45 protein-coding genes and 3 pseudogenes (2 of these 48 cut by a window edge) are annotated in these 57,671 nt (G+C 56.7%); 31 read left to right on the top strand and 17 right to left on the bottom strand.

Features of this window, described 5'->3' with window-relative positions; all coding sequences use genetic code 11:
* A protein-coding gene (gene rmuC / locus F8N80_RS04665; protein ID WP_191632861.1) for a DNA recombination protein RmuC crosses the window boundary here: on the top strand, positions 1-1,025 show its 3' portion. Its footprint begins 340 nt before the window's first position; only the last 1,025 of its 1,365 coding nucleotides appear in the window; its start codon lies off the left edge, out of view; it ends in the stop codon at positions 1,023-1,025.
* Positions 1,026-1,156: 131 nt separating this feature from the next.
* On the opposite strand, the gene F8N80_RS04660 is transcribed toward rmuC, so the two are convergent.
* On the bottom strand, positions 1,157-4,627 hold the full coding sequence (locus F8N80_RS04660) for a hybrid sensor histidine kinase/response regulator (RefSeq protein WP_150783313.1): 3,471 nt from the start codon (positions 4,625-4,627) through the stop codon (positions 1,157-1,159).
* 341 nt (positions 4,628-4,968) lie between these two features.
* Between F8N80_RS04660 and F8N80_RS04655 the strand changes: the two are divergent.
* Positions 4,969-5,226 (top strand): annotated as a pseudogene (locus F8N80_RS04655) (C4-dicarboxylate ABC transporter); the annotation flags it as partial.
* Between the two features lie 98 nt (positions 5,227-5,324).
* Positions 5,325-7,199 carry an MFS transporter gene (locus tag F8N80_RS04650; protein ID WP_150783312.1) on the top strand — a complete coding sequence of 625 codons (1,875 nt, stop codon included), beginning with the start codon at positions 5,325-5,327 and terminating at the stop codon, positions 7,197-7,199.
* A gap of 166 nt (positions 7,200-7,365) precedes the next feature.
* Here F8N80_RS04650 and F8N80_RS04645 read toward each other — a convergent pair whose 3' ends face one another.
* From F8N80_RS04645 to F8N80_RS04630, 4 genes are all read right to left on the bottom strand, one after another.
* Positions 7,366-8,106 (bottom strand): YciK family oxidoreductase, encoded by a 741-nt coding sequence (locus tag F8N80_RS04645; RefSeq protein ID WP_007899713.1) that lies wholly within the window; start codon positions 8,104-8,106, stop codon positions 7,366-7,368.
* A gap of 176 nt (positions 8,107-8,282) precedes the next feature.
* Positions 8,283-8,954, bottom strand: coding sequence for an N-acetylmuramic acid 6-phosphate phosphatase MupP (gene mupP / locus F8N80_RS04640; protein WP_150783311.1), 672 nt, complete (start codon positions 8,952-8,954; stop codon positions 8,283-8,285).
* Between the two features lie 4 nt (positions 8,955-8,958).
* Complete coding sequence (gene ubiG, locus F8N80_RS04635; RefSeq protein ID WP_150748984.1) at positions 8,959-9,657, bottom strand: bifunctional 2-polyprenyl-6-hydroxyphenol methylase/3-demethylubiquinol 3-O-methyltransferase UbiG; 699 nt, start codon at positions 9,655-9,657, stop codon at positions 8,959-8,961.
* 49 nt (positions 9,658-9,706) lie between these two features.
* Entirely contained in the window at positions 9,707-11,041 is a 1,335-nt protein-coding gene (locus tag F8N80_RS04630; RefSeq protein ID WP_150783310.1) for a TRZ/ATZ family hydrolase, read from the bottom strand.
* Positions 11,042-11,148: 107 nt separating this feature from the next.
* On the opposite strand from F8N80_RS04630, the gene mtnA reads away from it, so the two are divergent.
* The 18 genes from mtnA to F8N80_RS04535 all read left to right on the top strand — a co-directional run bounded on the left by mtnA (position 11,149) and on the right by F8N80_RS04535 (position 32,733).
* Positions 11,149-12,225, top strand: a complete 1,077-nt coding sequence (gene mtnA / locus F8N80_RS04625) for an S-methyl-5-thioribose-1-phosphate isomerase (protein ID WP_150783309.1) — start codon at positions 11,149-11,151, stop codon at positions 12,223-12,225.
* A 435-nt stretch (positions 12,226-12,660) separates the two neighbouring features.
* Positions 12,661-15,444 carry a DNA gyrase subunit A gene (gene gyrA, locus F8N80_RS04620; RefSeq protein WP_150748030.1) on the top strand — a complete coding sequence of 928 codons (2,784 nt, stop codon included), beginning with the start codon at positions 12,661-12,663 and terminating at the stop codon, positions 15,442-15,444.
* Positions 15,445-15,672: 228 nt separating this feature from the next.
* Positions 15,673-16,758 carry a 3-phosphoserine/phosphohydroxythreonine transaminase gene (gene serC, locus F8N80_RS04610; RefSeq protein WP_150748031.1) on the top strand — a complete coding sequence of 362 codons (1,086 nt, stop codon included), beginning with the start codon at positions 15,673-15,675 and terminating at the stop codon, positions 16,756-16,758.
* The gene (gene pheA, locus F8N80_RS04605) at positions 16,758-17,852 is read left to right on the top strand and encodes a prephenate dehydratase (protein ID WP_007899727.1); all 1,095 of its coding nucleotides are present in this window, start codon (positions 16,758-16,760) and stop codon (positions 17,850-17,852) included. Before serC ends, pheA begins: the two co-directional genes overlap by 1 nt.
* Positions 17,853-17,862: 10 nt before the next feature.
* On the top strand, positions 17,863-18,975 hold the full coding sequence (gene hisC, locus F8N80_RS04600; protein ID WP_150748032.1) for a histidinol-phosphate transaminase: 1,113 nt from the start codon (positions 17,863-17,865) through the stop codon (positions 18,973-18,975).
* A gap of 28 nt (positions 18,976-19,003) precedes the next feature.
* Positions 19,004-21,211 carry a bifunctional prephenate dehydrogenase/3-phosphoshikimate 1-carboxyvinyltransferase gene (locus F8N80_RS04595; RefSeq protein WP_263596942.1) on the top strand — a complete coding sequence of 736 codons (2,208 nt, stop codon included), beginning with the start codon at positions 19,004-19,006 and terminating at the stop codon, positions 21,209-21,211.
* On the top strand, positions 21,208-21,897 hold the full coding sequence (gene cmk, locus F8N80_RS04590; protein WP_150783307.1) for a (d)CMP kinase: 690 nt from the start codon (positions 21,208-21,210) through the stop codon (positions 21,895-21,897). Before F8N80_RS04595 ends, cmk begins: the two co-directional genes overlap by 4 nt.
* Before the next feature lie 120 nt (positions 21,898-22,017).
* Positions 22,018-23,712: a 30S ribosomal protein S1 gene (gene rpsA / locus F8N80_RS04585; RefSeq protein WP_045060593.1), complete on the top strand. Its 1,695-nt coding sequence runs from the start codon at positions 22,018-22,020 to the stop codon at positions 23,710-23,712.
* Positions 23,713-23,987: 275 nt separating this feature from the next.
* Entirely contained in the window at positions 23,988-24,266 is a 279-nt protein-coding gene (locus F8N80_RS04580) for a hypothetical protein (protein WP_150783306.1), read from the top strand.
* 151 nt (positions 24,267-24,417) lie between these two features.
* Positions 24,418-24,714: an integration host factor subunit beta gene (gene ihfB / locus F8N80_RS04575; protein ID WP_045060270.1), complete on the top strand. Its 297-nt coding sequence runs from the start codon at positions 24,418-24,420 to the stop codon at positions 24,712-24,714.
* 30 nt (positions 24,715-24,744) lie between these two features.
* On the top strand, positions 24,745-24,984 hold the full coding sequence (locus F8N80_RS04570) for a LapA family protein (RefSeq protein WP_150748036.1): 240 nt from the start codon (positions 24,745-24,747) through the stop codon (positions 24,982-24,984).
* A gap of 227 nt (positions 24,985-25,211) precedes the next feature.
* On the top strand, positions 25,212-26,288 hold the full coding sequence (gene rfbB, locus F8N80_RS04565) for a dTDP-glucose 4,6-dehydratase (RefSeq protein ID WP_150783305.1): 1,077 nt from the start codon (positions 25,212-25,214) through the stop codon (positions 26,286-26,288).
* Positions 26,285-27,178 carry a dTDP-4-dehydrorhamnose reductase gene (rfbD, locus tag F8N80_RS04560; protein ID WP_150783304.1) on the top strand — a complete coding sequence of 298 codons (894 nt, stop codon included), beginning with the start codon at positions 26,285-26,287 and terminating at the stop codon, positions 27,176-27,178. Before rfbB ends, rfbD begins: the two co-directional genes overlap by 4 nt.
* Positions 27,175-28,065 (top strand): glucose-1-phosphate thymidylyltransferase RfbA, encoded by an 891-nt coding sequence (gene rfbA / locus F8N80_RS04555; protein ID WP_150783303.1) that lies wholly within the window; start codon positions 27,175-27,177, stop codon positions 28,063-28,065. The genes rfbD and rfbA overlap by 4 nt, the downstream gene beginning before the upstream one ends.
* Before the next feature lie 56 nt (positions 28,066-28,121).
* A complete protein-coding gene (locus F8N80_RS04550; protein WP_150783302.1) occupies positions 28,122-29,045 on the top strand; it encodes a glycosyltransferase in 924 nt (307 codons plus the stop codon).
* Positions 29,042-30,004, top strand: coding sequence for a UDP-glucose 4-epimerase family protein (locus F8N80_RS04545; RefSeq protein ID WP_150783301.1), 963 nt, complete (start codon positions 29,042-29,044; stop codon positions 30,002-30,004). The genes F8N80_RS04550 and F8N80_RS04545 overlap by 4 nt, the downstream gene beginning before the upstream one ends.
* Positions 30,001-31,017 carry an MraY family glycosyltransferase gene (locus tag F8N80_RS04540; RefSeq protein WP_150783300.1) on the top strand — a complete coding sequence of 339 codons (1,017 nt, stop codon included), beginning with the start codon at positions 30,001-30,003 and terminating at the stop codon, positions 31,015-31,017. Before F8N80_RS04545 ends, F8N80_RS04540 begins: the two co-directional genes overlap by 4 nt.
* Before the next feature lie 597 nt (positions 31,018-31,614).
* A complete protein-coding gene (locus F8N80_RS04535) occupies positions 31,615-32,733 on the top strand; it encodes a methyltransferase domain-containing protein (protein ID WP_150783299.1) in 1,119 nt (372 codons plus the stop codon).
* A gap of 39 nt (positions 32,734-32,772) precedes the next feature.
* On the opposite strand, the gene F8N80_RS04530 is transcribed toward F8N80_RS04535, so the two are convergent.
* From F8N80_RS04530 to F8N80_RS04490, 9 genes and pseudogenes are all read right to left on the bottom strand, one after another.
* Positions 32,773-32,997, bottom strand: coding sequence for a hypothetical protein (locus F8N80_RS04530; RefSeq protein WP_150783298.1), 225 nt, complete (start codon positions 32,995-32,997; stop codon positions 32,773-32,775).
* Positions 32,998-33,091: 94 nt separating this feature from the next.
* Positions 33,092-33,187, bottom strand: coding sequence for a transposase domain-containing protein (locus tag F8N80_RS32100; protein ID WP_440131177.1), 96 nt, complete (start codon positions 33,185-33,187; stop codon positions 33,092-33,094).
* Between the two features lie 522 nt (positions 33,188-33,709).
* Positions 33,710-35,041, bottom strand: a pseudogene (gene tnpC, locus F8N80_RS04520) (IS66 family transposase); the annotation flags it as partial.
* Positions 35,042-35,059: 18 nt separating this feature from the next.
* Entirely contained in the window at positions 35,060-35,419 is a 360-nt protein-coding gene (gene tnpB / locus F8N80_RS04515) for an IS66 family insertion sequence element accessory protein TnpB (RefSeq protein WP_224790635.1), read from the bottom strand.
* Positions 35,420-35,879: 460 nt separating this feature from the next.
* On the bottom strand, positions 35,880-36,935 hold the full coding sequence (locus F8N80_RS04510) for a glycosyltransferase (protein ID WP_150783297.1): 1,056 nt from the start codon (positions 36,933-36,935) through the stop codon (positions 35,880-35,882).
* Entirely contained in the window at positions 36,935-40,630 is a 3,696-nt protein-coding gene (locus tag F8N80_RS04505) for a GT99 family glycosyltransferase N-terminal domain-containing protein (protein ID WP_150783296.1), read from the bottom strand. Before F8N80_RS04505 ends, F8N80_RS04510 begins: the two co-directional genes overlap by 1 nt.
* Complete coding sequence (locus F8N80_RS04500) at positions 40,627-41,934, bottom strand: ABC transporter ATP-binding protein (protein WP_150783295.1); 1,308 nt, start codon at positions 41,932-41,934, stop codon at positions 40,627-40,629. Before F8N80_RS04500 ends, F8N80_RS04505 begins: the two co-directional genes overlap by 4 nt.
* Complete coding sequence (locus F8N80_RS04495) at positions 41,924-42,742, bottom strand: ABC transporter permease (RefSeq protein WP_150783294.1); 819 nt, start codon at positions 42,740-42,742, stop codon at positions 41,924-41,926. Before F8N80_RS04495 ends, F8N80_RS04500 begins: the two co-directional genes overlap by 11 nt.
* Before the next feature lie 735 nt (positions 42,743-43,477).
* Entirely contained in the window at positions 43,478-44,461 is a 984-nt protein-coding gene (locus tag F8N80_RS04490) for a glycosyltransferase family 2 protein (protein WP_150783293.1), read from the bottom strand.
* 445 nt (positions 44,462-44,906) lie between these two features.
* On the opposite strand from F8N80_RS04490, the gene F8N80_RS04485 reads away from it, so the two are divergent.
* The 4 genes from F8N80_RS04485 to fabF all read left to right on the top strand — a co-directional run bounded on the left by F8N80_RS04485 (position 44,907) and on the right by fabF (position 49,663).
* A complete protein-coding gene (locus F8N80_RS04485) occupies positions 44,907-46,901 on the top strand; it encodes a polysaccharide biosynthesis protein (protein WP_150783292.1) in 1,995 nt (664 codons plus the stop codon).
* A gap of 113 nt (positions 46,902-47,014) precedes the next feature.
* On the top strand, positions 47,015-47,350 hold the full coding sequence (locus tag F8N80_RS04480) for a ComEA family DNA-binding protein (RefSeq protein ID WP_150783291.1): 336 nt from the start codon (positions 47,015-47,017) through the stop codon (positions 47,348-47,350).
* A gap of 211 nt (positions 47,351-47,561) precedes the next feature.
* Entirely contained in the window at positions 47,562-48,356 is a 795-nt protein-coding gene (locus F8N80_RS04475; protein ID WP_150783290.1) for an SDR family NAD(P)-dependent oxidoreductase, read from the top strand.
* A 32-nt stretch (positions 48,357-48,388) separates the two neighbouring features.
* Positions 48,389-49,663, top strand: a complete 1,275-nt coding sequence (gene fabF / locus F8N80_RS04470) for a beta-ketoacyl-ACP synthase II (RefSeq protein ID WP_150783289.1) — start codon at positions 48,389-48,391, stop codon at positions 49,661-49,663.
* Here the strand turns inward: fabF and F8N80_RS04465 are convergent.
* On the bottom strand, positions 49,660-50,217 hold the full coding sequence (locus F8N80_RS04465) for a TetR/AcrR family transcriptional regulator (protein ID WP_150783288.1): 558 nt from the start codon (positions 50,215-50,217) through the stop codon (positions 49,660-49,662). The genes fabF and F8N80_RS04465 overlap by 4 nt on opposite strands.
* Positions 50,218-50,393: 176 nt before the next feature.
* On the opposite strand from F8N80_RS04465, the pseudogene F8N80_RS04460 reads away from it, so the two are divergent.
* Positions 50,394-50,513: pseudogene (locus F8N80_RS04460) on the top strand (GntR family transcriptional regulator); the annotation flags it as partial.
* 169 nt (positions 50,514-50,682) lie between these two features.
* Here the strand turns inward: F8N80_RS04460 and F8N80_RS04455 are convergent.
* The gene (locus tag F8N80_RS04455) at positions 50,683-50,850 is read right to left on the bottom strand and encodes a DUF2897 family protein (RefSeq protein ID WP_064678955.1); all 168 of its coding nucleotides are present in this window, start codon (positions 50,848-50,850) and stop codon (positions 50,683-50,685) included.
* Between the two features lie 134 nt (positions 50,851-50,984).
* A complete protein-coding gene (rfbC, locus tag F8N80_RS04450) occupies positions 50,985-51,530 on the bottom strand; it encodes a dTDP-4-dehydrorhamnose 3,5-epimerase (protein WP_150783287.1) in 546 nt (181 codons plus the stop codon).
* A gap of 271 nt (positions 51,531-51,801) precedes the next feature.
* Here rfbC and kdpF point away from each other — a divergent pair, with 271 nt between their 5' ends.
* From kdpF to F8N80_RS04425, 5 genes are all read left to right on the top strand, one after another.
* Positions 51,802-51,912, top strand: a complete 111-nt coding sequence (gene kdpF, locus F8N80_RS04445) for a K(+)-transporting ATPase subunit F (RefSeq protein ID WP_150747005.1) — start codon at positions 51,802-51,804, stop codon at positions 51,910-51,912.
* The gene (gene kdpA, locus F8N80_RS04440; RefSeq protein WP_150783286.1) at positions 51,899-53,599 is read left to right on the top strand and encodes a potassium-transporting ATPase subunit KdpA; all 1,701 of its coding nucleotides are present in this window, start codon (positions 51,899-51,901) and stop codon (positions 53,597-53,599) included. The genes kdpF and kdpA overlap by 14 nt, the downstream gene beginning before the upstream one ends.
* 24 nt (positions 53,600-53,623) lie before the next feature.
* Complete coding sequence (gene kdpB, locus F8N80_RS04435) at positions 53,624-55,681, top strand: potassium-transporting ATPase subunit KdpB (protein WP_150747007.1); 2,058 nt, start codon at positions 53,624-53,626, stop codon at positions 55,679-55,681.
* A 171-nt stretch (positions 55,682-55,852) separates the two neighbouring features.
* On the top strand, positions 55,853-56,398 hold the full coding sequence (gene kdpC, locus F8N80_RS04430; RefSeq protein ID WP_150783285.1) for a potassium-transporting ATPase subunit KdpC: 546 nt from the start codon (positions 55,853-55,855) through the stop codon (positions 56,396-56,398).
* A 159-nt stretch (positions 56,399-56,557) separates the two neighbouring features.
* Positions 56,558-57,671: the start of a sensor histidine kinase gene (locus F8N80_RS04425; protein WP_150783284.1), read on the top strand. 1,538 nt of this gene lie beyond the right edge of the window; only the first 1,114 of its 2,652 coding nucleotides appear in the window; it begins with the start codon at positions 56,558-56,560; the stop codon falls past the right edge of the window.

Raw genomic sequence — 57,671 nt, 5'->3', positions numbered from 1 at the left:
AGTTTGCGGAACTGGCCGGCAAGATCTTCGAGGAGCGTGAACAGCGCTTTGCCGAAACCAGTCAGCAGCGTCTGGGGCAGTTGCTGGACCCTTTGAAGGAACGCATCCAGTCCTTCGAAAAACGCGTCGAGGAAAGTTATCAGGCCGAAGCCCGTGAGCGTTTCTCTCTGGCCAAGGAGCTGGAGCGGTTGCAGCAGCTGAACCTGCGCCTGAGCGACGAAGCAACCAACCTGACCCGGGCCTTGAAAGGGCAGAAAACCCAGGGCAACTGGGGCGAATTGATTCTTGAGCGGGTGCTGGAACACGCGGGCCTGGAGAAGGGGCGCGAATACCAGACCCAGGTCAACCTCAAGGGGCCGGACGGTGAGCGATTCCAGCCGGACGTGATCATTTATCTGCCGGGCGACAAGCAGGTGGTGGTCGACTCCAAAGTCAGCCTCACGGCCTATCAGCAATACGTGGCGGCCGAAGACGATGCCATCGGCCAGATCGCCATCAAGCAACACGTGCTGTCGTTGCGCAATCACGTCAAAGGCCTGTCCGGCAAGGACTACAAGCGGCTCGATGGTTTGCACAGTCTGGATTTCGTCTTGCTCTTCGTCCCGATCGAAGCGGCGTTTTCCGCCGCGTTGCAGGCTGAGCCGACGCTGTTCCAGGAGGCGTTCGACCGCAATATCGTGATCGTCAGCCCGACCACGCTGCTGGCGACTTTGCGTGTCATCGACAGCCTGTGGAAACAAGAGCGCCAAAGCCAGAACGCCCGGGAAATCGCCGAGCGAGCCGGGTGGCTGTACGACAAGTTCGTATTGTTCATCCAGGACCTGGATGAAGTCGGCAATCGCTTGCAGCAACTGGACAAGGCCTACAGCTCGGCGCGCAACAAGCTGACGGAGGGGCGTGGCAACCTGGTCAGTCGCAGTGAGCAGCTCAAGTTGCTGGGGGCGCGGGCGAGCAAGAGCCTGCCGGCAGATCTGCTGGAGCGGGCGATGACGGATGTGGATGGCTTGGCGGAGTTGCCTGAGTAAGTTAAAAAGCTTCGCGAGCAAGCCCGCTCCCACATTCGACCGCATTCTATCTGGAGGAACTCGGTCAAATGTGGGAGCGGGCTTGCTGGCGAAGGCGGCACTCGCGCCACCACAAGAATCAATCTGTCACGCTACAACGGCAAATGCCGACTCAACAACGCCCGCAATGCCGCCGGTTTCACCGGTTTGGCCAGGTAATCCAGCCCGGCCGCATGCACCTGCGCCACCATCTCCGGTCGTCCGTCGGCACTGATCACCACGCCTGGTACCGGTTCGCCCAAACGCGTGCGCAGCCATGCCATCAGTTCGGTCCCGGTCTCGCCATGGTCCAGGTGGTAATCGACCAAGGCCAGCTGCGGACGCACCCCGTCGCTGAGCAACGCCGCGCATTCCTCGCGGTTGCGTGCGGTCCAGACCTGGCAACCCCAGCGTGTCAGCAAGCTGTTCATGCCGATCAGGATGCTGTCTTCGTTATCGATACACAGTACCTGCGCGCCGCTCGGCAATTTGCCATTGAGTTCGACCGCCTTGGCCGGCATCGCGGTTTGCGCCCGGGCCAACGGCACGCTGACGCTGAACACGCTGCCGCGACCTGGCCAGGAGCGAACCTGCAAGGTGTGGCCCAGTACGCGACACAAGCCGTCAGCGATCGCCAGGCCCAGGCCCAGGCCTTTCTCGGCGCGGGTCTGGTGGCTGTCGAGGCGTTTGAATTCTTCGAAGATCACCTGCTGCTTGTCTTCCGGAATGCCCGGGCCACGGTCCCACACCTCCAGGCACAACTTGCCCGGGTGCCTGCGAACCCCCAGCAACACGGGTCCCTTGGCATAACGGAAAGCGTTGGTCAGGAAGTTCTGCAAGATCCGGCGCAATAGTTTGATGTCGCTGTCGACCCGTAACGTACTGCCCCTGACCCGGAATTTCAGTCCCTGGTCCCGGGCCAGCGCCTTGAATTCGGCACCGAGGATATCGAACAACTCATTGAGCACGAACGGCTTGGGATCCGAGTTGATCTTGCCGTTTTCCAGGCGGGAAATGTCCAGCAAATCGCTGATCAGGTCCTCGGCCGAACGCAATGATGAATCCAGGTGATGCACCAGTTTCTGCGCCTCGCTGGACAAGCCGTCGTCCTGATGGGAAAGGGCGGCGGAGAACAGTCGTGCGGCGTTCAGCGGTTGCATCAAGTCATGGCTGACCGCTGCCAGGAACCGGGTTTTCGACTGGTTGGCCGACTCGGCGGTGCCCTTGGCTTCGGTCAGCGCCACGTTGAGTTGCGACAGTTCATGGGTGCGCTCGGTGACCCGTCGCTCCAGGCCTTCGTTGGCTTCGGTCAGCGCCTGTTCAGACTCGCGGAACGCGGTGATGTCGGTGAAGCTCATGACGAAACCGCCGCCAGGCATCGGGTTGCCGATCAGCTCGATCACCCGCCCATTGGGGAACAGTCTTTCAGACGTATGGGCACGGCCTTGACGCATCCAGTGCAGACGGCGGGCGACGTGCACTTCCGCTTCGCCGTGCCCGCACAGACCGCGTTCGGCGTTGTAGCGAATGATGTCGGCAATCGGTCGCCCGACGCTGATCAAGCCGTCCGGGTAATTGAACAGCTCCAGATAACGCCGGTTCCACGCCACCAGCCGGAGTGACTGGTCAACCACGCTGATGCCCTGGGTAATGTTCTCGATTGCGCCTTGCAGCAGGGCGCGGTTGAATTGCAGGACTTCCGAGGCTTCGTCGGCGATCCGCACGACATCTTCGAGCTGCATCTCCCGGCCTTCGATGGCCGCCTTGACCACTGCGCGAGTCGAGGAGGCGCCGAGCACGCCGGCCAGCAGGCGCTCGGTGTGGGCGATCCATTCACCGTCGGCGTTCTGGCTCGGGTTGAAGCCTTTGCCCTGGCGGTAGGCAAAACGGATGAAGCTCTGACGGGCGCGTTCTTCACCGACGAAACGTGCCGCCAATTGCAGCAAATCGTTGATCTGTACCGCCAGCATCGAGCGGGAGCCGGGGCGGGCGCTGATTTCCTGGCCGATGAAGCGACCGGCCTGCCAGTGTTCCGAAACCCTGGTGCGCGACAGCACCGACACCCAGGCAAACAGGGTGAAATTGCCCGCCAGGGACAGCACCACGCCTTGGGTCAGTGGGGTGATCGGCAGGTGCAGCGGGTTGCTGTGCAGCCAGGCCAGGCCCGGGAAACTGCTCAAGGACAACCCCAGGCTGTGGGCGGCAATCGGCAGAATCAGGGTGTAGAACCAGAGGAACGTCCCGGCGGCGAGGCCGGCGAATACGCCCCGACGGTTGGCCTGTTTCCAGTACAGTGCGCCGAGCATGGCCGGGGCTAGTTGGGTCACGGCGGCGAAGGCAATCTGGCCGATGGTTGCCAGGCTTGCGGTCGAGCCCAGCAGGCGATAGCTGACGTAGGCCAGTAGCAAAATCACCACGATGGTGACCCGGCGCACCGAGAGCATCCACTGGCGGAACACTTCGAACGGCCGCTCGGCGTTGTTGCGGCGCAGCAACCACGGCAGCAGCATGTCGTTGGAGACCATGGTCGACAGCGCCACGCTGGCAACGATCACCATGCCGGTCGCCGCCGAGGCCCCGCCGATAAACGCCAGTAACGCCAGCGCCGGGTGAGACTGCGCCAGGGGCAGGCTGATGACGAAAGAGTCCGGCAAGACCGAGCTGGGCAGGAGCATCTGCCCGGCGAGGGCGATCGGTACGACAAACAACGCCGCCAGCGCCAGATAAGCCGGGAACACCCATTTGGCCACGCGTAGATCCTGGGGGTCGATGTTTTCGACCACCGTCACATGGAACTGTCGGGGCAGGCAGATGATCGCCATCATCGCCACACCGGTCTGGACCACCATCGATGGCCAGTTGATGGTTTCCTTCCAGTATTCCTCCAGGCGTGGGGCGAGCATGGCCTGGTCGAACAGGTCGTCGGGACCGTCGTAGAGGCCGTAGGTCACGAACGCGCCGACCGCGAGAAACGCGAAGAGCTTGACCAGCGATTCGAACGCGATCGCCAGCACCATGCCACGGTGGTGTTCGGTGGCGTCGAGGTTGCGAGTACCGAAGACGATGGTGAACAGCGCCAGCACCAGCGACACGACCAGCGCCGTATCCTGGGCGCGAGTGCCCGTGGCATCCGCGCCCGCGCCGATCAGCAGGTTCACCCCGAGCACGATGCCCTTGAGCTGCAATGCGATGTAGGGCAGCACACCGACCAGGCAGATCAGCGCCACCACCACCGCCAGTGCCTGGGACTTGCCATAGCGCGCAGCGATGAAGTCGGCAATGGAGGTGATGTTCTCCTGCTTGCTGATCATCACCATTTTTTGCAGGACCCACGGCGCGCAGACCAGCAGCAGGATCGGCCCGAGGTAGATCGGCAGGAATGACCAGAGTTGTTCGGCGGCCTGGCCCACCGCGCCGAAGAAGGTCCAGCTGGTGCAATAGACCGCCAGTGACAGGCTGTACACCCAGGCCCGCACCCGCGGCGGCAAGGGCGCACTGCGCCGGTCGCCGTAGAAGGCGATGGCGAACAGGATGGCCATATAGGCCAGGGCGACGGTGGCTATCAGCCCGCTGGACAGCGACATGGGAACTCCAGACAAAGACACCCGGGACTCCCGCCCGGTCAGACAGTCTCGCACGAGCGCCTGACTTAGTCAGTGTCGACCAAGGTCGTGGCGTGGCGGGGTGTCGCAGGGTTGGTGTCAGCTGGATCTTGGGTGCCTGGGCGGGCCTCTTCGCGGGCAAGCCTCGCTCCTACAGGTTTTGTGTTGTTCACATAATCGGCGAACGACACAAAACCTGTAGGAGCGAGGCTTGCCCGCGAAGGGGGCCTTACTGACTCAACGCTATCTCGATCAACCGATATTCATAAAATAGATAACAGTTAGAGATATTACTCGTTATGTAGATATTCGATTCAGTTCCGCTGATCACCGTGCGCTACCTGCGCGCGGGAATTCCGTTCAACCTCGGCTGGTGGGGCTTTACCTTCCCCCTGGGCGTGTATGCCCTGACAACCTTGAAACTGGCCAGCGTGTTGAACCTGACATTTTTCGGTGTCTTGGGCGGTGTGCTGGTGGCGTTGCTGGTGGTGATGTGGCTGATCGTCGGCAAACGGACGGTGCAGGGGGCGTGGCGGGGGGAGTTGTTTGTCTCACCCTGTATTGCAGGATTAAAGAAATAACTGCCCGAGATTAGGTAATGTGTGGCCTGGATCGACGTTCGGCATTCCAATCAACGTATCCACGCCACTCTCTACCCAAGATCAGGGACACACGGAAGATGAGTCACCCCTCACAGTTCACCTTGCTTCGCACCCGGCGCTTCCTGCCGTTTTTCATCACGCAGTCGCTGGGTGCGTTCAACGACAACATCTTCAAGCAGTCGTTGATCCTCGCCATTCTGTACAAGCTGACGATCGACGGCGACCGTTCGATCTGGGTCAACCTGTGTGCGCTGCTGTTCATCCTGCCGTTCTTTCTGTTCTCGGCGCTGGCCGGGCAGTTCGGCGAAAAATTCGCCAAGGACGCGTTGATCCGGCTGATCAAGCTCGGGGAAATCGCCATCATGGCGGTGGGTGCGGTCGGTTTCATGTTCGATCACCTGTCGCTGATGCTGGTGGCGCTGTTTGCCATGGGTACTCACTCGGCGCTGTTCGGCCCGGTGAAATACTCGATCCTGCCCCAGGCCTTGCACGAAGAAGAGCTGGTGGGCGGTAACGGCCTGGTGGAGATGGGTACCTTCCTGGCGATCCTCGCCGGCACCATCGGCGCCGGGATCATGATGTCGTCCAGTCATTACGCGCCCATCGTCTCCACTGCGATCATTGGCATTGCGGTCATCGGTTACCTGGCCAGTCGCAGCATCCCTCGCGCCGCGGCCGCCTCGCCGGAAATGCGCCTGAACTGGAACATTTTCAGTCAATCCTGGGTCACCCTGAAGCTGGGGCTGGGTCAAACCCCTGCGGTGTCGCGCTCGATTGTCGGTAACTCGTGGTTCTGGTTTGTCGGGGCGATTTACCTGACGCAGATCCCGGCGTACGCCAAGGAGTGGATGCACGGCGACGAAACCGTGGTGACGCTGATTCTCACGGTGTTCTCGGTCGGTATCGCGCTCGGCTCGATGCTCTGCGAGAAGCTGTCCGGGCGCAAAGTCGAAATCGGCCTGGTGCCGTTCGGCTCGTTCGGCCTGACGGTGTTTGGCTTGCTGTTGTGGTGGCATTCCGGCGGGATTCCGAGCAGCGTCGACGGCCATGGCTGGGTCGAGATCCTCGGGTTTGGCCATACATGGCTGGTGTTGATCGACATTCTCGGCCTGGGGATCTTCGGCGGCTTCTATATAGTGCCGCTGTACGCGCTGATCCAGTCGCGCACTCCCGAGAACGAGCGAGCGCGGGTGATTGCAGCCAACAACATTCTCAACGCGCTGTTCATGGTGGTCTCGGCGATTGTCTCGATCGTATTGTTGAGTTTGGTCAAGCTGTCGATCCCGCAGCTGTTCCTGGTGGTGTCGCTGCTGAACATCGGGGTCAACGCCTACATCTTCAAGATCGTGCCCGAGTTCAGCATGCGCTTCATGATCTGGCTGCTCAGCCATTCCATGTACCGCGTGGAGCATCGCAATCTGCAGCTGATTCCCGATGAGGGCGCGGCGTTGCTGGTCTGCAATCATGTGTCTTTCGTCGATGCGTTGCTGATCGGTGGGGCGGTGCGTCGGCCGATTCGCTTTGTGATGTACTACAAGATCTACAACCTGCCGGTGCTGAATTTCATCTTTCGCACGGCCGGGACGATTCCGATCGCGGGGCGTCAGGAAGATATCCAGATTTACGAAAAAGCCTTCACACGCATTGCTCAGTATCTGAGGGACGGTGAGCTGGTGTGCATCTTCCCCGAAGGCAAACTGACCGCGGATGGCGAGATCAATGAGTTCAAGGGCGGGCTGAGACGGATTCTTGAAGAGACCCCAGTGCCGGTGATTCCGCTGGCATTGCAGGGGTTGTGGGGCAGTTTTTTCAGTCGCGATCCGGACAAGGGCGTCTTCCGTCGACTGTGGTCGCGGGTGACCCTGGTGGCGGGGCCGGCGGTGGCGGTCGAAGCGGCAGAACCGGCCACACTTCAAGGCTTGGTGGGTGAGTTGCGCGGCGCTGTCCGTTAGCGCTATTCCGCGCGGGCCGCTCTGGCGGCCTTCACCCCGCCATCGCCTTGAATTTATGGAGAGGGGGCAAGTGACGCCGGGTGTTTGACCAGCAATCCGGGGTCGTTCCGAGGCATTTCGAGTGCCGCGACAGGAGGCTGTCGCGGCACGAAAGTGACGCACGGCGTTACTGAGCGTTGAAAGCCTGGCCGTTGATGCCGGTGCTGTCCGGTCCCATCAGGTAGAGATAGACCGGCATGATCTCCTCCGGCGTCGGGTTGTTCAGCGGGTTTTCCCCGGGGTAGGCCTGGGCGCGCATGCTGGTGCGGGTGGCGCCGGGATTGATGCTGTTGGAACGCACCGGTGCCACGGTATCGACTTCATCGGCCAGGGTTTGCATCAAGCCTTCGGTGGCAAATTTGGAGACTCCGTAGGCACCCCAATACGCACGCCCCTTGCGGCCGACGCTGCTGGAGGTAAATACCACCGAGGCGTCCTGGGACAGCTTGAGCAGCGGCAACAGCGTACTGGTGAGCATGAACATCGCGTTGACGTTGACGTGCATGACGCGCATGAAGTTTTCACCGGACAGCTGCTCGATCGGAGTACGCGGTCCGATGATCGACGCGTTGTGCAGCAGGCCGTCGAGATGGCCGAATTCGGTTTCGATCATCGCTGCCAACTCATCGTATTGATGGGGCAGGGCGGTTTCCAGATTGAACGGGATCACCGCGGGCTGTGGATGGCCGGCGGCTTCGATTTCGTCGTAGACCTGAGTCAGGTTGGCTTCGGTCTTGCCCAGCAGCAGCACGGTGGCACCGTGGGCGGCGTAGGTTTTCGCGGCGGCAGCGCCAATGCCACGACCGGCGCCGGTGACCAGGATGACCCGGTCCTTGAGCAGTTCGGGGCGGGCGGAATAATCAAACATAAAAACCTCTAAAGAACGGAACACATACTGCGGCGCGGCCATTCGCGGGCAAGCCCGCTCCCACAGGACCGCGGGTGTGTACACATTGTGCGTCCACCAGCGGGACCCTGTGGGAGCGGGCTTGCCCGCGAAGGCGTCAGCACCGACAACTCAATTCCATGGCTTGAATCCGACTTTCAGCAACCGCACAAAGCGCTATCAAGCACCTTGCGCAACTCCAGCGGATGATCGACCACCACATCCGCGCCCCAGTGCCGCGGATTATCGTCCGGATGGATATAGCCAAAGGTCACCGCAGCGGTCCTGGTGCCGGCATCGCGACCGGATTCGATATCGCGCAGGTCATCACCCACGAACAGTACGCTGGCCGGGTCCAGGTCGAGCATTTTGCAGGCGAGGATCAACGGCTCGGGATCCGGCTTGCTGTTCTTCACATGGTCCGGGCAAATCAGCAGCGCCGAGCGCTCGGCCAGCCCCAGCTGCTGCATGATCGGCTCGGCGAACCGCAGCGGCTTGTTGGTGACCACGCCCCAGATCAAATTGGCTTTCTCGATATCGGCCAGCAGTTCGCCCATGCCGTCGAACAATTTGCTGTGAACGGCGCAACCCACCAGGTAACGCTCCAGGAACTCCAGGCGCAACTCTTCGAATCCCGGCGATTGCGGGTCCATGGCGAAGGTCACGGCGACCATCGCCCTGGCGCCGCCGGAGATCTCGTCGCGAATCTGTTTGTCATTGATCGGCGGCAAGCCGCGGTCGGCACGCATCGCCTGACAGATGGCAATGAAGTCCGGCGCGGTGTCGAGCAGGGTGCCGTCCATGTCGAAAAGGACTGCTCTGATACGCATCGGCTTACTCCTCGCGCAGGGTCTGGATCATGTAGTTGACGTCCACGTCGGACGCGAGCTTGTAGTGTTTGGTCAGCGGGTTGTAGGTCAGGCCGATGATGTCCTTGACGGTCAGGCCCGCCATGCGACTCCAGGCACCCAGCTCAGAGGGGCGGATGAATTTCTTGAAGTCGTGGGTGCCGCGCGGCAGCAGCTTCATGATGTATTCGGCGCCGACGATGGCAAACAGGTACGCCTTCGGGTTGCGGTTGATGGTGGAGAAGAATACCTGGCCACCGGGTTTGACCATGCGGAAGCAGGCGCGGATCACCGAGGAGGGATCCGGCACGTGCTCTAGCATTTCCAGGCAGGTGACCACGTCGAACTGCTCGGGCATCTCTTCGGCCAGGGCTTCGGCGGTGGTCTGCCGGTACTCGACACTCACGCCCGATTCCAGCTGATGCAATTGCGCGACCGCCAGCGGCGCTTCGCCCATGTCGATGCCCATCACGGTGGCGCCGCGCTGGGCCATGGCTTCGCTGAGGATGCCGCCGCCGCAGCCGACGTCGAGGACTTTCTTGCCGGCCAGGCGGACCCGTTCGTCAATCCAGTTGACCCGCAGCGGGTTGATGTCGTGCAGCGGTTTGAACTCGCTTTCACGGTCCCACCAGCGATGGGCCAGGGCTTCGAATTTGGCGATTTCGGCGTAGTCGACGTTGCTCATGCTTAAGTCCTCTAAAACTTGAAAAATTCTGTTGCCCCGACCGGGGTACTTACGATTCGGTAGGGCCGCTGATGCGCTGGCCCCAGGCCTTGGCCGTGGCGCAGAGCCGGTCTTCATCCAGGCGGGTCAGGCGACGGTCGTCGAGCAATTGCTTGCCGGCGACCCAAAGGTGTTTCACGCAGTCGCGGCCAGTGGCGTATATAAGCTGCGAAACCGGGTCGTAGACCGGTTGCTGTGCCAGGCCGGAGAGGTCGAAGGCCACCATGTCCGCGGCTTTGCCGACTTCCAGCGAGCCGACCTCGGTTTCAATCCCCAGCGCGCGGGCGCCGTTGAGGGTGGCCATGCGCAGCGCGCGATGGGCGTCCAGCGCGGTGGCGGAGCCGGCGACGGCCTTGGCCAGCAATGCGGCGGTGCGGGTTTCGCCGAGCAAGTCGAGGTCGTTGTTGCTTGCCGCGCCATCGGTGCCGATTGCAACATTGACACCGGCCTGCCACAAACGCTCCACAGGGCAGAAGCCGCTGGCCAGCTTCAGGTTCGATTCCGGGCAATGGATCACGCTGGTATTGCTTTCTACCAGCAACACCAGGTCCTCATTGCTGATCTGCGTCATGTGAACCGCCTGGAAGCGAGGCCCCAGGAGGCCCAGGCGGGCGAGGCGGGCCAACGGGCGTTCGCCATATTGCTCGACCGACTGCTGCACTTCGAAGGCGGTTTCGTGGACGTGCATGTGAATCGAGGTGTCCAGTTCTTCGGCGATCACCCGGATTTTCTCCAGGTTTTCGTCGCCCACGGTGTAGGGTGCATGGGGGCCGAAGGTGATTTTGATACGCTCGTGGTGCTTGAGATCGTTGAACAGTTCGACGCCCTGGCGAATGGCGTCGTCCGCCGTGCTGGCGCCCGGGATCGGAAAGTCGAGGATCGGAATGGCGACTTGCCCGCGAATGCCGCTGTCATGGATGCACTCACTGGCAATCTTCGGGAAGAAATACATGTCAGAGAAGCAGGTGATGCCGCCTTTGATCTGCTCGGCGATCGCCAGGTCGGTGCCGTCGCGAACAAAGGTTTCGTCAACCCATTTGGCTTCGGCCGGCCAAATGTGGTGTTCCAGCCAGGCCATCAGCGGCAGATCATCCGCCAGGCCGCGGAACAGCGTCATCGCGGCATGCCCGTGGGCATTGATCAGGCCAGGGCAGAGCAGCATGTCCGGCAGTTCGCGGATTTCGCTTGCCTCAAGCTTCAGTGCCGCGGCACGCGGGCCGATAAAGACGATGCGCCCGTCGCGGATGCCCAGGGCGTGCTCCTTGAGGACAACGCCAGCGGGTTCGACGGGTACCAGCCAGGTCGGCAGTAATAGCAGGTCGAGCGCAGCGGCAGTGTTCGGCATCGAGGATGGGTTCCAGTGCTTTTATAAAGGATGGCGAAGTATACCCGAGCGTGTTCGCGGGGGGATCGCTATAATCGGCGGCTTTGTTTCTGAGTGCGGGGTGGGGAATGCGCGATCGACTGTTGGCTGCGGAGAAGGTGAAGGCCATCGATTGGCGTGATGGCACCCTGTATCTGCTGGATCAACGTATTTTGCCGTTCGAGGAAACGTGGATCGGCTATACCAGCGCCGCGGGTGTGGCCGAGGCTATTCGCTCGATGGTGGTGCGCGGCGCGCCGGCCATCGGCATCAGTGCCGCTTATGGCGTGGTGTTGGCGGCGCGAGCCCGGTTTGCCGAGGGCGGCGACTGGCGGGCGGCGCTGGAAGAGGATTTCGCGCTGCTGGCCGATGCCCGTCCGACCGCCGTCAACCTGTTCTGGGCCTTGGGCCGCATGCGCGAACGGCTTGGGCGTCTCAAGCATCGTGCCGATCCGCTGGCGGTGCTGGAAGCGGAAGCCGTTGCCATTCATGAAAGTGATCGCGAAGCCAACCTGACCATGGCGCAACTGGGTGTGGACCTGATTCGCAAGCACCAGGGCAATGCCCAGGCGTTCCTGACCCATTGCAACACCGGTGCCTTGGCCACCGGCGGCTTTGGCACGGCCCTGGGGGTGATTCGCGGGGCGTTCATTGAAGGCATGGTTGAACGGGTATACGCCGGCGAAACCCGGCCCTGGCTGCAAGGATCGCGCCTGACCGCGTGGGAATTGGCCAACGAGGGGATTCCGGTCACGCTCAATGCCGACTCGGCCGCTGCCCATATCATGAAAACCAAGGGCATTACCTGGGTGATCGTGGGGGCCGACCGCATCAGCGCCAATGGCGACGTGGCCAACAAGATCGGTACCTACCAACTGGCGGTGAACGCCATGCACCATGGCGTGCGCTTCATGGTCGTGGCGCCGAGTTCGACCATCGACATGAACCTGGCCAGTGGCGACGACATTCCAATCGAAGAGCGTGACGGTCGCGAGTTGCTGGAGGTCGGCGGGACGCGGGTCGGGGCCGATGTCGACGCGTTCAACCCGGTGTTTGACGTGACCCCGGCAGACCTGATCGATGTGATCGTCACTGAAAAGGGCATTGTCGAGCGTCCGGATACGGCGAAACTGGCGCAGTTGATGTGTCGCAAGCGTCTGCATTGATGATCCTGGGCGCCTGGTAAAGCGCCTTCGCGAGCAAGCCCGCTCCCACATTCGACCGTGTCTGACTGGAGAGCTCGGTCATCTGTGGGAGCGGGCTTGCTCGCGAAGGGGCCCTCTCAGCCACCAAACAACCCTCATTCACCCCGACATTCTCCATTAAAAGGAGCTCTAAGCCTCTCTCGTCCCCTTCAAGCCTGTCATCGGTCAACTAACTATGCTCCATGCGCATCAGGGGGATAGGTGCGTGGCGGCTCTTGTGATAACATTCGGCGTTTTCCGAGGCAGTCCCACGGGGTTGTCTTCACTGCGCAGATCCATGGCATAACTCGTTGATTTGTCGTAAGTCGGTGCACGGCACTCAGCCTGCAGCGGCGAGCTTCGTTCGTCCCATATGGATGTGACGAAGTTTCACCAGAAAAAGGAATCAGGCTTCTCATGGGCGAACTGGCCAAAGAAATCCTCCCGGTCAATATCGAAGACGAGCTGAAGCAGTCCTACCTCGACTACGCAATGAGCGTAATTGTCGGGCGGGCACTGCCGGATGCGCGCGATGGCTTGAAGCCCGTGCACCGGCGTGTGCTGTTCGCGATGAGCGAGCTGGGCAACGACTTCAACAAGCCGTACAAGAAATCTGCCCGTGTTGTCGGTGACGTGATCGGTAAGTATCACCCGCACGGTGATACCGCGGTATACGACACCATCGTCCGGATGGCGCAGCCATTCTCCCTGCGCTACCTGCTGGTAGACGGCCAGGGCAACTTCGGTTCGGTGGACGGCGACAACGCCGCGGCCATGCGATACACCGAAGTGCGCATGACCAAGCTGGCGCACGAACTGCTGGCCGACCTGCATAAAGAAACCGTGGACTGGGTGCCGAACTACGACGGCACCGAAATGATCCCGGCGGTCATGCCGACCCGTATTCCCAACCTGCTGGTCAACGGCTCCAGCGGTATCGCCGTGGGCATGGCGACCAACATCCCGCCGCACAACCTCGGTGAAGTCATCGACGGTTGCCTGGCTCTCATCGACAACCCAGAGTTGACCATCGATGAGCTGATGCAATACATCCCCGGTCCGGACTTCCCGACCGCCGCGATCATCAACGGTCGTGCCGGCATCATCGAAGCCTACCGCACCGGTCGCGGGCGCATTTACATGCGCGCCCGCTCGATGATCGAAGACATCGACAAGGTCGGTGGCCGTCAGCAGATCGTCATCACCGAACTGCCTTACCAGCTGAACAAGGCCCGTCTGATCGAGAAGATCGCCGAGCTGGTCAAGGAGAAGAAGCTCGAAGGCATCACCGAACTGCGCGACGAGTCCGACAAGGACGGTATGCGCGTCGTGATCGAACTGCGTCGTGGCGAAGTGCCTGAGGTGATCCTTAACAACCTCTACGCCCAGACCCAGCTGCAAGCGGTGTTCGGCATCAACATCGTCGCGCTGATCGACGGCCGTCCGCGGATCCTGAACCTCAAGGACCTGCTGGAAGCCTTCGTTCGTCACCGTCGCGAAGTCGTTACCCGCCGCACCGTGTTCGAACTGCGTAAAGCCCGCGAGAGGGGTCACATTCTCGAAGGCCAGGCGGTTGCCCTGTCGAACATCGACCCGGTCATCGCCCTGATCAAGGCCTCGCCGACGCCGTCGGAAGCCAAGGAAGCGCTGATCAAGACCGCGTGGGAATCTTCCGCCGTGGTTGCGATGGTCGAGCGCGCCGGTGCCGACTCCTGCCGTCCAGAGACCCTGGACCCGCAATACGGCCTGCGCGAAGGCAAGTACTTCCTGTCGCCGGAGCAGGCGCAAGCCATTCTGGAACTACGTCTGCACCGCCTGACCGGCCTGGAACACGAAAAGCTGCTGGCCGAGTATCAAGAGATCCTCAACCAGATCGGCGAACTGATCCGCATCCTCAGCAGCGCCACGCGCCTGATGGAAGTGATCCGCGAAGAGCTGGAAGTGATCCGCGCCGAATACGGCGACGTGCGTCGCACCGAGATTCTTGATGCCCGTCTCGACCTGACCCTGGGGGACATGATCCCGGAAGAAGAGCGCGTCGTGACCATTTCCCACAGTGGCTATGCCAAGACCCAGCCGTTGGCTGCGTACCAGGCCCAGCGTCGTGGCGGTAAAGGCAAATCGGCCACCGGCGTCAAGGATGAGGACTACATCGCTCACCTGCTGGTCGCCAACAGCCACACCACGCTGCTGCTGTTCTCCAGCAAGGGCAAAGTGTACTGGCTGAAAACCTACGAAATCCCGGAAGCCTCCCGCGCTGCCCGCGGTCGTCCGCTGGTCAACCTCTTGCCATTGAGCGAGGGTGAATACATCACCACCATGCTGCCGGTCGATCTGGAAGCCATGAAGAGGCAGGCTGACGAAGAAGAAGCCGAAGGCGCCGAGGCTGATGTAGAAGAAATCGAAAACAGCAACGAAACCGACGAAGAGCGTCGTGCTCGTATCAAGGCTGCTGACCGCAAGAAGGCGCCGTTCATCTTCATGTCGACCGCTAACGGTACGGTCAAGAAGACGCCGCTGGTGGCCTTCAGCCGTCAGCGCAGCGTCGGTCTGATCGCGCTGGAGCTGGACGAGGGCGACATTCTGATTTCCGCAGCCGTGACTGACGGCGAGCAGGAAATCATGCTGTTCTCCGACGGCGGTAAAGTGACTCGCTTCAAGGAATCCGAAGTTCGCGCCATGGGCCGTACCGCCCGCGGTGTGCGTGGTATGCGTCTGCCGGAAGGGCAGAAGCTGATCTCCATGCTGATTCCGGAAGAAGGTAGCGAGATCCTCACGGCTTCGGCCCGTGGTTTCGGCAAGCGCACGGCGATCACCGAGTTCCCCGAGTACAAGCGTGGCGGTCAGGGCGTTATTGCCATGGTCAGCAACGAGCGTAACGGCCGTCTGGTCGGTGCGGTTCAGGTGCAGGACGGTGAAGAGATCATGCTGATCTCCGACCAGGGCACGCTGGTGCGTACCCGTGTCGACGAAGTCTCCAGCCTGGGTCGTAATACCCAGGGCGTGACCCTGATCAAGCTGGCCAGCGATGAAACGCTGGTAGGTCTGGAGCGGGTTCAGGAACCATCGGAAGTCGAAGGCGAAGAGCTGGAAGGCGAAGAGGGCGAAGAGGGTGCAGTGTTCGACGGTGAAGTCGTGATCGACGACGTTGCCGAAGACCAGCAACTCGACGCCGCCGCCGACGAAGAACCGCAAGAGTAAGCGGGCAAACAGGGGGCGGATGAGAATTCGCCCCCTTGTTGTTTGTCCGTAAAGAAATATCGACACCTATGGAGATCCAGTGTGGGAGCGGGCTTGCTCGCGAAGACGGACTGACATTCAGCACAGATGTCGCCTGATACACCGCATTCGCGAGCAAGCCCGCTCCCACATTGGACCTGTGTCGACCGACAAGTTTGCATGACCCACCAAATCAGAGCGAGATTGGATGTGAGCAAGAGAGCCTATAACTTCTGCGCCGGTCCTGCGGCGCTTCCCGAAGCTGTCCTGCAGCGCGCCCAGGGTGAACTCCTTGATTGGCACGGCAAGGGCCTGTCGGTCATGGAAATGAGCCATCGCAGTGACGAGTTCGTGTCCATCGCCACCAAGGCCGAGCAGGATCTGCGTGATCTGCTGAATATCCCCTCCAACTATAAGGTGCTGTTCCTGCAAGGCGGCGCCAGCCAGCAATTTGCGCAGATTCCTCTGAACCTGTTGCCGGAAAGCGGCACCGCCGACTATATCGACACCGGTATCTGGTCGCAGAAAGCCATCGAAGAAGCCTCGCGCTACGGCCACGTCAACGTTGCGGCCACGGCCAAGCCTTATGATTATTTCGCCATTCCCGGTCAGAACGAGTGGAACCTGTCGAAAGATGCGGCCTACGTTCACTACGCGCCGAACGAAACCATCGGCGGTCTGGAATTCCAGTGGATCCCGCAAACCGGTGACGTTCCGCTGGTGGCCGACATGTCCTCGGACATCCTCTCGCGTCCGATGGATATTTCGCGCTTCGGCATGATCTACGCCGGCGCCCAGAAGAACATCGGCCCGAGCGGCCTGGTCGTCACCATCATTCGCGAAGACCTGCTGGGCCGCGCCCGCTCCCTGTGCCCGACCATGCTCGACTACAAGGTCGCGGCCGATAATGGCTCGATGTACAACACCCCGCCAACCCTGGCCTGGTACTTGTCCGGCCTGGTGTTCGAGTGGCTGAAAGAGCAGGGCGGTGTCGAGGCCATTGGCAGGCTCAATGAAGTGAAACAGCGCACGCTGTACGATTTCATCGACACCAGCGGCCTGTACAGCAACCCGATCAACAAGTCGGACCGCTCGTGGATGAACGTGCCATTCCGCCTGGCGGACGACCGTCTGGACAAGCCATTCCTGGTCGGTGCCGAAGCGCGTGGCCTGTTGAACCTCAAGGGTCACCGTTCCGTGGGCGGCATGCGTGCCTCCATCTATAACGCCGTCGATATCGTTGCGGTCAACGCACTGATTTCGTACATGGCAGAGTTCGAGAAGGAACACGGCTAATGTCTGAGCAAGAACTCAAGGCACTGCGCCTGCGCATTGATGCCCTGGACGAAAAAGTCCTGGAACTGATCAGTGAGCGCGCCCGCTGCGCCCAGGAAGTTGCGCGAGTAAAGATGGCCTCGCTGGCCGAAGGCGAAGTGCCGGTGTTCTATCGTCCCGAGCGGGAAGCTCAGGTGCTCAAGCGCGTGATGGAGCGCAACCAGGGGCCGCTGGGCAACGAAGAGATGGCGCGTTTGTTTCGCGAAATCATGTCCTCGTGCCTGGCCCTCGAGCAGCCGCTGAAAGTGGCTTACCTCGGTCCTGAAGGTACCTTCACCCAGGCGGCGGCCATGAAGCACTTCGGTCACGCGGTGATCAGCAAGCCGATGGCGGCCATCGACGAAGTGTTCCGCGAAGTGGCGGCCGGTGCGGTGAACTTTGGCGTGGTCCCGGTGGAAAACTCCACCGAAGGCGCGGTCAACCACACCCTCGACAGCTTCCTCGAGCACGACATGGTGATCTGCGGCGAAGTCGAGTTGCGCATTCACCACCACCTGTTGGTCGGTGAAAACACCAAGACCGACAGCATCAGCCGTATCTATTCCCACGCCCAGTCCCTGGCCCAGTGCCGCAAGTGGCTGGACGCGCATTACCCGAACGTCGAGCGCGTGGCGGTGTCCAGCAACGCCGAAGCGGCCAAGCGGGTCAAGGGCGAGTGGAATTCGGCAGCGATTGCCGGCGACATGGCGGCGGGCTTGTACGGGCTGACCCGTCTGGCGGAGAAAATCGAGGATCGCCCGGACAACTCCACGCGATTCCTGATGATCGGCAGCCAGGAAGTGCCGCCAACCGGCGATGACAAGACCTCGATCATCGTGTCCATGAGCAACAAGCCTGGCGCGTTGCACGAGTTGCTGGTGCCATTCCACGATAATGGCATCGACCTGACGCGCATCGAGACTCGTCCGTCGCGCAGCGGTAAATGGACCTACGTGTTCTTCATCGATTTCGTCGGCCACCACCGCGATCCACTGGTAAAAGGTGTGCTGGAAAAGATCAGTCAGGAAGCAGTGGCACTCAAGGTGCTGGGTTCCTACCCGAAAGCCGTTCTCTAAGGGGTAGCAAATGAGTGGCGACTTCCTCGCTCTGGCGCAGCCGGGCGTGCAACAACTTTCGCCTTACGTTCCGGGTAAGCCCGTGGACGAACTGGCGCGCGAGCTGAACATCGATCCAGCGAGCATCGTCAAGCTGGCGAGCAATGAAAATCCATTGGGCGCCAGTCCCAAGGCTCTGGCGGCAATTCGCGAAGAACTGGCCGAGCTGACCCGTTATCCGGACGGCAATGGTTTTGCGCTCAAGACCCTGCTGGCCGAGCAGTGCCGCGTCGAGCTGGACCAGGTGACCCTGGGCAACGGTTCCAACGACATTCTCGAGCTGGTCGCGCGTGCCTACCTGGCGCCGGGCCTGAACGCGGTGTTCAGCGAGCATGCGTTCGCGGTCTACCCGATCGTGACCCAGGCCGTTGGTGCTGACGCGCGGGTTATCCCGGCCAAAGACTGGGGTCATGATCTGTCGGCCATGCTGGCCGCGATCGATGCCGATACCCGCGTGGTGTTCATCGCCAATCCGAACAACCCGACCGGAACCTGGTTCGGTGCCGAGGCGCTGGATGAATTCCTGCAGGATGTGCCGGAACACGTGCTGGTGGTGCTGGACGAGGCTTACATCGAGTACGCCGAGGGCGCAGACTTGCCGGATGGCCTGGACTACCTGGCGGCGTACCCGAACCTGCTGGTTTCGCGCACCTTCTCCAAGGCCTATGGCCTGGCGGCGCTACGGATCGGTTATGGGCTGTCCACCGCGGTGGTCGCCGACGTGCTGAATCGCGTGCGTCAGCCGTTCAACGTCAATAGCCTGGCCCTGGCTGCTGCCTGCGCTGCGCTGCAAGACACCGATTACCTGGCTGAAAGCCGCCGCCTGAACGAGTCCGGCATGCAGCAACTGGAAGCAGGCTTCCGGGAGCTGGGGTTGAGCTGGATTCCATCCAAGGGCAACTTCATCTGCGTCGATCTGGGCCGTGTCGCGGCACCGGTGTTCCAGGGCCTGCTGCGCGAAGGCGTGATCGTGCGTCCGGTGGCCAACTACGGCTTGCCGAACCACCTGCGCGTCACCATCGGCCTGCCGGCGGAAAACAGCCGCTTCCTCGAGGCACTGACCAAGGTTCTGGCCCGTGGTTGATGTCACTGCGCGGCAGTCTGCTGCACCTGTGATCGGGCGCCTGGTGGTGGTCGGTCTGGGGTTGATCGGCGGTTCGTTTGCCAAGGGCTTGCGTGAAAGCGGCCTGTGCCGCGAAGTGGTCGGGGTCGACCTCGACCCGCAGTCGCGCAAGCTGGCGGTGGAGTTGGGCGTGGTGGATCGCTGCGAAGAAGACCTGGCCGTTGCTTGCCAGGGCGCCGACGTGATTCAACTGGCCGTGCCGATCCTCGCCCTGGAAAAAATCCTCGGTCGCCTGGCCGGCATGGACCTGGGGCCAGCGATTCTGACCGACGTCGGCAGCGCCAAGGGCAATGTGGTGCGCGCCGCAACCGCCGCGTTCGGCGGTATGCCGGCGCGCTTCGTGCCGGGGCATCCGATTGCCGGCTCCGAGCAGAGCGGGGTGGAAGCCTCCAATGCCGACCTGTTCCGCCGCCATAAAGTGATACTGACACCGCTGGATCAAACCGATCCGTCAGCCCTGGCCGTGGTCGATCGCCTGTGGCGCGAATTGGGCGCCGATGTCGAGCACATGCAAGTCGAGCGTCACGACGAAGTTTTGGCGGCAACCAGCCATTTGCCACACTTGCTCGCCTTCGGTTTGGTCGATTCATTGGCCAAACGCAATGAAAACCTTGAGATCTTCCGTTACGCTGCCGGCGGTTTCCGCGATTTCACAAGAATCGCGGGAAGCGACCCGGTCATGTGGCACGACATCTTCCTCGCCAACCGCGAAGCTGTCCTGCGCACACTCGATACATTTCGCAGCGACCTCGACGCCTTGCGCGACGCGGTCGATGCAGGGGATGGGCATCAATTGTTGGGCGTGTTCACGCGCGCCCGGGTTGCCCGCGAACATTTCAGTAAAATCCTGGCCCGCCGGGCTTATGTGGACGCTATGAACTCCAACGACCTGATTTTCCTGGCACAACCTGGTGGCCGCCTGACTGGGCGGATTCGTGTACCAGGCGATAAATCGATTTCCCACCGTTCGATCATGCTGGGCTCCCTGGCTGAAGGCGTCACCGAAGTCGAAGGCTTCCTCGAGGGCGAAGACGCCCTGGCGACCTTGCAAGCCTTCCGCGACATGGGTGTGGTGATCGAAGGTCCGCACCACGGTCGCGTGACCATTCACGGCGTCGGCCTGCATGGCCTGAAGCCAGCGCCGGGCCCGATCTACCTGGGCAACTCCGGCACTTCGATGCGTCTGCTGTCTGGCCTGTTGGCTGCGCAGAGCTTCGACAGCACCCTGACCGGTGACGCTTCGCTGTCCAAGCGCCCGATGAATCGCGTGGCCAATCCGCTGCGTGAAATGGGCGCCGTGATCGAGACCGCCGCCGAAGGTCGTCCGCCGATGACCATTCGTGGCGGAAACACGCTCAAAGGCCTGACCTACACCATGCCGATGGCCAGTGCCCAGGTTAAATCCTGCCTGCTGCTGGCCGGTCTGTACGCCGAAGGCAAGACCACCGTCACCGAGCCGGCACCGACCCGCGACCACACCGAGCGCATGCTGCGGGGCTTCGGCTACCCGGTCAGCGTCAATGGCGCTACGGCGTCGGTCGAGTCCGGCCATAAGCTGACCGCCACCCACATTGAAGTCCCGGGCGATATCTCTTCTTCCGCGTTCTTCCTGGTCGCCGCGTCGATCGCCGAAGGTTCGGAGCTGGTGCTCGAGCACGTCGGCATCAACCCGACCCGGACCGGCGTGATCGACATCCTGCGTCTGATGGGCGCTGACATCACCCTGGAAAACCAGCGTGAAGTCGGCGGCGAGCCAGTGGCGGACCTGCGCGTACGTGCAGCTAAACTCAAAGGTATCGAGATTCCCGAAGCGCTGGTTCCGCTGGCCATCGATGAATTCCCGGTGCTGTTCGTGGCCGCCGCCTGTGCCGAAGGGCGCACCATCCTGCGGGGTGCCGAAGAGCTGCGGGTCAAGGAGTCGGACCGGATCCAGGTCATGGCCGATGGCCTGCTGGCACTGGGCGTCAAATGCGAACCGACCCCGGACGGCCTCATCATCGACGGCGGCCAGATCGGCGGCGGCGAAGTGCACGGTCACGGCGATCACCGGATTGCCATGGCCTTCAGCGTGGCCTCGCTGCGCGCCACGGCGCCGATCCGCATCCATGACTGTGCCAACGTCGCGACGTCGTTCCCGAACTTCCTCGCGTTGTGCGCGCAGGTCGGTATCCGTGTCGCACAAGAGGCTCAGTCGTGAAAATCATCGCACCGGTCATCACCATTGATGGGCCAAGCGGCTCTGGCAAAGGCACGATCGCCGGGATCCTGGCCAAACGTCTGGGCTGGAACCTGCTGGACTCCGGTGCGCTGTATCGATTGCTCGCGTTCGCGGCGTATAACCACGGCGTCGACCTGACCAATGAAGAGCTGCTGAAAAAGCTCGCCGCTCATCTGGACGTGCAGTTCATCGCGGCGACCGACGGTCAGCTGCAACGCATCATCCTGGAAGGTGACGAAGTCAGTGATGTCATCCGCACCGAGAGTGTCGGTTCGGGTGCCTCCCAGGTCGCGGCGCTGCCCGCCGTGCGTGAGGCGCTGCTGCAGCGCCAGCGTGCATTCCAGGAAGCCCCGGGGCTGGTGGCCGACGGTCGCGACATGGGCACGGTGGTGTTCCCCGACGCTCCGCTGAAGATATTCCTCACTGCCAGTGCCGAGGAGCGTGCGCGCCGTCGATACTGGCAGTTGAAGGACAAAGTCGATGGTGTTAGTCTGTCGAGTCTGCTAGATGAGATTCGTGAACGCGATGAGCGTGACACCCAGCGCGCAGTAGCCCCGCTCAAGCCGGCGGCTGACGCGATACAGCTGGACTCCACGAAATTATCCATCGAGCAGGTGTTGCAACGCATCATGAGTGAGATCGCCCTGCGCGATCTTGCCGGGTGACCAAGAAACGACCCGGGGGACCAGTCATAGTCCTGTGTCGTTTCTTTAAATGAACGTAACCCACGTCGTCTGGGATGTGGAGCTGGGCGTATCCTTCGCCCTTATTCAACAGGAATTAAAATGAGCGAAAGCTTTGCGGAACTCTTTGAAGAAAGCCTAAAAACCCTGAACCTTCAGGCAGGCTCCATCATCACCGGTGTTATCGTTGATATCGATTACCAAGCTCGCTGGGTAACCGTTCACGCTGGTCTGAAGTCTGAAGCTCTGATCCCGCTGGAACAGTTCTACAACGATGCTGGCGACCTGACTATCAATGTCGGTGACGAAGTTCACGTTGCTCTGGACTCGGTTGAAGACGGTTTCGGTGAAACCAAGCTGTCCCGTGAAAAAGCCAAGCGCGCTGAATGCTGGATTGTTCTCGAAGCAGCCTTCGCAGCTGAAGAAGTGGTCAAGGGCGTTATCAACGGTAAGGTTAAAGGCGGCTTCACAGTCGACGTTAACGGCATCCGTGCGTTCCTGCCAGGTTCTCTGGTTGACGTCCGTCCTGTGCGCGATACTACGCACCTGGAAGGCAAAGAGCTGGAATTCAAGGTCATCAAGCTGGACCAGAAGCGCAACAACGTTGTCGTTTCCCGTCGTAGCGTCCTGGAAGCCGAGAACTCCGCCGAGCGCGAAGCTCTGCTGGAATCCTTGCAGGAAGGCCAACAAGTCAAAGGTATCGTCAAGAACCTCACCGATTACGGCGCATTCGTCGATCTGGGTGGCGTCGATGGCCTGCTGCACATTACCGACATGGCTTGGAAGCGTATCAAGCATCCTTCCGAAATCGTCAACGTTGGCGACGAGATCGATGTCAAGGTTCTGAAGTACGATCGCGAACGCAATCGTGTTTCCCTGGGCTTGAAGCAGCTGGGCGAAGATCCATGGGTTGCTATCAAAGCTCGTTACCCAGAAAGCACTCGCGTAACCGCGCGTGTTACCAACCTGACCGACTACGGCTGCTTCGCTGAGCTGGAAGAAGGCGTGGAAGGCCTGGTGCACGTTTCCGAAATGGACTGGACCAACAAGAACATCCACCCTTCGAAAGTCGTACAAGTCGGCGACGAAGTGGAAGTCATGGTTCTGGACATCGACGAAGAGCGTCGTCGTATCTCCCTCGGCATCAAGCAGTGCAAATCTAACCCATGGGAAGATTTCTCTGGCCAGTTCAACAAGGGCGATAAAATCTCCGGCACCATCAAGTCGATCACCGATTTCGGTATCTTCATTGGTCTGGACGGCGGCATCGACGGCCTGGTTCACCTGTCCGACATCTCCTGGAACGAAGTGGGCGAAGAAGCCGTTCGCCGCTTCAAGAAGGGCGACGAGCTGGACACCGTTATCCTGTCGGTTGACCCAGAGCGCGAGCGCATCTCCCTGGGTATCAAGCAATTGGAAAGCGATCCGTTCTCCGAGTACGTTCAAGAGAACGACAAAGGCGCAATCGTTAAAGGCATCGTGAAAGAAGTTGACGCCAAAGGCGCCATCATCACTCTGGCCGACGACATCGAAGCGACTCTGAAAGCCTCCGAAATCAGCCGTGACCGCGTTGAAGACGCGCGCAACGTTCTGAAAGAAGGCGAAGAAGTAGAAGCCAAGATCATCAGCGTTGACCGCAAGAGCCGTGTAATCCAGCTCTCCATCAAGTCGAAAGACGTTGAAGAAGAGAAAGAAGCAATCCAGAGCCTGCGCGACAAGCCAGCTTCGGACACTGCTGCTCCTGGTCCTACCACTCTGGGCGACCTGTTGCGTGCACAAATGGAAAAACAGAACTAAGTTCTGTCAGACCATAGAAAAAGGGCGACTTCGGTCGCCCTTTTTTGTGGGCGCGATTTGGTGAGCGCACCTCGCCGTCACGTCGATCCCCCGGTAGGAGTTGCCGCAGGCTGCGATCTTTTGATCTTTTGATCTCTGCCGCCCCTCACATCCGGCGCTGAACCGCAGTCCTCCCAAGCTGTCTCTTTCTCTAACAGGATCAATCGTTTATTTACAGCTAGTCTATAGCCTGAAGCAAACGACAGTCGGGCAGGGTGCCTGGCATAAGGAAGTGAATGAACAAGCTCATTGTCGCAGTGGCAGTATTGGCATTGGCAGGTTGCACCACTAACGCCAAGACATACGCAAAGCGCGGGGTCAGTGGCATCGTAGTCGATTGCTCCGGGCTGGGCTCAGGCTGGGAGAAGTGCCGCAAACGCGCGGACAAGGAGTGCAAGGGCGCAGGCTACAAGGTCGTGACGAGGTCCGATGATGCCAAGGAAGAGGATGAATATCCTTTCGGCTTCAATCCAGCCGGCTACCTGACCCGCACCATGCTGGTTATCTGCAGATGAGAGAATAAGGGGAGATCAGCGTCCTCTTGCTCCGCAACAGGGCATCTCACAGCTGGCAAAGATATGTGAAAACTCGGGCTGTTCAAATCCATCCGGGCATGCTAAAACCTTTGAAGCGCTGATCTAGCTGCTTGAAAAAGAAGGGAAAAATATGACGAAGTCGGAGTTGATCGAACGAATTGTCACCCATCAAGGGCTGCTCTCATCCAAGGATGTGGAGCTGGCCATCAAGACCATGCTCGAGCAAATGTCTCAATGCCTGGCCACCGGTGATCGTATCGAGATCCGTGGATTTGGCAGCTTCTCATTGCATTACCGCGCGCCGCGGGTAGGGCGTAATCCAAAGACCGGGCAGTCGGTTAGCCTGGATGGCAAGTTTGTTCCGCATTTCAAGCCGGGGAAAGAGCTTCGGGATCGGGTGAACGAGGATGAGGAGGAGGAGGTTTGATGGTCGCTGCTGCAATTCAAGGATCCGTTCATGCGTAATTTCAAACGCGTAATGCTTGCTGTATTCGTCCTGTTGCTGGTCCTGGCAATTCTGGCGTTCGTTCTCGAGAACCAGCAATCGGTTTCATTGCTGTTTCTTGGCTGGGCCGGGCCGCAGCTCCCGGTCTCGTTGGTCATGGTTATTGCGCTGCTGATCGGCATGGTAATCGGGCCGATTCTCGGCTGGTTTCTGGGGCGTACATCCAGGGCCTCACGCAAGCGGCTAGTCTGATTGCCCCATGGCAGGGAAACGCGCCGACTTCAGCCACAGCTTGTCCATATCCATTAGTAAAACCTTCATTAAGCTGTAAAATACTGGGCTTGTCCGATAATGGCATTTTCCCATATCGGTTCAGATTGACACTGTCAGAAGCCTCGACAGACTTAAAGGCTTTTGCATTCATGGATCAGACAGAACTCGGTTGCCGGTCCTGTCAGTAACTTAGGGTATGGTTTCGCGTGAAAATTCTAGTAACCGGCGGCGCCGGGTTTATCGGCTCGGCAGTCATCCGACATATCATCTCCAACACTACTGACTCCGTTGTCAACGTTGATAAGCTTACTTACGCCGGCAACCTTGAGTCATTGGCCGAAGTCAGCCAGAACTCGCGTTATGTGTTCGAACGCGTCGACATTTGCGACCGTGACCAGATCGACCGAGTCCTGCGTGAACACCAACCGGATGCCATCATGCATCTGGCTGCAGAGTCCCATGTCGACCGCTCGATCTCTGGCCCGTCTGAATTCATCCAGACCAACATCATCGGCACTTACACCCTGCTGGAAGCTGCTCGTCACTATTGGGCAGCGCTGGACGATGCGCGTAAAGCCAGCTTTCGCTTCCACCATATTTCGACTGACGAAGTGTACGGAGACCTTGAAGGTCCGGAAGACCTCTTCACCGAAACCACGCCTTATCAGCCAAGCTCGCCGTACTCGGCCAGCAAGGCCAGTTCCGATCACCTGGTTCGCGCCTGGAGTCGTACTTATGGCCTGCCGACACTGGTCACCAATTGCTCGAACAACTACGGCCCGTGCCACTTCCCCGAGAAGTTGATCCCGCTGATCATTCTCAATGCACTGGAAGGCAAGCCGTTGCCGGTCTATGGCAAGGGCAATCAGGTCCGTGACTGGCTGTACGTCGAAGACCATGCCCGCGCACTGTACAAAGTCGTGACCGAAGGCGTTATCGGCGAGACGTACAACATCGGTGGTCATAACGAAAAGCAAAACATCGAAGTCGTGAACACCCTGTGTGCGCTGCTGGATGAGCTGCGACCAGACTCCGCTCATCGTCCACACGCCAGCCTGATCACCTACGTTCAGGATCGCCCGGGCCATGATCAGCGTTACGCGATCGACGCCAGTAAAATCCAGCGCGAGCTGGGATGGACACCGGAAGAAACCTTCGAAACCGGCATCCGCAAGACTGTCGAGTGGTACCTGAGCAATACTGAATGGGTTGCCCACGTGAAGAGCGGCAGCTACCAGCAGTGGATCGACCAGAACTACGCCGATCGTTCGAACAAAGCATGAAAATCCTCCTGCTGGGAAAAAACGGCCAGGTGGGCTGGGAGTTGCAGCGCTCGCTTGCGCCGCTCGGCGAGTTGATCGCTCTTGATCGTCAAACTGTCGATGGTTTGTGTGGCGACCTGTCTGATCTCGACGCCTTGCGCTCGACCATCCGCCAGGTAAAGCCCGACGTCATCGTCAATGCGGCTGCCTATACAGCCGTAGATAAAGCAGAGTCCGAGACCGAGTTGGCCGATCGTGTAAATGGCCACGCCAGCCGAGTCATGGCCGAAGAAGCGGCCTCCCTGGGTGCGTGGCTGATTCATTACTCGACCGACTACGTCTTCAGCGGCCAGGGCTCGACACCCTGGCAAGAGGCGGACGCAGTGGCGCCCGTGAACCACTACGGCGCCAGCAAGCTGGCTGGCGAGCAAGCCATTATCGCCTCGGCGTGCAAGCATCTGATCTTCCGCACCAGTTGGGTCTATGGCGCTCGGGGCAACAACTTCGCGAAAACCATGCTGCGGCTGGCTAAAGATCGTGAAACGTTGAGCGTTATCGCCGACCAGATCGGAGCTCCGACGGGTGCAGACCTGATCGCCGATGTGACCGCGCTGGCCATACAACAGGTCATGCAGCGCCCTGAATTAGCGGGCCTGTATCACCTGGCGTCCGCTGGCGAAGTATCCTGGCACGGCTATGCCAGCCATGTGATCGCATTTGCCAAAGCCAATGGCGAGCAACTTGCCGTCGCGGCGATCAATCCGATTGAAACGACCGCTTACCCAACCCCTGCGCGCCGCCCTCTGAATTCGCGTCTGAATACCCGGAAGCTGCGTGACAATTTCTGTCTACACTTGCCGGATTGGCAAAGTGGCGTAACTCGAATGCTTATGGAAGTTCTGAATAAATGACCACGACAAATCGTAAAGGCATCATCCTCGCTGGCGGTTCGGGCACGCGTTTGCACCCCTTGACCCTCGGTGTGTCCAAGCAGATGCTGCCGATCTACGACAAGCCGATGATCTTTTATCCGCTGTCGGTGCTGATGCTGGCGGGTATGCGCGAAATCCTGATCATCTCCACACCGGAAGACCTGCCTTGCTTCCGCAAACTGCTGGGTGACGGCAGTCTTTACGGCATCAAGCTGACCTACGCGGAACAGCCTAGTCCAGACGGTCTGGCACAAGCCTTCATCATCGGCGAAGAGTTTATCGGTAAGGATCCATGCTGCCTGATCCTCGGTGACAACATCTTTTACGGTCAGCACTTCTCGGATAATTTGCGTTCGGCGACCAATCAGCAGAGTGGCGCAACTGTATTTGGTTACCACGTGTCTGACCCGGAACGTTTCGGCGTTGTGGAATTCGATGCAACGGGCAAGGCGCTGAGTATCGAAGAAAAGCCACTGAAGCCAAAATCCAACTATGCGGTGACCGGTCTTTATTTCTACGACAACGACGTTGTCGAGATTGCCAAGAGCATCAAGCCGTCCGAGCGTGGCGAGCTGGAAATCACTGACGTCAATCGTGCCTACCTTGAGCGCAAGACGCTCAGCGTCGAAATGCTCGGTCGCGGCTTCGCCTGGCTGGATACCGGTACCCATGATTCGCTGCTGGAAGCCAGTCACTTCGTACATACCATCGAGCAGCGCCAAGGTCTGAAAGTGGCTTGTCTGGAAGAGATTGCCTATCACAACGGTTGGATCACTGCCGAGCAGTTGGGTACCCAAGCTGACGCCCTGAAGAAGACTGGCTATGGTCAGTACCTGCAGAAACTGCTGGACTCGCCTTCCCACTGATTCGAAAGCTCAATCCTTTCGAATGGTCGCGTTTAACCGGTGCAAGCAGGAATGGCATGTCAGTAAAACGTCCCAAGGTTGCAGTTTTGCTGGCTGCCTACAATGGCATGCAATGGATCGAGGAGCAGTTGGCCTCGATCCTCTGCCAGTCAGCTGTCGACATAACCGTTCATATCAGTATCGACCCTTCCACTGACGGCACCGAAGCTTGGTGTGCGGCTTACGCAGCTCTGCATCCTGGAGTCACCGTCTTGCCGGCCGCCGGAAGGTTTGGCGGTGCCTCTCGCAACTTCTTCCGATTGATCCGCGATGTCGCCTTCGACGGTTACGACTTCATTGCCTTTGCCGATCAAGATGATGTCTGGCACACGGATAAGCTCCAGCGTGCGACCCATGCCATTCAAGTCCATCAGGTCGATGCCTATTCAAGTAATGTCACGGCGTTCTGGCCAGATGGCACCATGCATCTGCTGGATAAGGCACAGCCTCAGGTCAAGTGGGATTTCTTGTTCGAGGCCGCGGGTCCTGGTTGCACCTACGTGATGAGCAAAAGCCTCGCCGTTTCGCTAAAGGCTTCGATGCTCGACAATTGGCAGCAACTGCAAGAGGTCAGTTTGCACGACTGGTATTGCTACGCCTTCGCCCGTAGCCATGGTTACCGTTGGTACATCGATCCTGAGCCTTCGATGAATTATCGGCAGCACGAGCGTAACCAGGTTGGCGCCAACAAAGGCTTAAGCCCACTGATTGCCCGGTACAAAACCATCCACGATGGTTGGTGGTTCAATCAGGTGCAGTTGATCGTGCACCTGGTCGGGCAGGGCACCGATCCTTTTGTGCAAACCTGGCTGAAATTGAGGCCCAGACAACTAATGAGGCTTTCGTTGAGCGCTTGGCATTGCCGACGACGAGTGCGGGATAAAGCGTTTTTCTTTTGTATTTGTTGGGCAACTGCATTGACAGGAAATAAGGCTAGATGACCGCGGTGAAAGTATTAGTGACGGGGGCAGGCGGCTTCGTTGGAGAAGCAGTGGTCCTCAAACTGTTGGTGGATAAGAAGTTCTGCCCGATCGCAGCTGCACGCGGAGTCACTCGCCTACAGGGGCTATGCCCGGTTCAGCCCTTCGACTTAGCCCACGCCACGGTGCTGCCTGCGTTAGATGAGGTTCAAGTCGTCATTCATGCCGCCGCTCGGGTGCATGTCATGAATGAAACTGCCGTAGACGCACTGGCCGAGTTTCGTAAGGTTAACGTGGAAGGCACTCTAAGTCTGGCGCAGCGCGCCGCCAAATCAGGGGTAAAACGCTTCATCTTCATCAGTTCAATCAAGGTCAACGGCGAACGTACCCTCCCAGGCAAGCCGTTCAAAGCCGATGACCGGCCCAATCCGCAGGATCCGTATGGTGTATCCAAGTACGAAGCCGAAGAGGCATTGAAGCAGCTGGGCCGCGCCACCGGTATGGAAGTCGTAATCATTCGCCCCCCGCTGGTCTATGGCCCTGGTGTAAAAGCCAACTTTCTGAGCATGCTGAATTGGCTCAATAAGGGCATTCCACTGCCCTTGGGCGCGATTCGAAACCAGCGAAGCCTGGTGGCTATCGGGAACCTCGTGAGCCTTGTCGCTACGTGCATCGATCATCCCGCAGCAGCTAATCAGACCTTTCTGGTAAGTGACGGCAAAGACTTATCTACGACTCAATTATTACATTGTCTTTCCAGGGCGCTGGGCAAGCCTGCGCGCCTATTGCCCGTGCCTGAATGGTTGCTGACGCTAGCGGCCTCAGCTCTGGGCAAGAAAGCCATAGGTCAGCGCATATGCGGGTCGCTGCAAGTCGATATCAATAAAAATCGCGAATTACTGGGGTGGGCGCCACCTGTCAATATGGACAAAGCCATGCGTCAGACCGCTGGCCATTATTTGGAAAAGCAAACGAAATGACTGTTTGGTGGCTGTTACTCGCTGTGTTCGTTGTTTCTTGGGGTTTGACTCTTGTCTTGCGCCGTTATGCCCTGGCCAAGAGTTTGATGGACATACCTAATGAGCGCAGCTCACATTCGATTCCGACACCGCGGGGGGGAGGGGTGGCGATTGTTATTTCTTTTCTTTTGGCGTTACCAGCCCTTTCTAGCCTGGATCTGATCAGCCCCGCCTTTCTTTATGGGATTCTTGGCGCGGGCCTACTCGTTGCCATTATCGGGTTCGCGGATGATCATGGGCACATCGCTGCAAGATGGCGCTTGCTTGGACACTTCCTTGCAGCAGCTTGGGTATTATTCTGGCTGGATGGCCTGCCAGTGATTAAAATGTTTGGAATTAACGTTGATCTCGGATGGTTCGGGAACGCTCTCGCATTAATATACTTAGTATGGATGCTGAATCTTTATAATTTTATGGACGGCATCGATGGTTTGGCCAGTGCTGAAGCGATTAGCGTCTGCTTGATGATGTGCTTGGTTTGCTGGCTAAACGGGCATACTAATCTTATGTGGCCGCCACTGTTTCTAGCTGCAGCAGTTTCCGGTTTTTTCTACTGGAACTTTCCGCCTGCACGTATATTTATGGGGGATGCGGGGAGCGGATTTCTCGGTATTATTCTTGGCGGTCTTACTTTGCATGCAGCTAAAGATTCGACGGAACTATTATGGAGTTGGCTGATACTGCTTGGTGTTTTTATTGTTGATTCTACATGGACTTTGATTCGGCGTTTGGCTCGTAATGAAAAAATTTATAATGCTCATCGAACTCATGGATATCAATATGCATCTCGGCAGCTCAAGAGTCATGGCGTTGTCACTGCAGCGGTAGTGGGTATTAATTTATTTTGGCTTTTCCCGATTGCGTATCTGGTCGGCGCAGGGTCGCTTGATGGCTTATTAGGATTGTGTTTCGCCTATGTGCCGATCATGTGGCTAGTTATCGTGTTCAAGGCGGGAGAGTCCGAGCTTGAATAGTGCATTTAAACATGATGCAGTCATCAGCAGGAAGTTGGTTTCGTCTCCTGTTGAAGTTGTTTTTATGATGATTACAGATAAAGCTGTTTAACTGAAGGTGCGATACACTTTTAATTGTCGGTAGTGTGCGACTTGATGGTCATGCCATGTCGTACATTCGAAGTTTGTGCTTGTGCCAATCTCTCATAAATATACCCAGTAATAGCAGCCTGTTTTTCGGGTAGGCTGCCTTAGTAGACTCGGTCGACCTGCAGCGCGGGATGCCTGCTTGGACGGTGGCCTGTTTAGCAATGACGTAGCTTTGGCTTTGGCTATGAAGGCTGAGGGCCTAAACGCAAGACTTGATCCTAGTAAAATTTGGATTGCCATGAGCACCTTCGAACGGTTATGTTAATTGGAGATGAGGAGACGCATAACGATGGGCTTATTGTCGACGTCAACGTTAGCTACTAGCTTAGACCGGTTGGGTTGGAGCCATCCGATCCATCGAAAGTAGCCTAGGCGGACGCATTGTGACTGCAAGAAGCGAGAGGAACTAGATTTTTCAGCATGGAAAAAGCGATATTGATGAAATAACAAAAAAAGACGGAGGTTTGAATGGATCGTCGCCAACAAATCACGCAGTACATTTCTTCCGGCACCAAAGGCATTGAAATCGGTCCTTGGTGTAATCCTCTTACACCTAAACGTGCTGGTTATAATTGTACTATTATAGATGTGTTTGATACCTCAACACTTAAGGCTCGAGCTAGCGCCGATCCTTCGATCTCCAAGGAGCAGGAAGATAGTATTGAGAACGTCGATCTCGTAGGATCTTCCTCGAAAATAGAAGAACTAGTAGCAAGTATCAATGCGCTCGGTGAATTCGATTATATTGTTTCTTCCCATAATTTTGAACACGTACCTGATATCATAAGATTTTTCCAAGGATGTGAGAAAGTCTTGAAGCCTGACGGCGTATTGAGTATGGCGATTCCAGACAGGCGCGGCTGTTTTGATTACTTTAGACCCAATAGCTCATTGGCTGAGGTGCTGGACTCGCACTTCACTAATAGAAAGCAGCCCAATACGGCGCAAATTTTCGAACACTGCTCCCTTTACGCGCGACAAGTATTAGATAGTGTATCTGTTAGCGGGTTTCATACAGGTGTAAAAGCAACAAATATTGAGCCATTTGAAACGCTTACAGAGACATTTGAAATCTGGAAGGCACGCTTGGTGTCCGGAGATGATGCGTACGTAGATGTCCATTGTTGGACGTTTACACCTTCGTCTTTCGAAGCTATTTTTATGGAGTTGAGTTTCCTTGGTTTGACTAAGCTCGAAATTATGAGCGTTGAGGCCGTGGGTGGGGAGTTCCATGTACACTTTCGTAATAGAGCAGAACATATTCAGTGGGACAAAAAAGATTTTTATCGTCGACGTCTCGCTTTGCTTCAAAAAACAAACGATGAAGCCTGTGTGACCTCTCCCTTGTTTCAAAGACAGGCAGCTGAGATTGAGAAGTTTGAACAGTGCCGCAAGGAACTAGAGACAAAGCTATTTGAATCAGATAAAGAAAAAGAATTGCTTATACTGCAACTTAAAAAAATGAAGCATGATCTCTCTAGTACTCATTCAATAGTAGTGGCGCTAAAAAACTCTAGTAGTTGGAAATGTACTGCTCCGTTGCGATACGTGATCAAGAAGTTACGACAAGCTTTCTGCGAGCGCTGAGTCAATCAGGGTTATTGCTGGTGTAGGTAATTGAAGGTGTTATATAGTGCTGCGGCGCAGCATGCGCCAGAGGCGCGTTGATTTTCTTTTCGCGAGTTGGCAGCCCAAGGAAATGCTATTTCCTGTGCGCGACCATACCCTAGCAGCTAAAGTATCAGTATCAGTATCAGTATCAGTATCAGTATCAGTATCAGTATCAGTATCAGTATCAGTATCAGTATCAGTATCAGTATCAGTATCAGTATCAGTATCAATATCTATCAAGTGAGACTTTTGTAATTAAGGAACAGGGCATCCCTTTGTTTAAAGCTTGTAAGCGCCCCATAAACCACACATGGCAAAAAAACGATGTGTTTATTTAGCGCGAGATAGTCGGCGAGCAGTTCCATGGCAGCAAGGCTTCGAAGTCTTCAATCGAAGCCGCCAGCGGCAAGCGCTCCAGTACGTGGCGCAGCCACGTATACGGCTCCTGGCCGTTAGCCTTGGCAGTTTCGACCAGGCTGTAGATCTGCGCACTGGCGGTGGCCCCCTTGGGCGTGTCGCGGAACAGCCAATTTTTACGATTATGCCAAGCTTGGCATAATCGTAATTATCCGCAGTCGGAAATTATGCTCAGTTCGCCCGTACCCGGTTTCGTGATCGCATAGTCCGCCTGCTTTCCGGGTCTCCTGGCGCGTTTCGGACACGCCATAATTTTCGGTGGTTTTCTGTAGAACCCGCCCCCTCTACAGGAGCACACCATACCTGCGGATCAATACCTGGCGAGACTTTCTTGCCTCCACAAAATCAACAACAGCCCGCTCGGCGCCACCGTCATCGGCCCACCTGAAAGCAAGCGCACGCGCTATCGTCCGACTGACGCCCTGCTGAAGTTTCTGGAAAGTCTCTGAAATTATGCAACGTCGGCAGTGGTGGGCAGCCAGGCGCGCTGCCACCGCCGCCGCATACCCGACATAATTTCCGACTGCGGATAATTACGACCAATAACAAAGGGTTTTACCGCTCTCTCGGCCTTGTTGTTATCGATGGGCAAGAAGCCGGCCTCGATGTAACGCTCAAGCTTGCTCCAGTTGCTGGCCAAATAACCGACGGCCTTGCCCAAGGCACTTTGTGAGGTGACCTGGGGATGCGTTTTCTCCAGCCAGCTCTTTAATTGGGCGAGTACTGGCAGGCTCTTTTCCTGCCGACCAGCCAAACGTTGTTCATCACTGCCGTCCTTGAGTTCGCGCTCGATGCCGTACAACTTGTTGATCATGGTCAGCGCAATATCAGCACGTCCGGTCTTGCCTTTGGGTTGCACTTTCTGCGCATCGACGAACTTGCGTCGCGCATGTGCCCAGCAGCCCAGACGCTCGACACCCGGCTGCGCGCCCAAGGCGTTATAGCCGGCGTAATCGTCGGTCATCAGGTAACCGCGATAATCGACGAGCAGACGCAGTGGCACCTCCTGCGCGCGGCTGGTGGTGTAGTCAAACAGCACCACGGGGCGCTCAGGCGGGCCACTGGCCTGGACCCACATCCAGGACTGGCTGGTCGGGTCTCGATCCGGTTCCTTCAGCACTTGTACCCGCGTTTCATCGCAGTGGATCACCGGGCTTTCCAGCAACCGGTCGCGCATCAAATTCAGCAGCGGTTGCAAGTGTTCGCCGCACTGGATCACCCAGCGCGCCAAGGTTTGGCGGGGGATATCGACGCCGTGTCGGCCAAGTACTTTTTCGAACCGATACAGTGGCAAACCGTCGACGTATTTGGTGGTCAGCAACATCGCCAGCACGCTGGGGCTGGCCATGCTCTTTTCGATCAGCTGAGCCGGTTTGTCGGCGGTGACCGGGGCCGTTTCGCAGCCACGGCAGGCGTAAACCTTGCGGATGTGTTTGATCACGCGGATTTGCATAGGCACGATTTCCAGCTGTTCGCTGGTTTCTTCGCCGATGACGTGTTTACGACAGCCGCACGCGCAGCTCAGTTCGTGCTCGGGCAGTTCGTGGATGACTTCAATACGCGGTAGATCAGCCGACAGCTGTTTGCGTTTGCCCCGGCATTGGGTCGGGGCAACGACTTCTTCGTCAGACTCATCGGTGACCGGAACCTCGAGGCTTTCCGGCTCATTGAAGAGCGCGAGCTGCGGCGTCTGCGGATCGACGGTTTGTTCTGATTTGCGCCCGAACAAACGTTGACGCAATAGCTTGATCTGTTCTTTCAGGTCAACAATCTGGCCCTTGTCCACCTGACGCTCACTGAGCATCTGCACAAGCATTTGCTTGAGCAGAACCGGATCATCAGGGAGGTTGTCGGGCATGGAAATCATGGCCCGGATTATACCCAATCACGCGACAAATCGCGGCGTCAAAACCTGATGCGGACGGTTCCTCCACAGGTCAAAACCATCCAGCAGCCAATTCAACTCCTGCACGCTCAGCACGATGGCTTCGTCGGTAGGATCAGGCGATGTTTTGAAACGTTCGGACTCCAGGCGCTTGAGCCAAAGGCAAAAACCGTTGCGCTCCCAATAAAGGATTTTCACTCGATTGCGGGGGCGATTCAAAAAAACGAAAAGCACGGGGTCGAACACGGCGACCTTGATATCTAACTCCACCAGGGCGGCGAGGCCGTCGATGGATTTTCGGAAGTCCACGGGCTTGGGGTAGAGGTACACTTTTTCGACTTTGGCGTCGGGACGCATCATGATTACGGGCTCGTGATGGGAATCGGGAGCACAGCATCAGGCTTCAACTGGCGGCTTTGAATGTGGGCACGGTGGATCGCTTACCATAGAGTGCCATGAGCACACGGATCTATTGAGAACTCGGCCAGCGGATTCCATCAGGGACAGCGGCAACGCCGCACCGAAAGTCCGGATGTATGAGTGCAATCTCTACCATCGAGCCGTCACAGATTGAAAGCTTGGCAACCCGGAGGCGTCCATGTATGTGCGGGGGGGGGGGCAGGTGACTGCCATTCCTACCGCGACCGTTGTTCTTTCTATTCTGACTCAGAGGAGTTAGGGTTAGCTAGTCGACGCGCCGATCCACCATGTCGCGATGCGGTGTTGAATCATACGTCGACTTCCTGCTCTTCTCTGGGTAAGTCATAGGCTTAACTTCCTAGTCGAGCCTACGGCAGATTTATATTTTCCATTACTTTTATTAGATTGTACGAATCGTATTCGCGAAATTTTTAGAATTAATATTCAATGTTCTATGCTTTATCGTGTATTCAAATGCCGCATCAGCCAACTGGGCGCGCAATTCTTGTGAAGTTATCATTTTTTCTATCTGAGCAGTCCAGTGATCAACAGAATTGTCACATAATAAACCAGTGACATTATCCTGCACGGTGTCTGTATAAGCAGGAACGTTTGAATATACTCCAGGAATTCCTACTAAGGAGTAGTCAAGAAACTTTATATCCGACTTGGAGTCTGAGAACTTAGACTTAAGTAGCGGAGCTATGCCGAAATCCCATCGTAAATTCTCTGACATCCAGTGGCAGAACTTCTCGTATGGAACGTCTTTCTCTGGAACGCGTTTGATTGATACTGGAGCATCTCCAAAGATTTTCCGAATGGTGTCTTCATCGCCGATTCCAACGATCTCGAACTCTACATTGGATTCAAATTTTACCAATGCGTTCTTAATGGCTGCTGACACAAATATCAAGTCTTCCAAGTGGGTGAAGGTGCCCATGTATCCAAATTTTATTTTTTTGTTGGTTCTGGCTTCAGCTTTTCGATGAAAGAGCGTTTCGTCCAATGAGTTTTCAATAATATGGATATTCTGGTTAAGTGTAGTGAAGGTTTTTGCCAAGTTTTTAGTGGAGACTATAACGCCGTCGGCTTCTCTAGCTAAAAGTCGAATGATATTTTTTTGATCGAGCGTAGGCCACTCTCGGTCACCAATTCGAGAGTTTACATTTAGCAAGTCATCATCGGTTTCATATATTATTTTTATACCGCGAAGTTTTAAACTTCTTAACTGCTGCAACAGTTCGATTGTGTTGAATTGATGTACCCAGAGTCTCTCGATAATCACCACGTCGACCAAGTGTTCAGGGATCTTGGTGCCATAGGTCAGCTCTATCTGTTCAGCGACTGATGGATGCGACAAAGGACGTAGCAGTCGAATCACACTGCAGCCGTGCGGTTCAGCGCCGTTTGAGCTTTCGTACAATACATGCACTTTGATAGTAGATAAAAGACTCATCACTGTTTCCCCGCACGATCATCGTTAAAAAGACTGGTCATCAGTTTCAGCGCTGCTTGCTCAGGATAGTATTTTGTAATACTTAACGATTTCTTTCCAATATCGATGCGTCGCTGAGCATCACGAATAATTTCGCATGTTTTTGTGTAGCACATCTCTTCATTACGAGTATCAACCAGAATGCCCGTTTCACTGTCAATAATGATCTCTGAAAGACCTCCATTGATAGGCCCGACGTTGACCGCGCCGCTCGAAGCAGCTTCCATTGCTGTCAGTCCCATTGCCTGGAATGTCGAATAATCCAGGAACACATCGGTCGTTCTAAGCAGATGAGAAACTTGTGTTGCGTTAAGTTCTCCCAGGCATTCATGCTGAAAGTCATTTGACAGATTTTGATACGACGGATCTGACTGTTCTGCTCCAAATGTTTTTATGGTGACCGAGTTTCCAAATGTTGATTTCAAACGACTTAATATTTGCATCGTTAGTTCCGGGGAACGACGCGGAGTAGCGGGGCGCACCATCGCCGTAATTGTCAGTGGGTGACTATTGATGCGGCAAGCTGAATCCGGGCGGAACTCATTATCGTCAAAATCAGCTCCGATGACTTCGCAGTCAACGCCCAGACGCTTCATCAGAACGTCTCGATTCCACTCAGTTTTAGTAATCAATTTCATTTGGTCAATTAATGTATAGCTATTCCAAGCGCGTATGTATTCCGTGGAGCCTTCTGGGAAGAAATCCGGCTCAAAATCTTGGATGTAGTATCCAAATTTTTGCCTGCTGTTTTGCTTGACCAGTGGCAGGATCCATTCAACAGTCAGATACAACGTGGCTATTACAGCATCAAAATGTTGAGCGAATTCTGATAGTTCTTCCGGGGTGTATATATAGTGAGCAGGTACCGTGTTGTAGGGGTGACTTACTTCGAAAATTTCTTTGTTGGAACGCAAATTTACTATTTGGGCGTCCACTCCGTTGGCGATAAGTTTGGCTGCTTCCAAAAGGATAATATTGCCGCCGCCACCCGCAGTTCTTGCGGGGAGAACAAACAGCAGTCTTTTTCCTTGGAACGACTCAAGGGACTTTCGAGTGTCCATCTTATCTTGTATTAAGGACGTACGTTTTCTGATGTACTCAAGTGCTGGATGGTTTGCAGTAATATTAAGTTGCTGGTCGATTATCGCTTGTCCATGCTTGTTGGCGAGATTCACTCCTGCCGCTTTAGACAGTTCCATTCGTCTTTCATGCGAATAGCTCTTTGATTGTGCATGATAAACATATGCATCGTCAGCGATAGCGAGTTGCCAGCCAGCTTTAGCCGCGCGCAGGCAAAAATCGTTTTCCTCTCCATAGCCGCGCCCAAATACTTCTTCATCGAATATTCCGATTTCGGTAATTAGGCTGCGTTTTATCAAAAAGCAGAAGCCGTTAATGAACCCTACTTTCGGGTATATGCGTAGAGACTCTCTGGCAATTTCGTCAGCGTACTCCTGGATCGTTAGTCCCTTAGGTAGAGGATTATCGGTCCAATCACCGTTTACGTCGAATATATCAGGTACCGACTGCCAGGACGCCGTATTGCTGAGTGGTCCGACAATGCCGATTTTTGTATCACTATTGGCACAATCCAAAAGTCTTTCCAGCCAATATGGTGTTACGATTGTGTCGCTGTTGAGAAGAACTGAAAACTCGGCATCCGAGATCTTTAGACCGGTGTTGGCTGCTTTCGTATACCCGCCAGCGATTTCATTTCTATGAATGACACAACCCTGCTTTTTGGCGTAGTTAGATAAAAACTGCTGAGTTTCTATCGCACTGCCGTCATCGACTATAATCAATCGGAATGGTGGAAGCGTGAAGCAATTGATTGATTCCAAGCAGTTTTTTACATCAGAAAGTGCGTTGTGAACACAAACAATAATATCTACTGATGACGTATGGCGGTGAATTTCACGAGATGCGGCGCGTTCTTTATGTACATAGCTTTGCGTAGGTAAACTACTGCTTTCAAGTAGATGTCTCACTCGGGCACGGACGCCACTAAGTCCTTCTCTCCTGTATATAGTGTAGGCCTTTTTGGCGAGTATCGCAGGAGAACCGAAGTGTAGGCGCGCTATCGACAGTGCTTTCTTGAGTTGATGTATTCTATATAGTTGGTTGCGAATTGTGCGTAAAGGGCGAGTTATGCTCCAGGACGTACTCGTCAGTAAACCGTCAACATGAGCTCGGGAAATGAACAGAAGCCGTTCAACGTTTCTTAAATTTTGAAGCGTATCTTGTAATTGCTTCTCGAGATCTTTGTTTTCTCGATTCATCATAGATGAGAGTTGGGCGGTGTGTTGTTCGGTCGACACGATTTTCTGTGTGAGATTATTAAGGTCGGTTGTATTCGACTCGATAACTTTATTAAGATTGTCGACGGTTTCATTTAACTCATCGACGTTTTCAATTAACTCGTCAATAGTCCTGTTAAGGTTGTCGATTTGCTGGGCTTGAACTTCGGTTTCTATCATGTCTTTGAGTGATTCTTTTGGTTCTAAAGCGCTTTTATTCGAGGAGTAATGCTTAAGGTGATATTTAACTATGTCTGATTCGTTTTTCGAGCGGAGACGAAATCTTAAATAGTTAAAGTCAAATGCGAGGCCAGCAGGAATGAGATAAGAAAACAAATAGAAAGCCAGCCGATCTGTCTGCTCTTCGACAGATTTTGCCTCGGTGATGAATTTGTAAGAACACTCTCCCAGGATGTTTACTGGTTTTGATTGTAGTAAGGCTTCCAGTCCAACACTTGAGTTGATGGTAAGGAGGTTTTTGCACCTTTTGATAAATTTTATACTGTTTGCCGACTCATCCACTGCAAAGTCACTGGGTTTGACTCGAAAAAGACTCCCAGGATGACTTCTAACTAATAAGTCGGTGGTCGGGAAATGGAGCTGAGCATACGAAAGTGCGCTACGGTTGTCGAAGCCGTTGCCAAAGGCGATTAGGTTTGAGTCGTCTTCCACTTGAAGTACGACACCTACTTTAAGATCGTTTTCATCAACTGTTTCCGAGGGCTTTATTGACCTTTCAGTCTGGAAATAGTCCAGAAGTTGACGGGTGGAAATCGTCGTATTGATTGGCGCCTGAAGTGATTCATAACGAGTTTTCGCTTCGGTGTTGCCATTAACCCCAGTAAAGTCAAAGTACATTGTCGATCGATAGTCAGGGTCTCGCAACGGACCGAGCTCAAGATGTATCACAGGAATGCCGAATCTATTGGCTGCTTCCGATAGAGATGGGCAGTTACACCATGTAACTAGAGATTCGATGGTCCCATTGTAATTATCAAGGATACTTTCGATCTCTGCTGTTAAAGCCGGGATTGGTACGGTCAGGAGCTCTTTAAACGTGGCGTTTGGATTATTGTTGTTGCTCGATAGAAGCTCATCGAAAAATACAGGTGATAGAAAGTGCAAGTCATGTCTAGAGATTTCTTCAGAGGTAGGAATTGTATAGCCTAGCCTTTCTTGCGAGCTTTCCAAGAACTCCCAGCGCGTCGATGCTTTCTCGTTGGTTTGATCGGGCAAGTATTCCTCGCCGATAATGAACATGATCCTTTCATCATTGATCTTCAGAAATCTGTAAAAAACCCACAAATAAGGAGCGGAAACTCCTCTAAATGCATAGGGTGGAAGGAACACTGCAATCATTTCTCTACCCCTTGTAGAACCTTAATCGGAGCAAACACTACGCCTACTTGATTACGAGCCGACCAAAATTTGATTTGTTCCATGGGACGTCTTTGGTCGAGCTCCTCGCGCTCGCCATGAACGTTACAGGACAATCCACAATGTACGAGGTACTCCCCGGGGCTGATCGGTAATTTGACTTGGTATTCAAAAACTTGAGTGCCATTTTTCAGATGAAGTGGTTGCGATGCATTTAGGTTGTTGTCGCCCCATACATCGCTACCTTGAGCCTTGGAAAGTGAGATACCCAATATCACATCATCTATATCTTCTGATGAAGTGACTTCTAATCTGAAAGTTATTTCTTCCCCACAACGAATGACAGGGCTTTCGTTGAAGTAGCTACCATCTGATTTTATGATATCGAGTTTTCGAATGATCGCGCGGGCGGTTCCGAAACGTTTTTCGTTGAAGTTTGTATTTTGCTCGGACTGCTGCAGCTTTTTCAAATCTGAACTGCTGTGAATACTGTCTTCCGAATGAGCTTTGCTCTCTATTTCGATAGCAACCTGAGACTTCAGCATGCCTTTTTCATAGGCCAGCACTGCAGCTAGTACATCTTCAGTATCGATGACTATTTTTCCACCATCGACGACGATGCAGCGATCTGCATACTCCAGAATGCTTCCGGTAGAGTGCGTTACCATGATAATGGTTACGCCCTGTTTCTTAAGTTGTTCCATTCGTTTAAAGCATTTGTACTGGAAACCTATATCGCCAACTGAAAGTGCTTCGTCGACGATTAATATTTCAGGGTCCACGCAGGCTTGTACTGCAAAGGCCAGTCTTACATACATACCACTGGAATATGATTTGACGGGCTGGTCAATAAAATCTCCGATATCGGCGAATTTTTCGATTTCGGAGAAACGATTGTCGATCTCGGTTTTCGATAATCCGAGTACGCTTCCATTTAGGTAAACGTTTTCCCTGCCGGTGAAATCTGGGTTAAATCCCGCTCCCAACTCTAACAGAGCAGCAATTCGTCCGCGCACGACGACGTCGCCTGAAGATGCAGACAAAGTTCCACAAATAATTTGCAGCAGCGTAGATTTACCCGCTCCATTGCGTCCGATGATCCCGATCGTTTCACCGCGCTTTATATCAAAAGACAGATCTCTTAGAGCCCAAAACTCTCTAAAATATTTTTTCTCGGACGAACTGAAACGGGGAAATAAAAACTGTTTTAGCCTATCTCGAGGGGAATCATAGATCTGAAAGCATTTGCTCAGATTTTTTACGCTGACAACTGTTTCAGAGCACATCGGAGAACCCCTTGCGCGTTTTTTGGAACCAAGCGAAACCAAGCCATAGGATGATTAGCGAAATGACCATTGAAACTCCGAACATTCTCCAGTCAGGGAGATTTCCATAAATAAGTATGGATCTTGACTGTTCTATAGCAGAAGTTAATGGGTTGAGTAGAAATAACCCTTGATATTCTTTTGGTAAAGACGAAAGAGGGTAAAAAATTGGAGAGAGGAACATTAATGCAGTTGTTAGGATGCCTATGATTTGTGAAACGTCCCTGAGGTATACCCCCATAGATGCCAAAAACCAAGAGAATCCTAATGTCATGAATATGAGTGGAAGTAGCATGAGCGGTAATAAAAGGCTGGTAACCGGTGGTATACCGATAATCGTGAAGTGGAATAATAGCCACACGATAAGACTGATAAAAAGATGGAATAATGCTGCGCCCATTGAGATTATTGGAAGTATCTCGAGAGGAAAGACGATTTTCTTCACATAGTTGGTGTTGAATAAAATTGTACTCGGGGCCCGGGTGAAGCACTCGGCAAACATATTGAATATGATTAGTCCGGAGAACAAAATTAGCGCAAATTCGCCTTTTGAGCTTTCGACATTGTTCCAGCGCGCTTTGAAAACTACGCTAAATACGAAGGTGTAGACGGTCAACATCAGTATCGGATTGAAGAAGGACCAAAAAGTACCGAGAAAAGACCCTTTGTACTTACCCGCTACTTCACGCTTAATCAGCTCGAAAATCAACCCGGAGTGTCTCCATGCACTTTTGACTATTTCCATAGGGTTAGAACTATATGATCGCATTAATTAGATGTCTCCGATGTTTCAAGAATTGTTTCCAGCCTGGTTTTTATACAGAGTCAGTCCGGAAGAAAAAGGCTCCTTTAGGGAGTGATTTTTTTCATACAAAATGTGGGAGCAGACTCGCATGGTTACAGGGGCCCCGCCGAATGTGCGCATGAGGGCCATGCGCTTCCCTGGGGAAATGGCGTACCTGAAAAGCCAGCACATTTTCCAATGAGAGGCCAGCATAGCCAAGGAGACAAACGGTGTCGCACCAAGATGCTGGCTCTATCCGTGCTCGTAAATGAAAGTGGTAGGGGCGCACTCACGCTCATTTTTTTGTCACCTGATTGTGCAGCGGGAGTTACATCAGCCCGTTTCATCTCATACTCCCGTTTTCTCTTGCTTTCGGTCAGTCTGACTCTGAAGCGTTCAGCGACATTGCTCAGAAGCGGAAAGGACGGACGATGGCCAGGATGGGCTCCTTTGCCAAGAGCCCAAACGCTCCAGAAAGCATTGGAGGTTTGGCTGGTCATTTTGCTGTGGATACCTTCAGTTCGGGCACGGCCGTACATCATTATCGACTACCACCTAAGCTCATCAACTGTCACTCAAAGGGTAGTGACTATTTGGACATCACCCCTCGCCGCTGGCGGGCGGCACCTTACCATATGTGCGGCCTGGAGGCATCTGCGTCTGAGGTGCCAGGTCGATCAGAGCCTCTCGATCTGCCGTGCCGACACTCAAGAGGATTGTTCAGATACTGTTCAGGCATGTGGCGACAAAAAGGCTGACGTTGCCTCGAGCAGTTTGACGGTAAACTCCTGCTTTTTTCATCAAGCGTAATCTTTGAAAAAAAGGGCTTTGGCGTGCAGTCTTGAACCTGTCGAGAGCCAACCGGCTATCCGGAGCAAGTTTTTGCTTGAAACTATCGAGAACAAGCAAGTTCTGATTGCTCCACTCACTAAATCGGCCTGAGCACATTTTACTGATGCGAACCAGTTGATCCCTGAGTCCTGCATTAGCGCCGATCAGATTGCCACTGTGTTGCCGGTAATCGAGAGTGGGAATTGGGTCATAGATAACCACTCCGCCACAACCGGTTACGAGGAGGTAAGTCAGCCAGTCGTGAGCGACGATTACGGCATTTTCTGGCGTTTGCGTTAACAGGGCTCGAGCCTGGGCGTTGATCAACATGGTGTTGGCCCCAGCAATACTTTGAACCAAGGCGTTACAGAAATGAGGTGGAGCTGAAAACAGCGGGGAAAAGCCCAGAATATGTTTATCAGCTGACACCAGGCGGGTCCTGGAGCAGTAAAGTGCGGGTGTGTTGGTGGCGAAATTGAGTCGGGCGATACTTCGCTCCAGTTTATCTTCGAACCAGATATCGTCCTGATCGCTGAATGCGAAATAGTCTGCCGTAATGGATTTGTTTTTTATGAGAGATAGAAAATTTTTCGCGAAGCCTTGGCGTGGACCATTCAGAATGAATAAGCGGTCTTCCCCGACCTTTTTTTGAAGGGTTTTAAGGATGTCCAGGGTATTGTCGTTAGACCCATCATCGGATGCATAGATAACCCAATTTTTATGTGTTTGCCGAATGAACGACTGCAATTGCTCGCCGAGGAACTCGGCGCCATTGTATGTGCAAAGCAATATTGCGACTTTTACGCTGGAAAGCGCTTCAACGTCACTTTGATTACCAAGCGGATTTGACGAGTGATCTGGCAGCGTGTTCATTCTCAATCTCAAGCGTTACCGAGTCGAATACCTCAGTAGGGGAACCGATTGTGTAACCCCCTTGATTTGAGTGGCGTGCAGTCAATTCAAGGCTGTTTTTGTGTTATCAGAGCTCTGCACATCAAGGTGTTTACCCATCCGTAGAGTCTACGAAATCGCATTTTAAAGTGGTTTGTCACAAATGTCTGTCCTAGAACGACACCAGTGCCGCGTCGGGTGTCGGCCGGCTGCAACCACTTTTATTGGGGCCGTCAGTGGTTGTAGTGGCTCGCAGGAGAGCACCGAGCCGTTGGTAAAAATCTGGCTGCACTGGATTCGTGAAGGCTTTTCGGATGTAAATTGATGTCGGCTAGCCGCTTGGGGGAAATTCATGTGCCAAAAAGGTTCATATTGGTACAATGCGCGCATTCACGTGAGAGGATGAGACGCGGTGTTCGATGATGCCATGGATAGACTCAGAGCTTTTTTGGTAGGCCTGCCGCGTCGGAAAAAACGCCTCATTCAGGTCGCCACCGACGTGGTGCTAGTGTGGGGCGCTCTCTGGCTCGCATTCATCGTCCGCCTCGGCATCGATGACATGTACAACCCCTTGAAAGTCCATTTTTGGCTATTCGCCTCTGCCCCTGTCATAGCCATTCCCTTATTCATACGTTTCGGCATGTACCGCGCTGTCATGCGCTATTTCGGCAACGATGCCCTGATCGCAATCATTAAGGCTGTCAGCCTTTCGTCACTGATTCTGGCGGTGGTTGTCTACTGGTACAGCAACCACCAAACCGTCGTCCCGCGCTCAATTGTCTTCAACTACTGGTGGTTAAGCCTTGTCATCATTGGTGGACTACGCCTTTGCATGCGCCAGTATTTCATGGGTGACTGGTTCAATGGCGCCCAACACGTACCTTTCGCCAATCGCGACGAAGGACTCATCAAAGTCGCGATCTATGGTGCAGGCGTGGCTGGTAATCAGCTCGTTGCGGCGCTTCGCATGGGGCGGGTGATGCGTCCAGTGGCGTTTATCGATGACGATCCAAGCATTGCCGATCGCTCGATTGCCGGGCTGCAGGTCTACAAACCCAAACACATCCAACAAATGATCGATGAAACAGGCGCCCAGGAAATTCTCCTGGCTCTGCCGTCATCTACCCGCGCACGTCGCAGGGAAATTCTCACAATGCTGGAGCGTTTCCCGCTTCACATAAGAAGCGTTCCCAATTTCACCGATCTGGCCAGCGGTCGGGTAAAGGTCGAGGACATCCAGGAGGTAGATATCGCGGACCTGCTGGGTCGCGATTCGGTGCCGGCACAACCGGACTTGCTCGAACGTTGTATCAAAGGCAAGACAGTCATGGTCACGGGCGCCGGCGGATCGATCGGTGCCGAGCTTTGCCGGCAGATTTTTGCGCTTGGCCCGACCACGCTTTTGTTGTTCGAACACAGCGAGTTCAACCTCTACAGCATTCTCTCGGAGCTCGAACAGCGCGTTTGTCGAGAGTCGGTTCCGGTCAGATTGTTGCCAATTCTCGGTTCCATTCGTCACCAGCACAAATTGCTGGACGTCATGAAGACCTGGGGCGTGGACACCGTTTACCACGCCGCCGCTTACAAGCATGTACCGATGGTAGAGCACAACATTGCCGAAGGTGTGTTGAACAATGTGATTGGTACGCTCAACACTGCCCAGGCGGCGTTGCAGTCGGGGGTATCCAACTTTGTGTTGATCTCCACAGACAAGGCTGTGCGCCCGACCAACATCATGGGCAGCACCAAGCGTTTGGCCGAGTTGACCCTGCAAGCCCTCAGTCACGAAATCGCCCCGGTGCTGTTCGGCGACAAGGCCAATGTGTCTCGGGTGAACAAGACCCGTTTCACCATGGTGCGTTTTGGTAACGTGCTGGGATCTTCCGGCTCGGTGATCCCGCTGTTTCACAGTCAGATCAAATCCGGTGGGCCCTTGACGGTCACCCACCCGAAGATCACGCGCTATTTCATGACCATCCCCGAAGCCGCGCAACTGGTGATTCAGGCGGGTTCCATGGGGCAGGGCGGCGATGTGTTCGTTCTGGACATGGGCGAGCCGGTTAAGATCGTCGAGCTGGCCGAGAAGATGATTCACTTGTCGGGCTTGAGCGTTCGTTCGGAAAAGAACCTGCAAGGCGATATTTCGATCGAGTTTACCGGACTGCGTCCCGGTGAGAAGCTGTACGAGGAGTTGTTGATCGGTGACAACGTGGCAGCCACCCAGCATCCAATGATCATGAGTGCCCACGAAGATCACCTGCCCTGGGATGTACTCAAGGAGCGTTTGAGGGAGTTGTTGATGGCCGTGGATCATGACGATTACGCGCGCGTCCGCCAGCTCCTGCGCGAAACCGTCAGCGGCTACACCCCAGACGGCGAGATCGTCGACTGGATCTACCAACAACGTCGCCTCGAACCCTGATTGTTTCACATCCCGCAACAGACACATTTTTGACAGTCTCCATCCATCGCCTAAGTTTGGAAGGCAGCTTCGGAAAAAGCTGCTTTCCCAATCGATGTCATGGAGCGTCATTTATGCGTACTGGCTACTTCTATTCTCTGGTTTTTGCCCTGCTCACCAGTGTCTCTTTCGCTGCCGTTGCTGCGCCAGCAGTCAAGCCCGAAGCGGGCAATGCACCCCAGGTGCAACAAATGTCACCCGAGGCACAGTCCGGTAAAGTCGATCTCAACAAGGCGGATGCGTTGACCCTGCAGAGTGAGCTGTCCGGTATCGGGGAGGCCAAGGCCAAGGCGATTGTTGCGTATCGTGAGAGTAATGGAGCGTTTTCGTCAGTGGACGAGTTGCTCGAGGTCAAGGGGATCGGTAAAGCCCTTCTGGATAAGAATCGCGAGAAGCTTGTAGTGAACTAAGCTACTAAGACAGCGCCAGAGGCCGGTCATTGACCGGCCTTTTTTGCATCTGGGGAACGGCGAGGACGGTGCGCCTTTCGTCAGCCGGAGAAAAATTACGGCTATCATATTCATGTTATATTATGTGTATAATAAACCGATCACTCACTGAAGCGTTTTGAACCCTAGCGCTTGGCTTTCCTTTGAGCCTCTTCTATACAGGAGCACTGTCATGAATTCTGTCCAAACCCAAGGTACGGCCCTCGTTACCGGTGCCTCTTCCGGCATCGGCGCCATCTACGCCGAGCGCCTGGCGGCGCGTGGTTTCGATTTGTTGTTGGTCGCTCGCGATCAGGAGCGGCTGGAAGCGGCGGCGAGCAAGTTGCGCGCCGAGCATGGCGTTCGGGTCGAGGTGCTCAAGTCAGACCTGACGCAAAAGGATGATGTGCTGAAGCTCGAGCAGCGTCTGCGCAGCGATTCAAGTATCAGCCTGCTGTTGAACAACGCCGGTGTTGCAGCGGATGGTTTGCTGGCCAACGCCGACATGGATCAACTGGAGCGCATGATTCAGCTGAACGTCACGGCGGTCACGCGACTGGCTTCGGCAGCGGCGGCCAGTTTTGCCAAGGCGGGCCGCGGGACGATCATCAACATTGCGTCTGTGGTGGCTTTGTTTCCCGAGCGCTTCAACGCCACTTACAGCGCCAGCAAGGCTTATGTGTTAAGTCTGACCCAGTCGTTGAACGCCGAGCTGGATGGCACCGGGGTCAAGGTTCAAGCCGTGTTGCCTGGGGTAACACGCACCGAGATCTGGGAGCGCTCCGGTATCGATGCGACCCAGATCCCGGCGGATATGGTGATGGAGGCGGGGGAGATGGTTGATGCGGCGTTGTCGGGTCTGGACCAGGGTGAGTTGGTCACCATCCCTTCGTTGCCGGATGCCGCCGACTGGGATGCCTTTGTTGCGGCGCGTCATGTGATGGCGCCGAATCTTTCCAAAAGCAAGGCCGCCTCGCGTTACAAATGAGGTGCCATCCATTGGCTTGAGGTAATCGCAGTATGAGTGGTCGTCGAGTGGTTGTGACAGGCATGGGCCTGGTGTCTCCGTTGGGTAGCGGTGTCGAGGCCGTCTGGCAGCGTTTGTTGGCGGGGCGTTCAGGAGTGCGCCAGTTGCCCGACGGGGTGGTTGCCGATCTGTCGACCAAGGTGGGTGGCGCGGTGCCGACCCTGGCTGAGGACGCCGAGGCGGGATTTGACCCGGATCGGGCAACGTCGCCTAAAGAACAGAAGAAGATGGACCGCTTCATATTGTTTGCCATGGAGGCGGCTCGTCAGGCGCTCGAGCAAGCGGGTTGGCAGGCGCTGGACGCCAATGCCCAGGAGCGTACGGCGACCATTATCGGTTCCGGCGTGGGCGGTTTCGGGGCGATTGCCGATGCGGTGCGGACCACCGACAGCCGTGGTCCGCGGCGATTGTCGCCGTTCACCATTCCTTCGTTTCTGGTCAACCTGGCTGCCGGTCATGTGTCGATTCAGCACGGTTTCAAGGGGCCATTGGGTGCTCCGGTGACGGCGTGCGCGGCCGGGGTTCAGGCGATTGGCGATGCGGCGCGGCTGATTCGTTGCGGTGAGGCGGACATTGCGGTGTGTGGCGGTGCGGAAGCGGCGATCGATCGCGTCAGTCTGGCCGGATTTGCCGCGGCTCGCGCCTTGTCCAGTGCTTACAACGACACCCCGGAGCGTGCTTCGCGGCCGTTCGACAGCGGTCGCGATGGCTTTGTCATGGGTGAGGGCTCCGGTCTGCTGGTGATCGAATCCCTGGAGCATGCCCTGGCTCGCGGCGCGCAACCGTTGGCCGAGCTGGTGGGTTATGGCACCAGCGCCGATGCTTTTCACCTGACCGCCGGCCCCGAGGATGGCAGCGGTGCGCAGCGGGCCATGTCGCTGGCGTTGGCCCAGGCGGGTATTTCACCTGCGCAGGTGCAGCATCTCAATGCCCACGCAACCTCGACGCCGATCGGGGACCTCGGTGAGCTGGCCGCCATCAAGGCTGTGTTTGGCGCGGATAACAACATTGCGGTGACCTCGACCAAATCTGCCACCGGGCATTTGCTCGGTGCGGCAGGCGGAATCGAGGCGATCTTCACGCTGTTGGCAATTCGCGATCAGGTTGTGCCGGCCACCCTCAACTTCGATAACCCGGACCCCGCTACCCAAGGCGTGGACATCGTCCATGGTCAGGCGCGGCCGATGGCCATTGAATACGCGTTGTCCAACGGCTTCGGCTTTGGCGGGGTCAATGCAAGTGTGCTGTTCAAACGCTGGCAGGATTAATCCCGGGTTTGTTTGAGATAGGCGCGCGTGACGTCGAGAATCCGCTGGGCGAACTGCGGATTTTCGACACTGCGCGATAGCAGCAGCGCCCCGACCAGGGTCGACATGATGACGATGGCGCGGTCGGCGGCGTCCTCGCTTTCGAGGGTGGCTTGCACTTGGTCGAGCCGTGCATTGAGCACCACGTCAGAGGTCGGACTTGGCTGTCCGCGCAGGCCGAGTTCCGACGACATGGTCGGCAGCGGACAACCTTCATCCGGTGAAGTCTGGTGCCATTCAGACAAATAGGCATCAATGAATGTTTCCAGCGGTTGATCCTGGGCAAACAGTTCGGCGCAAATAACGTCTACCTGATCACCCGCCGCTTGCAGGGCTTTTTCTACCAGTTCGTCCTTGGACTTGAAATGCGAGTAGAAGCCGCCGTGAGTCAAACCCAGCGCTTTCATCAATGGCTGCAGGCCGGTCGCGCCGATACCGTCGCGACGAAACCGCGCTGATGCTTCCTTGATAATACGTTGGTGGGTCTGAGCTTTATGGTCCTGCGAGTAACGCATTTTCAATCTCCGCAACAATGCACCATCTTAACCAATGAAAATTGGATGGTGACTGTACTTCTACTGCTAAAAAGCATGCAGATGCGTCCAACTTCGTCTTGCTGAATCGATTTGATTGGCACGGATAGTGATTACTCATTGATTGAGGATTGTTGAACAATCACGAGGTAATGAGCTTGATCAGCGGACTTTCCCTGGCCGATCACATCACTTTTGAGCTGCGCGCCGACATCATCGGCGGTCGTTTGCTGCCTGGGATGGCGCTGGTGGAAAACGATCTGGTGTCGGCCTGCAACGGGTTGCATGGCTTGTACATTGCCCAGGCGGATTGGGAGAACTAAGCGAAAAGATCGTCCGAACGCGGCCCGAACCTGCGGCAGCTCCACATAGGAACGCACATTCCGCGGAGCTGCCGAAGGTTCGGGCCGCGTTCGGACGATCTTTTGATCTTCTGACTTCTGGAGTCTAGCGGTCCTGCGCATCCTTGGCATCCGCTTGCGCGTTGCGTTCGGCGACGCGTTTGCGTTGCTCTTCGGTCAGTTCGACCTTGTTGGCGGTGTCGCGCAGCATCATCAAACCGCCAACGATCGAGCCGATTGCAACGACCAGAATCAACCAGGCATACCAGGGCATAGGGCTCTCCTCGAGGGCAGGCCGGTTGGCGGGTTTCGCCAATCGATCGTGCATACCACTTTGAGCGATTTAGTTTCGCAGTGGTTCCATTCTATGCCTGTTATGCCCCATGCATCTGCGCCAATCGCTCAGGGTTACGGAAAAACGTCAGCGTCCTTGAACAACTTCGCAGACTGATCCTTTGCGGACAGTTGCGGTGCTTCGTCCAGTTGCCAGTCAATGGCCAGGTCCGGATCGTCCCAACGGATGCTGCGCTCGGCGGATGGCGTGTAGTAGTCGGTGGTCTTGTAGAGAAACTCGGCGAAATCGCTCAACACCACAAAACCGTGGGCGAAACCTTCCGGGACCCAGAGCTGGCGATGGTTTTCGGCGGAGAGGCGCACAGCGACCCATTTGCCGAAGTGCGGCGAGCTGCGGCGAAGATCCACGGCTACATCAAGTACTTCACCGACCGTCACGCGAACCAATTTGCCTTGGGTGTTTTCCAGTTGGTAATGCAGCCCACGCAATACACCTTTTTGCGAGCGCGAATGATTGTCCTGGACAAATTGAGTGTCCAGGCCAGTGGCATCTTCAAAAGCCTTGGCGTTGAAGCTCTCGTAAAAGAAACCTCGCTCATCACCAAATACCTTCGGTTCGATGATCAGAACACCGGGCAAATCGGTGGTGATTACGTTCATGGGTATTACTCCGGCAATAGTCATCAATGGCCGACATTCTTGCTTAAAGCGTGCGCTGATGCGAGTAGCAGATGTCGACCCTTTGGCTCAATCCACCACGCCTCGCGGGCTGATCGCAGAGAGCTCCGCCCGAACACCCCTATAACCCCAGCGTAACCCCACTCTTTACGCTTTCTTTATACCCCGCCACCTCCCTCGATCTCGTTCCTTTACAGCCTCCCTGCCGACAATGACTGCAACGCGGCAATACGCCGTAACACGGAGAATTTCCATGAGCGTTCTGGACGGAGTGTCACTGCTGCTGGCAGTGGGACTGTTCATTTATCTGTTGGTTGCGCTGTTGCGCGCGGACGAAACCAGGAGCGGCCATGCACAGTTATGACTATTGGCTGATCCTCGCCTTCCTGGCCGTGGTGCTGATCCCAGCGCCGTTTCTCGGGCGGTTCTATTACAAGGTCATGGAGGGGCAGCGCACCTGGCTGACGCCGATCCTCGGACCGGTCGAGCGCGGGTGCTACACAGTGGCCGGCGTTGATCCGCAGGCCGAACATAGCTGGCAGAAATACACCCTGGCCTTGCTCGCCTTCAACCTCGCGGGCTTCTTGCTGTTGTTCATGATCCTTTTGTTCCAGGACCACTTGCCGCTCAACCCGCAGCACTTGCCGGGTCAGGAGTGGACGTTGGCGTTCAATACCGCCATCAGTTTCATGACCAACACCAACTGGCAGGCCTACAGCGGTGAAGCGTCCCTGAGTTACCTCAGCCAGATGGCCGGCCTCACCGTGCAGAACTTCGTCAGCGCCGCGACCGGCCTGTCGGTATTGGTGGCGTTGTGTCGCGGTATCGGTCGCAAGTCGGCCGCGACCCTGGGCAACTTCTGGGTCGACATGACCCGCGCCACCCTCTACGGCCTCCTGCCGCTGTGCCTGCTGCTGGCGCTGTATCTGGTCTGGCAGGGCGTGCCACAAACCTTCGCGCAGTACGTGAATGCCGTGACCGTGCAGGGCGTCGATCAGGTGATCCCGCTCGGCCCGGCCGCCAGCCAGATTGCGATCAAGCAACTGGGCACCAACGGTGGTGGCTTCTTCGGCGTCAACTCGGCGCATCCGTTCGAGAACCCGACGGCCTGGAGCAACCTGTTCGAGATGGCGTCGATCATCCTGATCCCGGTGGCTCTGGTGTTCACCTTCGGCCATTACGTCAAAGACCTGCGTCAGAGCCGCGCGATCATCGCTTGCATGCTGGCGCTGTTCCTGATCGGCGGCGCGACTTCGCTGTGGGCCGAGTACCAACCGAACCCGACCCTGAATAGCGTCGCCGTCGAACAGGCCGCGCCGCTGGAAGGCAAGGAAGCGCGGTTCGGCACCACCGCCACGGTGCTGTGGTCGGTGACCACCACCGCGGCGTCCAACGGTTCGGTCAACGGCATGCACGACAGCCTCAACCCGCTGAGCGGCATGGTGGCGCTGGTCAACATGATGGTCGGCGAAGTGATTTTCGGCGGCGTCGGCGCCGGGCTCTACGGCATGTTGCTCAACGTGCTGATTGCGGTGTTCCTCGCCGGGCTGATGATTGGTCGCACGCCGGAATACCTGGGCAAGAAGTTGCAGGCCAGGGAAGTGCAACTGCTGGTGGTGACCTTGCTGGTGATGCCGGTCGGCGTGCTGGTGCTGGTGCTCGGCGCCATCGCCGCCAGTCTGCCAGGCCCGGTCGCGGCGGTGAGCAATCCCGGCGCCCATGGCTTCAGTCAGTTGCTGTACGCCTACACCTCGGCCAGTGCCAACAACGGTTCGGCGTTTGCCGGCTTTGGTGCCAACAGCGCATTTCACAACCTGATGCTGGGCCTGGGCATGTTGATCGGTCGCTTTGGCTACATCCTGCCGGTACTGGCTTTGGCCGGCAGCCTGGCGATGAAGAAGACCGCGCCGATCGGCCAGAACAGCTTCCCGACCCATGGCCCGTTGTTCGTGACCTTGCTGACCGTGACCATTTTGCTGGTGGGCGGTTTGACCTTCTTGCCGACCTTGGCGTTGGGCCCGATTGCCGAACATTTGAGCATGGGCTTCTGAGCCTCTTTTTTTAGGAGCAGGATGATGAATATGCCCGCAATCAAACCGGCCACCGTCAAGGCGCCGGAACAACCGAAAACCGCAATCTCGGCCCTGTGGCGCCCGGCGCTGGTGCAAGCCTTCGTCAAGCTCGACCCACGGCAATTGCAGCGTGCACCGGTGATGCTGGTGGTCGAACTGACCGCTATCCTCACCACCGTGCTGTGCTTCATTCCTGACAGTGCCGTGCCGACCTTTGTCGCCGCGCAAATTGCGCTGTGGCTGTGGTTCACCGTGCTCTTCGCCAACTTCGCCGAAGCCCTGGCCGAAGGTCGCGGCAAGGCTCGCGCCGATAGCCTCAAGGCCGGTAGCGAAGGCTTGAGCGCCCGCCGCAAAACCACCGGTGGCGCCTTCCAGGTGGTGCCCGCTGCCAGTCTGCGCAAGGGCGATGTGGTGCGCGTCGAAGCGGGGGAAATGATCCCCGGTGACGGCGAAGTGATCGAAGGCATCGCCGCGGTCAACGAAGCGGCGATCACCGGCGAATCCGCGCCAGTGATCCGTGAATCCGGCGGCGACCGTTCGGCCGTCACCGGCAACACCCGCCTGGTGTCCGACTGGCTGCTGGTGCGCATCACCGCCAATCCCGGTGAGTCGACCCTGGATCGCATGATCGCTCTGGTCGAAGGCGCCAAACGCCAGAAGACCCCGAACGAAGTGGCGCTCGACATCCTGCTGATCGGCCTGACCCTGATCTTCCTGCTGGTGGTTGTCACCCTGCAACCCTTCGCCCACTTCGCCAATGGCAGTCTGCCGCTGGTGTTCCTGGTGGCGTTATTGGTCACGCTGATTCCGACCACCATCGGCGGGTTGCTGTCCGCCATCGGTATTGCCGGGATGGATCGTCTGGTGCGTCTGAACGTGATTGCCAAATCCGGTCGCGCCGTGGAAGCGGCGGGGGACGTGCACGTCCTGCTGCTGGACAAGACCGGCACCATCACCTTCGGTAATCGGCGTTGCACCGCGGTTCATGCAGCGCCGGGTGTCAGCGCCAGGGAGCTGGCCGAAGGCGCGCTGTTCGCTTCGCTGGCCGATGACACGGCGGAAGGCAAATCCATTGTCGAGTACTTGCGCGGGACTCATCCACAGCCCGAGCCGGCCCTCGAAGTGCTGATGGCGGTGCCGTTCAGTGCCGAGACTCGCCTGTCCGGTGTCGATTATCAGGGGCGGGTCTATCGCAAGGGCGCGGTGGATTCGCTGCTGACGTTCGTCGGCCTCACGCGTGCCGATCTCGCACCCGCCTTGTCCCGTGAAATCGACAGGATTGCCCAAAGCGGCGGCACCCCCTTGCTGGTCTGCGCCGACGGTCAATTGCTTGGTGCGATTCACCTCAAGGACGTGGTCAAGCCAGGCATTCGCGAGCGTTTCGCCGAGCTGCGCAAACTGGGGATACGCACGGTCATGGTGACCGGCGACAACCCGCTGACGGCGGCGGCGATTGCGGCCGAGGCGGGCGTGGATGACGTGTTGGCCGAAGCCACGCCGGAGAAAAAACTGGCGCGCATTCGCCATGAACAGAACGACGGTCGCCTGGTCGCCATGTGCGGTGACGGCGCCAACGATGCCCCGGCCCTGGCCCAGGCGGATGTCGGCATGGCGATGAACGACGGCACGCAAGCCGCGCGCGAGGCCGCGAACATGGTCGACCTCGACAGCGACCCGACCAAGCTGCTGGACGTGGTGCAGATCGGCAAGGAATTGCTGGTGACCCGCGGCGCATTGACGACCTTCTCCATCGCCAACGACGTGGCCAAATATTTTGCGATCCTGCCGGCGTTGTTCGCCTCGATCTACCCGCAACTCGGCGTGCTCAACGTCATGCACCTGAGCAGTCCGCAGAGCGCGATCCTCTCGGCGATCGTGTTCAACGCCTTGATCATCGTGGTGCTTATCCCATTGGCCTTGCGCGGTGTGCGGGTGCAGGCGGCGAGTGCTGCGGCGTTGCTGCGCCGCAATCTGCTGATCTACGGGCTGGGCGGGATTGTGGTGCCGTTCGTGGGGATCAAGGCGATCGACATGCTGTTGACGGCGTTGCATCTGGTTTGATTCTGGTGCGGTGTGCCAATCACACCGCCTTCGCGAGCAAGTCGAATCGTCGCACCGCCGCTCCCACAGGGGAATGCATTTCAAATGTGGGAGCGGACTTGCTCGCGAAGAAGACGACACGGTCCAACTGATTGAACGCTGTATCTGTTTACCGAATTCGAGGAGTTTGAAATGTCCACTCTGATACGTCCGGCCCTGAGCCTGTTGGTCCTGATGACCCTGATCACGGGCGTCGCCTACCCCTTGCTGGTCACCGGTGTCGCCCAGGTCGCGTTCCCGGATCAAGCCAATGGCAGCCTGGTGCGCGACGCCGACGGCAAGGTCCGAGGTTCGGCGTTGATCGCCCAGGATTTCACCGGTGACGCCTGGTTCCATCCACGGCCATCGGCGGGAGCCTTTGCCACCGTATCGAGCAGCGCCAGCAACCTCTCGCCGAGCAACCCGGCCCTGGCCACGAGGGTGATCGATGAGGCCAATAAACTGTGGGTGCCCGGCCAGGGGCCGGTGCCGTTGGCGCTGCTCACCACTTCTGGCAGCGGCCTCGATCCACACTTGCCACCAGCGGCGATTGCCTATCAACTGGCGCGAGTGGCGGCGGTGCGCAATTTGCCGGTGTCTGCGCTGCAGCAGCTGCTGGATGCGCACATCGAGCAGCCGTTGGTGGGGCCGCCGGTGGTGAATGTGTTGGCGCTGAATAGGGCGCTTGAGAACCTGTAGATCGGCGGTGCGGCCATTCGCGAGCAAGCCCGCTCCCACATTCGATCTTCAGTGGTCACAATTTATGTGCACGACATCCAACTAATGTGGGAGCGGGCTTGCTCGCGAAGACGGCCTCACAGACACCACATCAACCTCTGAAAAAAGAGATCCCCAAGCATGAGCAACTCCGGCCGCGCCGATGCGCTGTTAGCAGACCTGCCCCGGGATGGCCGTGGCCGGCTCAAGGTGTTCCTCGGCGCCGCGCCCGGTGTCGGCAAGACCTACGCCATGCTGCAAGCGGCCCACAGCCAACTGCGTCAGGGCGTCAAAGTCATCGCCGGGGTGGTCGAAACCCATGGCCGCGCCGAAACCGAGGCACTGCTCGGCAGCTTGCCGCAGCAGCCTCTGGTGCGTTCGGAATACCGCGGGGTGATGCTCGAAGAAATGGACCTCGACGCCTTGCTGGCGGCCCGGCCGAAACTGGTGCTGGTGGACGAGCTGGCCCACAGCAACGCCCCCGGCAGTCGCCACGCCAAGCGCTGGCAAGACATCCAGGAGCTGCTCGCCGCGGGCATCGACGTGTTCACCACGGTCAATGTCCAGCACCTGGAAAGCCTCAACGACCAGGTGCGCAGCATCACCGGTGTGCAGGTTCGCGAAACCTTGCCGGACTGGGTGTTGCAAGAGGCCTACGAATTGCTGCTGGTCGATCTGCCGCCGCGCGAGCTGCTCGAGCGCCTGCGCGATGGCAAGGTCTACGTGCCGGAGCAGGCGCGGGCGGCCATCGATGCGTTCTTTACCCAGACCAACCTCACCGCCCTGCGCGAACTGGCGATGCAAACCGCTGCCGCCCAGGTCGATAATGATCTGGCCCAGGGCTATCGCCAGCTCGGCCAGGCAGCACCGGCGGTGCGCGGTCGTTTGCTGGTGGGCGTCGATGGCGATGCCCAGGCCGAACGCCTGGTGCGTCACGCCAGCCGCGTCGCCCAGCGTCGGCACCTGCCGTGGAGTCTGGTGCATGTGGACAATGGCAGCGTGCGGGACGAGCAGTCGCGCCTGCGCCTGCAAAGCGCCCAGCAACTGGCCGAGCGCCTCGGTGGTGAAGTGGTGTTGCTGCGTGCCGGCGAGGTGGCGAAAACCCTGATCCAGCACGCCGCCGAACGTCGTGCCAGCCTGGTGCTGGTGGGCCAGTCCCGGCAGCGTTGGCATCGGCGCCTGTTCGGCGGTGGTCTGGCGTCACGCTTGCTGCGCAATGCCCGCGGCCTGGAGATCAACGTTCTCGACAGCGATC

The organism is Pseudomonas fluorescens (assembly GCF_902497995.1).
Classification (GTDB): Bacteria; Pseudomonadota; Gammaproteobacteria; order Pseudomonadales; family Pseudomonadaceae; genus Aquipseudomonas; species Aquipseudomonas fluorescens_BK.
This window is presented reverse-complemented; position numbering and strand designations above follow the sequence as displayed.

Coding starts and splice junctions, on each gene's coding strand:
- kdpB (WP_150747007.1), top strand. CDS start 53,624: ATGAATATGCCCGCAATCAAACCGGCCACCGTCAAGGCGCCGGAACAA.
- F8N80_RS04660 (WP_150783313.1), bottom strand. CDS start 4,627: ATGTCGCTGTCCAGCGGGCTGATAGCCACCGTCGCCCTGGCCTATATG.
- rfbC (WP_150783287.1), bottom strand. CDS start 51,530: ATGAACGTAATCACCACCGATTTGCCCGGTGTTCTGATCATCGAACCG.
- F8N80_RS04495 (WP_150783294.1), bottom strand. CDS start 42,742: ATGCGATCATATAGTTCTAACCCTATGGAAATAGTCAAAAGTGCATGG.
- F8N80_RS04535 (WP_150783299.1), top strand. CDS start 31,615: ATGGATCGTCGCCAACAAATCACGCAGTACATTTCTTCCGGCACCAAA.
- mtnA (WP_150783309.1), top strand. CDS start 11,149: ATGCGCGATCGACTGTTGGCTGCGGAGAAGGTGAAGGCCATCGATTGG.
- F8N80_RS04650 (WP_150783312.1), top strand. CDS start 5,325: ATGAGTCACCCCTCACAGTTCACCTTGCTTCGCACCCGGCGCTTCCTG.
- F8N80_RS04475 (WP_150783290.1), top strand. CDS start 47,562: ATGAATTCTGTCCAAACCCAAGGTACGGCCCTCGTTACCGGTGCCTCT.
- F8N80_RS04580 (WP_150783306.1), top strand. CDS start 23,988: ATGAACAAGCTCATTGTCGCAGTGGCAGTATTGGCATTGGCAGGTTGC.
- hisC (WP_150748032.1), top strand. CDS start 17,863: ATGAGTGGCGACTTCCTCGCTCTGGCGCAGCCGGGCGTGCAACAACTT.
- mupP (WP_150783311.1), bottom strand. CDS start 8,954: ATGCGTATCAGAGCAGTCCTTTTCGACATGGACGGCACCCTGCTCGAC.
- F8N80_RS04465 (WP_150783288.1), bottom strand. CDS start 50,217: ATGCGTTACTCGCAGGACCATAAAGCTCAGACCCACCAACGTATTATC.
- F8N80_RS04645 (WP_007899713.1), bottom strand. CDS start 8,106: ATGTTTGATTATTCCGCCCGCCCCGAACTGCTCAAGGACCGGGTCATC.
- F8N80_RS04505 (WP_150783296.1), bottom strand. CDS start 40,630: ATGATTGCAGTGTTCCTTCCACCCTATGCATTTAGAGGAGTTTCCGCT.
- rfbD (WP_150783304.1), top strand. CDS start 26,285: ATGAAAATCCTCCTGCTGGGAAAAAACGGCCAGGTGGGCTGGGAGTTG.
- gyrA (WP_150748030.1), top strand. CDS start 12,661: ATGGGCGAACTGGCCAAAGAAATCCTCCCGGTCAATATCGAAGACGAG.
- F8N80_RS04570 (WP_150748036.1), top strand. CDS start 24,745: ATGCGTAATTTCAAACGCGTAATGCTTGCTGTATTCGTCCTGTTGCTG.
- F8N80_RS04490 (WP_150783293.1), bottom strand. CDS start 44,461: ATGAACACGCTGCCAGATCACTCGTCAAATCCGCTTGGTAATCAAAGT.
- F8N80_RS04510 (WP_150783297.1), bottom strand. CDS start 36,935: ATGAGTCTTTTATCTACTATCAAAGTGCATGTATTGTACGAAAGCTCA.
- F8N80_RS04630 (WP_150783310.1), bottom strand. CDS start 11,041: ATGCCGAACACTGCCGCTGCGCTCGACCTGCTATTACTGCCGACCTGG.
- ubiG (WP_150748984.1), bottom strand. CDS start 9,657: ATGAGCAACGTCGACTACGCCGAAATCGCCAAATTCGAAGCCCTGGCC.
- F8N80_RS04485 (WP_150783292.1), top strand. CDS start 44,907: ATGGATAGACTCAGAGCTTTTTTGGTAGGCCTGCCGCGTCGGAAAAAA.
- ihfB (WP_045060270.1), top strand. CDS start 24,418: ATGACGAAGTCGGAGTTGATCGAACGAATTGTCACCCATCAAGGGCTG.
- kdpA (WP_150783286.1), top strand. CDS start 51,899: ATGCACAGTTATGACTATTGGCTGATCCTCGCCTTCCTGGCCGTGGTG.
- pheA (WP_007899727.1), top strand. CDS start 16,758: ATGTCTGAGCAAGAACTCAAGGCACTGCGCCTGCGCATTGATGCCCTG.
- F8N80_RS04540 (WP_150783300.1), top strand. CDS start 30,001: ATGACTGTTTGGTGGCTGTTACTCGCTGTGTTCGTTGTTTCTTGGGGT.
- F8N80_RS04500 (WP_150783295.1), bottom strand. CDS start 41,934: ATGTGCTCTGAAACAGTTGTCAGCGTAAAAAATCTGAGCAAATGCTTT.
- rfbA (WP_150783303.1), top strand. CDS start 27,175: ATGACCACGACAAATCGTAAAGGCATCATCCTCGCTGGCGGTTCGGGC.
- tnpB (WP_224790635.1), bottom strand. CDS start 35,419: ATGATGCGTCCCGACGCCAAAGTCGAAAAAGTGTACCTCTACCCCAAG.
- F8N80_RS04455 (WP_064678955.1), bottom strand. CDS start 50,850: ATGCCCTGGTATGCCTGGTTGATTCTGGTCGTTGCAATCGGCTCGATC.
- F8N80_RS04480 (WP_150783291.1), top strand. CDS start 47,015: ATGCGTACTGGCTACTTCTATTCTCTGGTTTTTGCCCTGCTCACCAGT.
- F8N80_RS04550 (WP_150783302.1), top strand. CDS start 28,122: ATGTCAGTAAAACGTCCCAAGGTTGCAGTTTTGCTGGCTGCCTACAAT.
- fabF (WP_150783289.1), top strand. CDS start 48,389: ATGAGTGGTCGTCGAGTGGTTGTGACAGGCATGGGCCTGGTGTCTCCG.
- F8N80_RS04545 (WP_150783301.1), top strand. CDS start 29,042: ATGACCGCGGTGAAAGTATTAGTGACGGGGGCAGGCGGCTTCGTTGGA.
- kdpC (WP_150783285.1), top strand. CDS start 55,853: ATGTCCACTCTGATACGTCCGGCCCTGAGCCTGTTGGTCCTGATGACC.
- rpsA (WP_045060593.1), top strand. CDS start 22,018: ATGAGCGAAAGCTTTGCGGAACTCTTTGAAGAAAGCCTAAAAACCCTG.
- kdpF (WP_150747005.1), top strand. CDS start 51,802: ATGAGCGTTCTGGACGGAGTGTCACTGCTGCTGGCAGTGGGACTGTTC.